At 33.6% G+C, this 56,648-nt stretch carries 60 protein-coding genes (2 of these 60 running past the window's edge); 32 read left to right on the plus strand and 28 right to left on the minus strand.

Going from position 1 to position 56,648, the window contains the following annotated elements:
* Window positions 1-764: the 3' portion of an MFS transporter gene (locus tag CAP47_RS03210; RefSeq protein WP_238140940.1), read on the plus strand. Its footprint begins 562 nt before the window's first position; 764 of the gene's 1,326 nt are visible here — the last part of the coding sequence; the start codon falls outside the window, past its left edge; its stop codon occupies window positions 762-764.
* Here the strand turns inward: CAP47_RS03210 and CAP47_RS03215 are convergent.
* From CAP47_RS03215 to CAP47_RS03230, 4 genes are read right to left on the minus strand one after another with little or no spacing between them, the layout of a single operon-like run.
* The gene (locus tag CAP47_RS03215) at window positions 748-972 is read right to left on the minus strand and encodes a DUF6095 family protein (protein WP_100775359.1); all 225 of its coding nucleotides are present in this window, start codon (window positions 970-972) and stop codon (window positions 748-750) included. The genes CAP47_RS03210 and CAP47_RS03215 overlap by 17 nt on opposite strands.
* Complete coding sequence (murQ, locus tag CAP47_RS03220; protein ID WP_100775360.1) at window positions 959-1,774, minus strand: N-acetylmuramic acid 6-phosphate etherase; 816 nt, start codon at window positions 1,772-1,774, stop codon at window positions 959-961. Before murQ ends, CAP47_RS03215 begins: the two co-directional genes overlap by 14 nt.
* Entirely contained in the window at window positions 1,771-2,595 is an 825-nt protein-coding gene (locus CAP47_RS03225; protein WP_100775361.1) for a DUF4249 domain-containing protein, read from the minus strand. Before CAP47_RS03225 ends, murQ begins: the two co-directional genes overlap by 4 nt.
* Before the next feature lies 1 nt (window position 2,596).
* Window positions 2,597-4,960, minus strand: a complete 2,364-nt coding sequence (locus tag CAP47_RS03230) for a TonB-dependent receptor (protein ID WP_100775362.1) — start codon at window positions 4,958-4,960, stop codon at window positions 2,597-2,599.
* Window positions 4,961-5,172: 212 nt separating this feature from the next.
* Between CAP47_RS03230 and CAP47_RS03235 the strand changes: the two genes are divergently transcribed.
* The 6 genes from CAP47_RS03235 to CAP47_RS03260 are packed head-to-tail and all read left to right on the plus strand — an operon-like array spanning window position 5,173 to window position 10,366.
* Window positions 5,173-5,931, plus strand: a complete 759-nt coding sequence (locus CAP47_RS03235; protein WP_100775363.1) for a ParA family protein — start codon at window positions 5,173-5,175, stop codon at window positions 5,929-5,931.
* Between the two features lie 18 nt (window positions 5,932-5,949).
* The gene (locus CAP47_RS03240; RefSeq protein WP_100775364.1) at window positions 5,950-6,849 is read left to right on the plus strand and encodes a ParB/RepB/Spo0J family partition protein; all 900 of its coding nucleotides are present in this window, start codon (window positions 5,950-5,952) and stop codon (window positions 6,847-6,849) included.
* Window positions 6,842-7,423, plus strand: coding sequence for a DUF5683 domain-containing protein (locus tag CAP47_RS03245; protein ID WP_100775365.1), 582 nt, complete (start codon window positions 6,842-6,844; stop codon window positions 7,421-7,423). The genes CAP47_RS03240 and CAP47_RS03245 overlap by 8 nt, the downstream gene beginning before the upstream one ends.
* Before the next feature lies 1 nt (window position 7,424).
* Complete coding sequence (dapB, locus tag CAP47_RS03250; protein WP_100775366.1) at window positions 7,425-8,138, plus strand: 4-hydroxy-tetrahydrodipicolinate reductase; 714 nt, start codon at window positions 7,425-7,427, stop codon at window positions 8,136-8,138.
* Between the two features lie 6 nt (window positions 8,139-8,144).
* Window positions 8,145-9,719, plus strand: a complete 1,575-nt coding sequence (gene lepB, locus CAP47_RS03255) for a signal peptidase I (protein ID WP_100775367.1) — start codon at window positions 8,145-8,147, stop codon at window positions 9,717-9,719.
* Between the two features lie 8 nt (window positions 9,720-9,727).
* Entirely contained in the window at window positions 9,728-10,366 is a 639-nt protein-coding gene (locus tag CAP47_RS03260; protein ID WP_317042677.1) for a WbqC family protein, read from the plus strand.
* A 5-nt stretch (window positions 10,367-10,371) separates the two neighbouring features.
* Here the strand turns inward: CAP47_RS03260 and CAP47_RS03265 are convergent, their stop codons facing one another.
* The 7 genes from CAP47_RS03265 to CAP47_RS03295 form a co-directional block, all read right to left on the minus strand.
* A complete protein-coding gene (locus tag CAP47_RS03265) occupies window positions 10,372-11,406 on the minus strand; it encodes an endonuclease/exonuclease/phosphatase family protein (RefSeq protein WP_100775369.1) in 1,035 nt (344 codons plus the stop codon).
* A gap of 3 nt (window positions 11,407-11,409) precedes the next feature.
* Window positions 11,410-12,336 (minus strand): rhomboid family intramembrane serine protease, encoded by a 927-nt coding sequence (locus tag CAP47_RS03270; RefSeq protein ID WP_238140941.1) that lies wholly within the window; start codon window positions 12,334-12,336, stop codon window positions 11,410-11,412.
* Window positions 12,308-13,066, minus strand: coding sequence for a rhomboid family intramembrane serine protease (locus CAP47_RS03275; RefSeq protein ID WP_093240709.1), 759 nt, complete (start codon window positions 13,064-13,066; stop codon window positions 12,308-12,310). Before CAP47_RS03275 ends, CAP47_RS03270 begins: the two co-directional genes overlap by 29 nt.
* Complete coding sequence (gene mutL / locus CAP47_RS03280) at window positions 13,067-14,899, minus strand: DNA mismatch repair endonuclease MutL (RefSeq protein ID WP_100775370.1); 1,833 nt, start codon at window positions 14,897-14,899, stop codon at window positions 13,067-13,069. It abuts the gene before it with no gap.
* 3 nt (window positions 14,900-14,902) lie between these two features.
* Window positions 14,903-15,193 (minus strand): hypothetical protein, encoded by a 291-nt coding sequence (locus CAP47_RS03285; RefSeq protein ID WP_093240702.1) that lies wholly within the window; start codon window positions 15,191-15,193, stop codon window positions 14,903-14,905.
* A gap of 92 nt (window positions 15,194-15,285) precedes the next feature.
* Complete coding sequence (gene ribH, locus CAP47_RS03290; RefSeq protein WP_100775371.1) at window positions 15,286-15,783, minus strand: 6,7-dimethyl-8-ribityllumazine synthase; 498 nt, start codon at window positions 15,781-15,783, stop codon at window positions 15,286-15,288.
* A 2-nt stretch (window positions 15,784-15,785) separates the two neighbouring features.
* Window positions 15,786-16,565 (minus strand): tetratricopeptide repeat protein, encoded by a 780-nt coding sequence (locus CAP47_RS03295; protein ID WP_093240698.1) that lies wholly within the window; start codon window positions 16,563-16,565, stop codon window positions 15,786-15,788.
* Window positions 16,566-16,689: 124 nt separating this feature from the next.
* Here CAP47_RS03295 and recF point away from each other — a divergent pair, with 124 nt between their 5' ends.
* Genes recF through CAP47_RS03310 form a run of 3 tightly spaced genes read left to right on the plus strand, consistent with a single transcriptional unit; the run spans window position 16,690 to window position 18,492 of the window.
* Window positions 16,690-17,778, plus strand: a complete 1,089-nt coding sequence (recF, locus tag CAP47_RS03300; protein ID WP_100775372.1) for a DNA replication/repair protein RecF — start codon at window positions 16,690-16,692, stop codon at window positions 17,776-17,778.
* Between the two features lie 5 nt (window positions 17,779-17,783).
* The gene (locus tag CAP47_RS03305; protein WP_100775373.1) at window positions 17,784-18,203 is read left to right on the plus strand and encodes a lipocalin family protein; all 420 of its coding nucleotides are present in this window, start codon (window positions 17,784-17,786) and stop codon (window positions 18,201-18,203) included.
* Window positions 18,193-18,492 carry a DUF721 domain-containing protein gene (locus CAP47_RS03310; protein ID WP_234953094.1) on the plus strand — a complete coding sequence of 100 codons (300 nt, stop codon included), beginning with the start codon at window positions 18,193-18,195 and terminating at the stop codon, window positions 18,490-18,492. The genes CAP47_RS03305 and CAP47_RS03310 overlap by 11 nt, the downstream gene beginning before the upstream one ends.
* Here CAP47_RS03310 and CAP47_RS03315 read toward each other — a convergent pair.
* Window positions 18,489-18,806: a YbaB/EbfC family nucleoid-associated protein gene (locus CAP47_RS03315; RefSeq protein ID WP_093240689.1), complete on the minus strand. Its 318-nt coding sequence runs from the start codon at window positions 18,804-18,806 to the stop codon at window positions 18,489-18,491. The genes CAP47_RS03310 and CAP47_RS03315 overlap by 4 nt on opposite strands.
* A gap of 109 nt (window positions 18,807-18,915) precedes the next feature.
* Here CAP47_RS03315 and CAP47_RS03320 point away from each other — a divergent pair, with 109 nt between their 5' ends.
* The 3 genes from CAP47_RS03320 to CAP47_RS03330 all read left to right on the plus strand — a co-directional run bounded on the left by CAP47_RS03320 (window position 18,916) and on the right by CAP47_RS03330 (window position 23,383).
* Window positions 18,916-20,964, plus strand: a complete 2,049-nt coding sequence (locus CAP47_RS03320) for a S9 family peptidase (RefSeq protein ID WP_100775374.1) — start codon at window positions 18,916-18,918, stop codon at window positions 20,962-20,964.
* 76 nt (window positions 20,965-21,040) lie between these two features.
* Complete coding sequence (locus tag CAP47_RS03325; RefSeq protein WP_100775512.1) at window positions 21,041-22,084, plus strand: PLP-dependent cysteine synthase family protein; 1,044 nt, start codon at window positions 21,041-21,043, stop codon at window positions 22,082-22,084.
* A gap of 36 nt (window positions 22,085-22,120) precedes the next feature.
* Window positions 22,121-23,383 carry an aminotransferase class I/II-fold pyridoxal phosphate-dependent enzyme gene (locus CAP47_RS03330; protein WP_100775375.1) on the plus strand — a complete coding sequence of 421 codons (1,263 nt, stop codon included), beginning with the start codon at window positions 22,121-22,123 and terminating at the stop codon, window positions 23,381-23,383.
* A gap of 357 nt (window positions 23,384-23,740) precedes the next feature.
* Here the strand turns inward: CAP47_RS03330 and rsmD are convergent, their stop codons facing one another.
* From rsmD to CAP47_RS03345, 3 genes are read right to left on the minus strand one after another with little or no spacing between them, the layout of a single operon-like run.
* Window positions 23,741-24,283: a 16S rRNA (guanine(966)-N(2))-methyltransferase RsmD gene (rsmD, locus tag CAP47_RS03335; RefSeq protein WP_100775376.1), complete on the minus strand. Its 543-nt coding sequence runs from the start codon at window positions 24,281-24,283 to the stop codon at window positions 23,741-23,743.
* Window positions 24,280-25,092: a DUF3822 family protein gene (locus tag CAP47_RS03340; protein ID WP_100775377.1), complete on the minus strand. Its 813-nt coding sequence runs from the start codon at window positions 25,090-25,092 to the stop codon at window positions 24,280-24,282. Before CAP47_RS03340 ends, rsmD begins: the two co-directional genes overlap by 4 nt.
* Window positions 25,076-25,723 carry a hypothetical protein gene (locus CAP47_RS03345; RefSeq protein ID WP_100775378.1) on the minus strand — a complete coding sequence of 216 codons (648 nt, stop codon included), beginning with the start codon at window positions 25,721-25,723 and terminating at the stop codon, window positions 25,076-25,078. The genes CAP47_RS03340 and CAP47_RS03345 overlap by 17 nt, the downstream gene beginning before the upstream one ends.
* 116 nt (window positions 25,724-25,839) lie before the next feature.
* Here CAP47_RS03345 and CAP47_RS03350 point away from each other — a divergent pair, with 116 nt between their 5' ends.
* Window positions 25,840-27,285 carry an ATP-dependent RecD-like DNA helicase gene (locus tag CAP47_RS03350; protein ID WP_100775513.1) on the plus strand — a complete coding sequence of 482 codons (1,446 nt, stop codon included), beginning with the start codon at window positions 25,840-25,842 and terminating at the stop codon, window positions 27,283-27,285.
* Entirely contained in the window at window positions 27,282-28,022 is a 741-nt protein-coding gene (kdsB, locus tag CAP47_RS03355) for a 3-deoxy-manno-octulosonate cytidylyltransferase (RefSeq protein WP_192869937.1), read from the plus strand. Before CAP47_RS03350 ends, kdsB begins: the two co-directional genes overlap by 4 nt.
* Here the strand turns inward: kdsB and CAP47_RS03360 are convergent, their stop codons facing one another.
* Genes CAP47_RS03360 through CAP47_RS03370 form a run of 3 tightly spaced genes read right to left on the minus strand, consistent with a single transcriptional unit; the run spans window position 28,023 to window position 30,513 of the window.
* Window positions 28,023-29,336 (minus strand): cryptochrome/photolyase family protein, encoded by a 1,314-nt coding sequence (locus CAP47_RS03360; RefSeq protein ID WP_100775379.1) that lies wholly within the window; start codon window positions 29,334-29,336, stop codon window positions 28,023-28,025. It abuts the gene before it with no gap.
* Between the two features lie 6 nt (window positions 29,337-29,342).
* A complete protein-coding gene (locus CAP47_RS03365) occupies window positions 29,343-30,041 on the minus strand; it encodes an SDR family NAD(P)-dependent oxidoreductase (protein WP_100775380.1) in 699 nt (232 codons plus the stop codon).
* A 10-nt stretch (window positions 30,042-30,051) separates the two neighbouring features.
* Window positions 30,052-30,513, minus strand: coding sequence for an SRPBCC family protein (locus CAP47_RS03370; protein ID WP_100775381.1), 462 nt, complete (start codon window positions 30,511-30,513; stop codon window positions 30,052-30,054).
* A 166-nt stretch (window positions 30,514-30,679) separates the two neighbouring features.
* On the opposite strand from CAP47_RS03370, the gene CAP47_RS03375 reads away from it, so the two are divergent.
* Window positions 30,680-31,087 (plus strand): hypothetical protein, encoded by a 408-nt coding sequence (locus CAP47_RS03375; RefSeq protein ID WP_143521327.1) that lies wholly within the window; start codon window positions 30,680-30,682, stop codon window positions 31,085-31,087.
* Here the strand turns inward: CAP47_RS03375 and CAP47_RS03380 are convergent.
* Window positions 31,084-31,644, minus strand: coding sequence for a hypothetical protein (locus CAP47_RS03380; RefSeq protein WP_153043482.1), 561 nt, complete (start codon window positions 31,642-31,644; stop codon window positions 31,084-31,086). The genes CAP47_RS03375 and CAP47_RS03380 overlap by 4 nt on opposite strands.
* Before the next feature lie 109 nt (window positions 31,645-31,753).
* On the opposite strand from CAP47_RS03380, the gene CAP47_RS03385 reads away from it, so the two are divergent.
* From CAP47_RS03385 to CAP47_RS03425, 9 genes are all read left to right on the plus strand, one after another.
* The gene (locus CAP47_RS03385) at window positions 31,754-34,147 is read left to right on the plus strand and encodes a heavy metal translocating P-type ATPase (protein ID WP_100775383.1); all 2,394 of its coding nucleotides are present in this window, start codon (window positions 31,754-31,756) and stop codon (window positions 34,145-34,147) included.
* Window positions 34,148-34,212: 65 nt separating this feature from the next.
* A complete protein-coding gene (gene ccoS, locus CAP47_RS03390) occupies window positions 34,213-34,437 on the plus strand; it encodes a cbb3-type cytochrome oxidase assembly protein CcoS (RefSeq protein WP_093240635.1) in 225 nt (74 codons plus the stop codon).
* 2 nt (window positions 34,438-34,439) lie between these two features.
* Complete coding sequence (gene ccoN, locus CAP47_RS03395; RefSeq protein WP_100775384.1) at window positions 34,440-36,635, plus strand: cytochrome-c oxidase, cbb3-type subunit I; 2,196 nt, start codon at window positions 34,440-34,442, stop codon at window positions 36,633-36,635.
* Window positions 36,636-36,646: 11 nt separating this feature from the next.
* On the plus strand, window positions 36,647-36,832 hold the full coding sequence (locus CAP47_RS03400) for a CcoQ/FixQ family Cbb3-type cytochrome c oxidase assembly chaperone (protein WP_093240628.1): 186 nt from the start codon (window positions 36,647-36,649) through the stop codon (window positions 36,830-36,832).
* Window positions 36,829-37,719, plus strand: a complete 891-nt coding sequence (locus CAP47_RS03405; protein WP_100775385.1) for a cbb3-type cytochrome c oxidase N-terminal domain-containing protein — start codon at window positions 36,829-36,831, stop codon at window positions 37,717-37,719. The genes CAP47_RS03400 and CAP47_RS03405 overlap by 4 nt, the downstream gene beginning before the upstream one ends.
* A gap of 11 nt (window positions 37,720-37,730) precedes the next feature.
* Entirely contained in the window at window positions 37,731-39,155 is a 1,425-nt protein-coding gene (gene ccoG, locus CAP47_RS03410) for a cytochrome c oxidase accessory protein CcoG (protein ID WP_100775386.1), read from the plus strand.
* Between the two features lie 177 nt (window positions 39,156-39,332).
* Window positions 39,333-39,779, plus strand: coding sequence for a FixH family protein (locus CAP47_RS03415; protein ID WP_093240620.1), 447 nt, complete (start codon window positions 39,333-39,335; stop codon window positions 39,777-39,779).
* Entirely contained in the window at window positions 39,779-40,480 is a 702-nt protein-coding gene (locus CAP47_RS03420) for a sulfite exporter TauE/SafE family protein (protein WP_093240616.1), read from the plus strand. Before CAP47_RS03415 ends, CAP47_RS03420 begins: the two co-directional genes overlap by 1 nt.
* Window positions 40,481-40,495: 15 nt before the next feature.
* Window positions 40,496-41,764 carry an acetyl-CoA hydrolase/transferase family protein gene (locus CAP47_RS03425; RefSeq protein ID WP_100775515.1) on the plus strand — a complete coding sequence of 423 codons (1,269 nt, stop codon included), beginning with the start codon at window positions 40,496-40,498 and terminating at the stop codon, window positions 41,762-41,764.
* An 18-nt stretch (window positions 41,765-41,782) separates the two neighbouring features.
* On the opposite strand, the gene CAP47_RS03430 is transcribed toward CAP47_RS03425, so the two are convergent.
* A complete protein-coding gene (locus CAP47_RS03430; protein ID WP_100775387.1) occupies window positions 41,783-42,676 on the minus strand; it encodes an IS1595 family transposase in 894 nt (297 codons plus the stop codon).
* Between the two features lie 89 nt (window positions 42,677-42,765).
* Between CAP47_RS03430 and trxA the strand changes: the two genes are divergently transcribed.
* Window positions 42,766-43,062 carry a thioredoxin gene (gene trxA / locus CAP47_RS03435; protein ID WP_100775388.1) on the plus strand — a complete coding sequence of 99 codons (297 nt, stop codon included), beginning with the start codon at window positions 42,766-42,768 and terminating at the stop codon, window positions 43,060-43,062.
* Between the two features lie 83 nt (window positions 43,063-43,145).
* On the opposite strand, the gene CAP47_RS03440 is transcribed toward trxA, so the two are convergent.
* On the minus strand, window positions 43,146-43,985 hold the full coding sequence (locus CAP47_RS03440) for a universal stress protein (RefSeq protein WP_100775389.1): 840 nt from the start codon (window positions 43,983-43,985) through the stop codon (window positions 43,146-43,148).
* 33 nt (window positions 43,986-44,018) lie between these two features.
* Complete coding sequence (hemN, locus tag CAP47_RS03445; protein WP_410523956.1) at window positions 44,019-45,365, minus strand: oxygen-independent coproporphyrinogen III oxidase; 1,347 nt, start codon at window positions 45,363-45,365, stop codon at window positions 44,019-44,021.
* 171 nt (window positions 45,366-45,536) lie between these two features.
* Between hemN and CAP47_RS03450 the strand changes: the two genes are divergently transcribed.
* The 4 genes from CAP47_RS03450 to CAP47_RS03465 all read left to right on the plus strand — a co-directional run bounded on the left by CAP47_RS03450 (window position 45,537) and on the right by CAP47_RS03465 (window position 49,995).
* Window positions 45,537-46,418 (plus strand): sterol desaturase family protein, encoded by an 882-nt coding sequence (locus CAP47_RS03450; protein ID WP_100775391.1) that lies wholly within the window; start codon window positions 45,537-45,539, stop codon window positions 46,416-46,418.
* An 81-nt stretch (window positions 46,419-46,499) separates the two neighbouring features.
* Window positions 46,500-46,982 (plus strand): acetyl-CoA carboxylase biotin carboxyl carrier protein subunit, encoded by a 483-nt coding sequence (locus CAP47_RS03455; protein ID WP_100775392.1) that lies wholly within the window; start codon window positions 46,500-46,502, stop codon window positions 46,980-46,982.
* A gap of 18 nt (window positions 46,983-47,000) precedes the next feature.
* The gene (gene accC, locus CAP47_RS03460) at window positions 47,001-48,452 is read left to right on the plus strand and encodes an acetyl-CoA carboxylase biotin carboxylase subunit (protein WP_100775393.1); all 1,452 of its coding nucleotides are present in this window, start codon (window positions 47,001-47,003) and stop codon (window positions 48,450-48,452) included.
* Window position 48,453: 1 nt separating this feature from the next.
* Complete coding sequence (locus CAP47_RS03465) at window positions 48,454-49,995, plus strand: acyl-CoA carboxylase subunit beta (RefSeq protein WP_100775394.1); 1,542 nt, start codon at window positions 48,454-48,456, stop codon at window positions 49,993-49,995.
* Window positions 49,996-50,040: 45 nt separating this feature from the next.
* Here CAP47_RS03465 and smpB read toward each other — a convergent pair whose 3' ends face one another.
* Window positions 50,041-50,499 carry an SsrA-binding protein SmpB gene (smpB, locus tag CAP47_RS03470; protein WP_100775395.1) on the minus strand — a complete coding sequence of 153 codons (459 nt, stop codon included), beginning with the start codon at window positions 50,497-50,499 and terminating at the stop codon, window positions 50,041-50,043.
* Between the two features lie 125 nt (window positions 50,500-50,624).
* Here smpB and CAP47_RS03475 point away from each other — a divergent pair, with 125 nt between their 5' ends.
* On the plus strand, window positions 50,625-51,398 hold the full coding sequence (locus tag CAP47_RS03475; RefSeq protein WP_153043483.1) for a DUF6503 family protein: 774 nt from the start codon (window positions 50,625-50,627) through the stop codon (window positions 51,396-51,398).
* Here the strand turns inward: CAP47_RS03475 and CAP47_RS03480 are convergent.
* The 5 genes from CAP47_RS03480 to CAP47_RS03500 are packed head-to-tail and all read right to left on the minus strand — an operon-like array spanning window position 51,379 to window position 55,742.
* Window positions 51,379-51,990, minus strand: a complete 612-nt coding sequence (locus CAP47_RS03480) for a SixA phosphatase family protein (protein WP_100775397.1) — start codon at window positions 51,988-51,990, stop codon at window positions 51,379-51,381. The two genes, CAP47_RS03475 and CAP47_RS03480, sit on opposite strands and share 20 nt — an antisense overlap.
* Window positions 51,987-53,087 carry an esterase-like activity of phytase family protein gene (locus tag CAP47_RS03485; protein WP_100775398.1) on the minus strand — a complete coding sequence of 367 codons (1,101 nt, stop codon included), beginning with the start codon at window positions 53,085-53,087 and terminating at the stop codon, window positions 51,987-51,989. Before CAP47_RS03485 ends, CAP47_RS03480 begins: the two co-directional genes overlap by 4 nt.
* A 55-nt stretch (window positions 53,088-53,142) precedes the next feature.
* Window positions 53,143-54,198: a peptidylprolyl isomerase gene (locus CAP47_RS03490; RefSeq protein WP_100775399.1), complete on the minus strand. Its 1,056-nt coding sequence runs from the start codon at window positions 54,196-54,198 to the stop codon at window positions 53,143-53,145.
* Window positions 54,185-54,745, minus strand: coding sequence for a gliding motility-associated peptidyl-prolyl isomerase GldI (gene gldI / locus CAP47_RS03495; protein ID WP_100775400.1), 561 nt, complete (start codon window positions 54,743-54,745; stop codon window positions 54,185-54,187). The genes CAP47_RS03490 and gldI overlap by 14 nt, the downstream gene beginning before the upstream one ends.
* The gene (locus CAP47_RS03500) at window positions 54,735-55,742 is read right to left on the minus strand and encodes a DHH family phosphoesterase (protein ID WP_100775401.1); all 1,008 of its coding nucleotides are present in this window, start codon (window positions 55,740-55,742) and stop codon (window positions 54,735-54,737) included. Before CAP47_RS03500 ends, gldI begins: the two co-directional genes overlap by 11 nt.
* A gap of 70 nt (window positions 55,743-55,812) precedes the next feature.
* On the opposite strand from CAP47_RS03500, the gene CAP47_RS03505 reads away from it, so the two are divergent.
* Window positions 55,813-56,648 carry the 5' portion of an alkaline phosphatase D family protein gene (locus CAP47_RS03505; RefSeq protein WP_100775402.1) on the plus strand. 187 nt of this gene lie beyond the right edge of the window, so only the first 836 of its 1,023 coding nucleotides appear in the window; its start codon is at window positions 55,813-55,815; the stop codon falls past the right edge of the window.

The raw sequence follows: 56,648 nt of genomic DNA on the forward strand, positions 1-56,648 counted from the left end.
GTTTTGAATCTGAAGATATGCCGACAAGATTGTCTTTTGTTTTAACAGGAGTTTGGTGGATAACCTTCAGTCAATATACATTCTATCATTTGCCAAAACCTGAAGCAAAAGGAAAAATGACTTCTCGTTTATTTTTTCACGGTTTTAAGGAGTTAAAATTAATTTTTAAAAAAGTAAGAGAATCCGTTGCTCTTGAGCGTTATTTGGTTGCTTATTTTGTTTACAGTATGGCTGTGCAAACAATCATGTTAATCGCAACATATTTTGGTGTTGAAGAAATTGATTGGGCTGAAGGAGAAGCGACGCAAGGTTTGATTGTGAGCATTTTATTGATTCAACTAGTGGCGATTTTAGGTGCATTTTTAGCTTCACGTTTAGCAGGAAAAATAGGAAATATTAAAGTTTTAATCGCTTTAAATATCATTTGGGTTGGGATTTGCATCTATGCCTTTTTTATGGAAACGCCAGTTGAGTTTTACGTCGCTGCGTTTTTTGTAGGTTTAGTAATGGGAGGAATTCAGTCTTTATCACGATCAACTTATTCCAAGTTTTTACCAGATAATGCAGTTGATACAACTTCTTATTTTAGTTTTTACGATGTTTCTGAAAAGGTCGGCATTGTGATCGGAATGATTTTTTATGGTGTTTCTGCGCAATTGACAAGCAGTTTAAGATATTCAATTATCTACTTAGCAATTTTCTTTATTGCAGGAATACTACTTCTTTTAAGGGTTCCTCGTCAGAAAATTAATCATCAAACATAGATGACATAATTGTTTTAATACCTCTAAACATCAAAAACATAGCGCCAGCACAAACAAGAAATGAAAAAATTAAGACAGGCCAATAAAGTGGTTTGTCTTGATTGCTAAAAGCACTGTACATAATTGTTGGGCCTAAAAAAAATAGGGGTAAAGCGCCTGCTAAAAATTTTATGCCTTTAAACAGTTTGTCTTTATTAGTGTGTTTCATTGTCAATTGCTTTTCGAACACTGCCGTGTTTTCTGAGTAATTCTTCTGATGTTGATAAGTTCAAATTTAAGGCTTCTGAAATCATTTTTGACCCGCGTTCAATCAATTTTTGGTTGGAAAGTTGCATATCAACCATTTTATTGTCTTTCACACGACCGAGTTTGATCATCACAGAAGTGCTGATCATATTTAAAACCATTTTCTGAGCTGTACCTGCTTTCATACGTGAACTTCCTGTAATAAATTCAGGTCCTACGATTACTTCAATAGGAAAATCTGAAAATTGACTTACCGGTGAATTTTTGTTACAAGTGATGCAAGCTGTTACAATTTCTTTATTTTGGCAATCTTCTAAACCGCCGATGACATAGGGCGTTGTGCCTGATGCAGCGATGCCGATGACAACATCGAGCTGATCAATTTTATAATCTTCAAGATCTTTAATGGCTTGTTTTTTATCATCTTCTGCATTTTCAACAGCTATACGGATTGCCTCATCACCACCAGCAATAAGTCCGATGACCATATTAGAATCAACACCAAAAGTTGGCGGACATTCACTGGCGTCTAAAATGCCTAATCTTCCGCTTGTGCCAGCGCCGATATAAAATAAACGACCACCTTTTGACAGTTTTTCACTAATCACATCAATAAATTTCGAAATCATTGGAATTTGCCTCTGAACGGCTAAAGCTACTTTTTGATCTTCATTATTAATGTTGGTTAACATCTCTGTTGTCGACATTTTTTCAATGTCATTGTAAAGGGAATCTTGCTCGGTAATTTTTATAAAATCGCTCATTTAATTTCGTAATCCAGATGATCGGTTTCTGAAAGGCTAAAATAGCCAAAAATATAGTCTTCAGGATTGTCTTGATCAACAATATTTCCTCTAACAGTTGCTGGCTGTGTTTGAAAAGGACCACCAGCAGCACCGGCTTGGTCAAGCAGAACTTCCAAATAGTTATAATATGTATCAGAAATTCCGTGAGCTCTTATTTTAAGTGTATCGCCAATCTCAAGATCTTCTTCTGTGTAATAAGCAAAAATTGTGTTTCCATCGTTAAACTCATCATCAAAAATAGAAAAAGTAGGATAAGCTAAATACTCAACATCAAAAGTGTACAAATAAAAATTTTCAATATTGGCAGGATCTTTATAATAAACTTTCACTTCAATATCTTCTCCAGTGAAACCACCATCATTAATTTGTCGGATGGAATCAATAGATGAAACTGACTTCAGTTTTTCTGTCGCTTTGAAGCTTCTGTTATCAACATTTACTGAAAGAGTATATTCATTTTCTAGTTGAGGTTGAAAATTATTTGTGATGTAAACACCATCAGCATTAGCGTCTATAAATGTAAAAACCTGGTTATTTTCATCGGTAATTTTAACCAATGCATCAGTAACAGGGGTTGGAGTGTTTTCGTAAAAACCTCGCGTTCTTGAAATTTTTATTTTTTGTTCACTTCCGCCAGTTCCTTTTTGCCATTTAATGGCAGCATCAATGACAAGGCGAGGTTTTGCAGTTGCAAGATCAACATCAACAGTATCAATACAGCTTGTAATAAATAAACTGATAAATATTAAACCGATATATTTAGAAATTGTATTTGTCATTTTAAAAATTGATTTGATAGCTCACAGACGGGACGATACCGAATATTGAAAACCTGTTGGCTTCATTTAAACCTGTGGTTTCGTTTTGTTCGAAATTTAAAGAAGCAGCATTTTTACGATTATATAAATTGTAAATACCAAAGGTCCATGAAGACGTCCAATTCTTTGAAAGATCTTTTTCAGGTGTTAATTTTGCAGAAATGTCTAAACGATGATAAGCAGGCAATCTGTTTAGATTTCGGCCTTCATAGACAGGAATATTTAAATCTTGATATTCAAATTGTCCAACAGGAAAGCTCACAGGGCGACCAGTTTGTAAATTAAAACTTGAGTTGAATGTCCATTTTTTGTTCAGTTCATAACTTGCAACTACAGAAATATCATGAGTTTTGTCGTAATTTGATAAATACCACTCACCATTATTAATACCACTTTCACCAGGATTTCTGCCTGGCGTTCTTTGCTCAGATTTTGAGAGTGTGTAAGAAATCCAACCTGTTAATTGCCCTTTGTTTTTTCTTAGAAGAAACTCCAAGCCATAAGCACGACTTTCGCCGTTTAAAATGACTTGCTCAATGGCATCATTGGCAATAAGGTTAGCACCATCAACATAATCAATTCTGTTCTTGACAGTTTTGAAGAAAACTTCAGATTCTAAACTATATTTTCTGTTTTCAAAATTTTTAAAATACCCAAAAGAATACTGATTCAGTTTTTGAGGTTTGACGTAAGTTCCACTTGGCGTCCAAACATCAAAAGGCGTTGGAGATGAGGTGTTTGAAAGTAAATGCAAGTTTTGCGTTAGACGATTAAAGCTTGCTTTTATTGAAGTATCATCGTTAAAGCTATAAGCTAAAGAGGCGCGAGGTTCTAAGTTGTAAAATTCTTTTTGAATGTGGTTTTTTGAGATGTCAACAACTTCAGAAGGTTTTGCTTTTTCATAAATGCCTTTTTCAGCATCATAAAGAATTGGGTTGTCGTTTGTGTAACGCTTAAATTCTTTTTCACCCATTCGCCAAAAAGCATTCAATCTTACGCCATATTCAGCTTTTAAATTTTCCAACAGTTGATGTTCAGCACTCAAAAAGACAGCGTGCTCGTAAGCATTTTTATCAGCAATTTTATTAGGGTTAATTCCTGAATCTGCTCTTGTTGGTTTAATTTCACCAGGATTAATGTTGTATTTGATTGAACTGACGCCATAATTCAGTTTAAAATCATTAGAGATTCGATGATTGAATTTTGCATTTAAGTTGAGATTACTGATATCATTTTTAAATTCAAACCCAACTAAATCTAAATCTAGTAAATATCCATAGAGAGAATATGAAAAATTAATATCTGCTGAGATGTCAGGGTTGAAACGATGGTTCCAATTCAAGTTAGCAAATGTGCTGCCGTAAGTGTTTGAGAAACTTTCATTAATTGTTACATAATCATTGCCATGATAAACAGAAAAATTCAGTTTGTTATTTGGGCTTAATTCAGTTGAATATTTACCGTTTAAGTCATAAAAATAAGCTGAGTTTTTATTGTCGGTTAGTTTTAAAAATAAATGTGCATAAGTTCCTCGACCTGCAAATAAGAATGAAGACTTGTCTTTTCTGATAGGGCCTTCAAGCAAAAGTTGACTTGAAATAACACCAATACTCGCTGAACCTTTAAAGTCTTTTTGAGAACCTTTTTTTTGTTTGATATCCAAAACTGATGATACGCGACCACCAAAGTTGGCAGGAATACCAGCTTTATATAATTTGAGATAATCAATTGAATTTGCATTAAAAACTGAGAAAAAACCAAAAAGGTGAGAGGCGTTAAAAAGAACAACATCATCAACCAGAATTAAATTTTGATCGTTGTTACCACCACGCACATTAAAGCCAGATGTGCCTTCGCCACCATTAGAAACGCCAGGTAATTGTAATAATGAACGAATGACATCAACTTCACCAAAAACAGCAGGTATTTTTTTGATACTTTCAGCTTTCAGAGTGTTAACACTCATCTGTGCAGTTTTTGTATTTAGCGCTTCAACATCTTGAGTGATGACAACTTCTTCCAAGACTTCTTCAGTTTCAGATAACTGAATTTTGAAATTTTTATTTTGATCAATCCTTATGTTTTGTGTATAAGTTTTAAAACCGAGAAAACTGACTTTTAAAATGTATTCACCTTCTGGAATTTTTATTTTAAAATGACCTTCAAAATCTGATGTGGTTCCTGTATCACCAATTGTGATATTCGCACCAGGGATTGCTTCGTTTTTGTCAGAAAATATTTGCCCTGAGATTTCAAACTTTTCTTGAGAATAAGCAATTTGAAAAATGCTAAATATTATAAAAAAGAAGGATAATTTAATGTTCAATTTAGTTTTTTAGCAAATATAGTTGCATTTCTATTTTAAAGGATGAAATTCTATTAATTTGGTAAATTTTTAATCTTGTTGAATGCATTCTGTTTTAAAGTTTAATATAAGTTTTAGAGACAATTTTCTTTTCAAAAAGCTGTTAATAACTTTGGTTTTTATATGCTTGAATTAATTGTATTTTTACAAACTTAAAATCGACAGTTACGTAGATGGGAAAAATAATTGCAATTGCAAATCAAAAAGGAGGTGTTGGCAAGACAACGACAGCTGTTAACTTAGCGGCTTCTTTGGGTGTACTCGAAAAGAAAGTTTTGTTAATTGATGCTGACCCGCAAGCGAATGCATCATCTGGCCTCGGAATCGATATCGAATCTGTTGAGATCGGTACCTATCAAATTCTTGAACATACTGAGAAATTAGAAAACGCCATTATTAAAACGGATTCACCTAATTTAGATATTGTACCAGCTCATATTGACTTGGTTGCGATTGAATTAGAGCTTGTTGATCAAGATAATCGTGAATTGATGTTGAAGCAAGCTATCGCTGGCGCTAAAGAAAATTACGATTATATTTTAATCGATTGTGCACCATCATTAGGTTTATTAACTTTAAATGCTTTAGCTGCTGCTGATAGCGTAATTATTCCGATTCAATGCGAGTATTTTGCTTTGGAAGGTTTGGGTAAACTTTTAAATACAATTAAAAGTGTACAGAAAGTTCACCATAAAGATTTATTGATTGAAGGTTTGCTCTTAACCATGTACGATTCACGTTTGCGCTTATCAAATCAAGTTGTTGAAGAAGTGAAAAAACACTTTAGCGATATGGTTTTCAAGACGATTATTCAGCGAAATGTGCGATTAAGTGAAGCGCCAAGTTATGGTGAAAGTATTATTAAATATGATGCAGCCAGTAAAGGTGCAAATAATTATTTAAGTTTAGCAGAAGAAATAATCAATGCTTAGAAGAAGAAAATAGTAATTATGGCTAAGACAAAGAAAAAAGCATTAGGACGCGGTCTCTCAGCATTATTGAATGATCCCGATAACGAAATAAATTCAGCTGAAGATAAAAATGCCGATAAAGTTGTTGGTAATATTGTTGAACTTGAGTTAAGCAGTATTGAAGTTAATCCTTTTCAGCCAAGAACAAGTTTTAACGAAAGCGCACTTGATGATTTAGCAACATCAATCAAAGAGCTTGGTGTTATACAACCGATTACGGTGCGTAAAGTAAACCGAAATCAATACCAGCTTGTTTCGGGTGAGCGTCGTTTTAGAGCTTCTAAGATAGTTGGTTTAGAAACAATTCCGGCTTACATCCGTATTGCAAATGATCAAGAGTCGTTAGAGATGGCTCTGGTCGAAAATATACAAAGACAAGATTTAGATCCGATTGAGATTGCTTTGTCGTACCAAAGATTAATTGACGAAATTGATTTAACGCAAGAGCAACTCAGTGAACGCATCGGTAAAAATAGATCGACAATCGCGAACTATTTACGACTTTTAAAATTAGATCCAATTGTTCAAACAGGCATGCGAGACGGTTTTCTGAGTATGGGACATGGTCGTGCATTAATTAATATTCAAGATGTTGAAAAACAGATTGACATTTATGAGCAAATATTAAAAAACAAACTTTCAGTTCGAGAAACAGAAAAGTTGGTTAAATCCTTAAATGAAGGACCAAAACAAAAAACACGTCAGCCTAAAATCGATGAGCAAAAGCAAAAAGTTGTCAAGTCAATATCTGAGCATTTTGGTGCTAAAGTAGAGGTGAAGTTGAGTAAAAAAGGAAACGGTAAAATTATCTTACCTTTTTCATCAGAAGAAGATTTTAATCGTATTTCAAAACTTTTACAAGATTCAAAAGATGCGTAGATTTTTATATCTCATTTTGCTTTTTGGCAGTCTTTCTTACGCTCAAGAGAAAGAAAGCGATTTAAAAATCAACAAAACTGAAGAAACATTAAAGGTTGAAGAAAAGTCTTTTCGTGCCGATCCTTTTGATGCACTAGCACCAGCAAAAGCAGCTTTCTATTCAGCAGTTATTCCTGGTTTAGGTCAAGTTTATAATGGAAGTTATTGGAAAGTTCCTATCGTTTACGGCGCAATTGGGACGAGCGCGTATTTCTACATTCATAATGATAAAGAATACAACAGATACCGAGATGCTTATAAAAGAAGGCTTGCTGGTTTTGAGGATGATGAGTTCAATGGTCTGTTAACCAAGCAAAACTTAATTGATGCTCAAAAACAATTCAGAAAAAACAGAGAATATTCACTTCTTTTTATCATAGGTTTTTATATTTTAAATATTGTTGATGCCAATGTTGATGCGCATCTCAATCAATTTAGTATCACACGGGATTTGAGTATTCAAACCAAGTTTGAACCAAACTATTTAAGCGGAAAACCTGATTATGGTTTAAGCTTGAACATAAAATTAGACTAAGATGAATATAGCAATTTTAGGCTACGGAAAAATGGGACAAAATATTGAGAAAATCGCTGAAAAACGCGGCCATTCAATAGTTTTGAAAACCAATATAAAACCTAATCAAGAAGAATTAAAGAAAGCTGATATTGCTATTGACTTTAGTGAACCCAGTGCTGCTTTTGAAAATATCAGTTTGGCTATTTCAGTACAAGTTCCTGTGATTTCAGGAACGACAGGTTGGCTTGATGACTATGATAAAGTCGTTGAACTCTGTAAAGAAAAATCAGGACATTTCCTGTATGCATCCAATTTTAGTGTTGGTGTTAACTTGTTTTTTAAGCTCAATGCATATTTTTCAAAGTTGATGAGTTCAGTTGAAAACTATCAGCCTGAACTTGAAGAAACGCATCATATTCATAAAAAAGATGCGCCAAGCGGAACTGCAATTAGTTTAGCAGAACAAGTTATCAAAGAAACATCTTATGAATCTTGGGCTTGTCCGCCAGATCATTCTCAAAATAATATACCGATTAAAGCTTACCGAGAAGGAGAAGTTTTTGGCGATCATTGTGTAACTTTTTCTTCAGAAATAGACCAATTGAGTATCAAGCATTCGGCAAAATCTCGCCAAGGTTTTGCACTTGGCGCTGTGATGGCTGCGGAATGGTTAAGCAAACAAAAACCAGGAGTTTATCAAATGGCTCAAGTTTTAGACGATTTAATAAAATAATTTATCATGACATTTACACAACTCCTTATATTTATTCTTGCTGTTCAAGTTATTCACTTTTTAGGAACATGGAAGCTTTATAAAAGAGCAGGTCGCCAAGCTTGGGAAGCTGCAATTCCGGTTTACAATGCCATCGTTTTGATGCGTATGATTAACCGACCTTGGTGGTGGGTTTTCTTGTTATTTATTCCTGTAATTAATTTGATTATGTTCCCAGTTATTTGGGTGGAAACAGCGAGGAGTTTTGGTAAAAACTCAACTGTTGATACAATTTTATCAATTGTGACTTTAGGTTTTTATAATTATTACATCAACTATTTAACCACTGATAAATTTATTGGAAACAGAAGCATCAAAGCAAAAACGAAGGCTGGAGAAACAGTTAGTGCTTTGCTTTTTGCGATTGTTGCTGCCACTTTAGTGCATACTTATGTGATGCAACCTTTTACGATACCGACTTCTTCATTAGAAAAAAGTTTACTAGTTGGCGATTTTCTTTTCGTTAGTAAATTCCATTATGGAGCGCGTGTGCCACAAACGCCAATTGCTTTGCCAATGGTGCATGATTCGATTCCGGGAACTGGCGTTAAATCATATTGGTCAGATCTCCAATTGCCAGAAATGAGAATGCCAGGTTTTCAAGATATTGAGCGTAATGATATTGTCGTTTTTAACTGGCCTGTTGATACAATCAGGATGTTTGGTGACAGATCAGGGAAGCATTATTATAAACCTATTGATAAAAAATCAAATTACGTTAAGCGTGCAGTTGGTGTTCCTGGAGATTCGCTTTCAATTGTTGATGCACAAGTCATGATTAACAGTCAGCCACTTGAATTTCCTGAAAGAGCTGAACCTCAGTTGTCTTATATCGTACAAGGTAAAGGTCAAGGATTCAACATGCGTAGCTTAATTGAAATCTACGGAATCACGGATGGTTTGGCTTGGTATGATAAAGAGAAGAGACAGTATATGATTCCTGCAATTACTGAAAAAAATCTCAAGAAATTAAAGAGCCATCCAAATGTAGAATGGACAAAACCTTACATAAAGCCTCAAGGTGAAAAATCTAATTCTATATTTCCTAACAACCAGAAAGTTGATTGGAATCGTGATAATTTTGGACCGATTTATATTCCTGAAAAAGGGAAAACAGTTGCTTTAAACAAAGAATCATTTTCACTTTACAGAAGAATTATCGAAGTTTATGAAGGTTCTGAGATGAATGTTCAGCAAAACTTAAGTCTTAATGATGACCAGGTTCTGATGAACGGTCGCCCAATTGATTCTTATACTTTTAAACAAGATTATTACTTTATGTTGGGTGATAATCGCCATCACAGTGAAGATAGCCGTTACTGGGGTTACGTACCGATGAATCACGTGGTAGGTAAACCAGTTTTTATTTGGATGAGTTTAGATAATCATTCAAGTGGTTTAATCGAACGTATTCGTTGGGAAAGACTTTTTACAACTGTTGCTGGTGAAGGAGAACGCGTTTCTTACTTTCAGTATTTCTTAATTGTACTAGTTCTCTGGTTTGGTTTCCGTTATTTTTCTAAACGTCGAAAATCTAAATAAGACTGATTATGACTCGTAAAATTTTTCATCCAAGTTATTTTGGACCAATTGATCAATATGTGTCTTTACATGAAGAAGACGAAATTATTTTAGAGAAACTGGATAATTATCAAAAGCAGACTTATAGAACACGTCAATACATTTATGGTGCAAATGGAAGCTTATTGCTTAATATTCCGATAAAGCATCGTAAAGGTGTGCATAAGCGTCAGCATTATAAAGATGTCAAAATTGAAAACGATTTTAAATGGCAGCAATTACACTGGCGATCAATAGAAACAGCTTATAGAACCTCGCCTTTTTTCGAATTTTATGAAGATGATTTTATAGGTTTATATGAAAAAACAGCAGATTATCTTTATGATTTTAATGTCCAATGTACAGAAACTGTTCTTGATGCTTTAGGTTTACCAATCGATTTTAAACTGACTGATGATTTTATGAAGTCTTATGACGATAATGATCAAATCATTGATGAGAGACGTTTTGCAGTTTCAAAAAGAGAGGCTTTTTATGAACTTAAAAAATACAATCAAGTCTTTCAGGATAAATACGGCTACATCGAAAACCTCACTATTTTAGATTTACTTTTTAATCTAGGACCTTCAGCCCAAAGCTATTTATCTGAAGTTGCAGCAGCACAATAAATATTTTAATCTTTCAATTTGATCTTTGATTGAATCGGGTAGTGGTCAGAATATTTGACATCGTAAGTGTGGAAGTCAATCACTTTAAATTGTAAATCGGAGAAAATAACATCGATACGAATCGGGATAAAATCAAAAACAAAAGTGCGTCCAAAGCCATTGCCAGCTTTACTAAAGTTATCCTGAAGCCTGTCGCTCATAATTGATTTTGACACATATGATACCGGCGAGTTGTTAAGATCTGCAGAAACAACAACAGGATGCGGAGAATTAGCAATTTCATTAGCTATTATTTCAGCTTGAGATTGCTGTTTAACAAATGATTTTCCAATTCTTGAAATCAATTTCTTTTGATTCTCACTTTGTAATTCGCGTACATCAGGATCAATTTTTAAAGATTCAAGATGAATCCCAAAAAGCCTGATAGTATCTTTGCCATGAAGAATATCAACATAAATGCCGTTATTACTTGTGTTTTCGAATCTTAGATTTTTCCGATTGATGATTTCTTTTTTACTAAAAATAGCAAGTCCATGTTTCCCTTTCTTCTTAGAAGGAACAATATAATTGTATTCGTAACCTTCTAATTTTGTCGTATCACTGATATAGTAATCTTGAAAAGTGACAATATCAGGATTTTTTAATTCAATAAATTTTTTAATTTTTGAAGTGATCTCCTTCTCACCCGTCCAGTTATATTTATCAAATAAGCGGACATTATAACTCATAATGTCTAAACTTCCTTCTTCATCCATTAAGGTGTTTGATCCAAATTTATAAATAGAATCGAAGTAAAGAAAGCCACAAAGAATAGCAATAATTGAAAGAATCATTTGCTTTTTCAGCTTAACGAGCCAAAAAATAATAAAGATTAAATTGATAATGATTAAGGGAGGAAGTCCTAAATTGAGAATAGAAAGTGTTGATGAAAATTTTGGTGGAATAAATGGTAAAACATAAACACATATGAGCAAAATTGCGAAGAGAATGTTGATGATGTAAATCAATCTTTCAAATATGCTTAACCCAGATTTTTTCATTTTTTATAAATCTTTTCCAGCTCTAAACAAAAAGTCTTTTTCTTCTTTAGTTAGGCTGCCATAACCACTACTACTGATTTTATCTAAAATTTTATCAATCTTTTCCTGATTGTTTTTATCCTTTTGGTTGGATTTTTTCTTCTCTGTTTTCTTTTGCTTGTTTTTATAAACAGTCTTCATTTTCGGATTAGATTTGGAAGAAAAGCTAAAATCAGAAATAACATTGATAGTACTTTCAATCCAAGAGCCGATGTCATTTCCTTTTTCAAGCTGTTTTGTATAAAGATAGCCAATGGCTGCGCCTCCTAAATGTGCAAGATGTCCGCCTGGATTTCCAAAAGGGATTTGAATAAAATCCAAAGCAACAAGACCAGCTGCAATCCACCACAATTTAAGATTTCCTAAAAACATCAAGCGAACCTGAAAATCAGGAATTTTTGTAGCGATACCAACCAAAATAGCCATGACAGAAGCTGATGCACCAATGAGATATGATTTTCCTGTGCCTTGAAAAGCTGGAAACAAATTATAGCTCAGGGCAAAAATAAGCGCTCCAAAAATAGCACCTAAAATGTAGAAATTCACAAATTTTTTACGGCTGTAAAAATTGAGAAAAATTTGGCCAGAAAAGTAAAGAACAATCATATTTGATAAAATATGAAATATGCCAGCATGTAAAAATGCATAGGTAAGAATGGACCATGGTTTGAACAATAAATCCGATAAATCTTTTGGAAAAACAAGCCATTCTATCAGGAAGTTATTTCCGCTAGATCCAAAAAGAAAACCAATTGTGTTAAAAGCAAAGGTGAGCACAAACATCACAATATTAATTGCAATGAATTTTTCTAAAATACTTGCAGTGTTGTATTTGTAACGTAAATTATCTTTCCAATTCATTTTAGTTCCACCTATTCGCGTTAAACTCATTTTTCTTCCAATACCACATCACAATAAAGCCGATAATTGCACCACCTATATGCGCCCAATAAGCTGTATTTGATGGCCCAAATAAAGACAAACCAGTTAAAGCTGAAAATACATTAATGGCAAAATAACCACCAATGAGGTATTTGGCTTTAATCGGAATTGGAACAAATATAATGTATAATGGCATATTTGGATACACAATTGCAAAGGCAGCCAAAATACCAAAAATAGCTCCTGAAGCGCCAACCATAGGAACGATATAAGTTCTTAATAAATCTGTTGTGACGTCTTGAGGGATTTTATCATAAACCTGATATTGGCCGGTTTCATAGACAGTTTGCAGCATATTTTGTATTTGATCAGGAGAAACACCAGCATTGACATAATATTCATAAGCTGAGTTAAAATTGAAATAGCTAAATAAAATTTGTAAACCTGCTGCACCAAGTCCTGCTGAAAAGTAGATAAACAAGAATTTTTGTTGTCCTAAATAGTTCTCCAAAGCACTCCCGAAAATGTAAAGTGCAAACATATTAAACAAAATATGTGAGATGCCTTCTTGCGCATGCATGAACATGTGTGTGACAACCTGCCAAATCTGAAAATTTGGATTCTCAGGAAACCATAAAGCAAAAAGCTTATAAGCAAAATCACCTATAAATTGAGAACCTATAAAAAAAAGGACATTCGCTATTAAAAGCGTTTTAACAGTGGTTGTTATTCTTCCCATTTAAGCAAATTTTTTATCGATATCATCGACGGATAAATTAATGAAAATCTGTTTATCATCAGGTGTTTGTAAATAATCTTTACAATAAAAAAGAGAGTTGATCAACTGCTGTTGTTCATCTTCTTTTAAAGAAATACCATTTTTGATCGCCATATTTTTTGCAAGAGATTTGGCGAGAATCGTATTGCTTTCAAAACCAGTTTCTGGAATCTCATTTTCAAATTCAGAAAATAATTCGTCTATGATTTGATCTACTTGACTCTCCTGAATCATATCAGGTATGCCATTAATCACAACGCTTTGATTTGTCATTTTAGTAAAAGAAAATCCTGTGTTTTCTAAAGATTCTTTTAATTCTTTAAAAATTTCAATTGAATGCACATTTAAACTCAACTCTAGCGGAAACAATAATTGCTGACTCGCAGCAGGTTGTTCAGTGATATTTTTGAGTAATTCTTCATACAAAATTCTGAAATGAGCACGATGTTGATTCATCATCAAAACGCCAGATTTAAACGGCGTGACAATATATTTGTTGTTGAGTTGAAAAGATTTTGAGGATTGTTCAACCTGTTTATCTTCAAATAAATTTGTTTGTTGCTGGTCATCTGCAATTGCTGACTCAACGTTATATAAATCTTCCCAATTGCTCGGAACTGCTTTTTTCTCATGCTGAAAAGAGCTTTGTTGAAATGAAGCTTGAGGTCTTGGGTTTTGCTTTTCTTCTTTAAAAGGATTAAAATCCCTGTCAACTTCTATTTCTGGAAGTTTTGCAGGATTTTTATGTTGACGATATGAGGTTTCAAAACTTGAATCTTTTTCAAAATCAAGACTTGGCGCAATATTGAATTGACCTAAACTGTGTTTGATAGCACTTTGCAAAATCGAATAAATCGCATGCTGGTCATCAAATTTTATTTCAGTTTTAGTTGGATGAATATTGATGTCAATACGTTCTGAATCAATTTCTAAATAGAGAAAATAGGAGGGATGTGTTTTGTCTTTCAACAAACCTTCATAAGCCATTGTAATAGCATGATTCAAATAATTATTTTTGATAAATCGATTGTTCACAAAGAAGAATTGTTCGCCGCGAGAGCGCTTTGCAAATTCAGGTTTACCAATAAAGCCTCTAATTTTTATGAGATCAGTATCTTCACTAACAGGAACAAGCTTTTCGTTGCTTTTGCTTCCCATAATTCCGACGATACGCTGTCTTAAATTTGATTGTGGCAAGTTGAAAAGTTCATTGCCGTTATGAATCATTTTAAAACTAATATCTGGATGCGCTAATGCAACTCTCTGAAATTCATCAATAATATGTTTGAGTTCAACACTATCAGATTTCAGGAAATTACGGCGAGCAGGAATATTAAAGAATAAATTTTTAACAGCAATTGAGGTTCCTGTTGGCGTCACCGTTGGAATTTGCTGACTTACTTCACTGCCTTCAACATTGATTTGAACACCGATGTCACTATCATCAGTTTTTGATTTCATCTCCAAATGCGCAATCGCTGCGATAGATGCAAGCGCTTCGCCACGGAAACCTTTGGTATGAATTTTAAATAAATCTTCGGCTTTTGAAATTTTTGAAGTCGCATGTCTTTCAAGTGATAGTCGGGCATCAGTATCTGTCATGCCATCGCCATCATCAATCACTTGCACAAGAGTTTTACCTGCATCTTTTACCAACAAATTGATGTGTTGTGCATTGGCATCAACAGCATTTTCTATGAGTTCCTTAACAACAGAAGCAGGACGCTGGACGACTTCACCAGCAGCGATTTGGTTCGCGACATGATCTGGCAGTAACTGAATTCTCCTTTTCATAAACTATTGACTGAATATTGACAAATCAAAATCAATGATCCATAAGAAAATAAAAACTAAAACAAGAGCGATAAGAATCACTCTTTTATTGATGGAACGATTACCTCTTGTTCTGCTATTTTTTCGTACATCAGACCAGTGAGAGCCAAAGTCGATTGAGTTGTGTGTTGATTTGAATTTGTTAAAAGTCGAATCAATTTCGTAAACGTTATCTACTTTTTTGCCATCATAATAGCGAGGCGTATAGTTGTATCGCGTATTTTTTCTTAATTTGAATGATTTTACTTTAAACATAGTTCAGTTTAGAAAAATCAAATTTAATGAAATATTAGCGATCTATATAAGCAAAGCCTATAATTTAAGAAAAGTAAAAGATTTGATTTTGATTAAAACTTAGCCTCTTTTCTTAATTGTGCCATTTTGATTGCTGCAATTGCAGCTTCAGCACCTTTATTACCATGTTTTCCTCCAGATCTATCGATAGATTGTTGTTTTGTGTTATCTGTTAAAACACAAAAAATGGTTGGAATATCACTTTTGACATTGAGGTCTGTGATGCCTTGCGTAACGCCATGACAAACAAAATCGAAGTGCTTTGTTTCTCCTTGAATCACGTTTCCAATAGCGATAACAGCGTCAAGCATGTCGTAACTTTCTTGTATTTTTTTGCAGCCGTAAATCAATTCAAAACTGCCAGGGACGTCCCATTTGACGATGTTTTCTTTGAGAACACCGCAATCTGTCAAGGCGTCAAATGCGCCTTGAAATAGATTGCCTGTAATGTCATTATTCCATTCTGAAACAACAATTCCTATTCTGAAATCCTTTGCTTCAGGTAATACTGATTTGTCGTAAAACGAAAGGTCTGTTCCTGCGGTTGCCATGATTACATTGCGTTAGCTTGTCCTATATAAACTTCTGCATCTTTAGCTTCTTGGCTATCTGCGTATTTTTCTTTTAGGTTGTTCAAATGCTTCACTGCAACATCTGCTTTCCCTAATTCAATAGCTGTAATGCCTGCTTTTAATAAATATTTAGGCGTTGTAAATGAATTTGATTTCATTTTTGCAGCTTTTTCATAATATGAAAGTGCTTTATCTGGCTGTCCAATTTGTTGGAATGCATCAGCAATTGTTCCTTGTGCAATAGGCATTAAAATTTGATCGTCTGCTTTGAAATTATCTAAATATTCAATCGCTTTTTTGTATTCAGCTAATTTGAAGTATGACATTCCTGCGTAGTAATTTGCAAGATTAGCAGATTTTGTTCCGCTGTATTGATCAGAAATATCTGCAAAACCAAATTTTCCATTTCCACCGTTGATCGCAAGCTTGTAAAGCGAGTCTTTCATTGGTTTATTTTGTGCTTCAATAGCGTCTTTGAAGTAAACTTGCGCTTGGTTGAGTTCGTTTGCAGCTTCATTTTCATTAGGCTCAACGATTAATTTTTGGTAGCCTAAGAAGCCGATAACACCAACGATAATGACGATAATGACACCGAAGATTTGCTTTTGGTATTGACTGACGAAACGCTCAGTTTTATTCGCTTTTTCATCTAAAGTTTCAAAAACTTCAGCTGTTGTTGAGTCGTGATCTTCAACTTGGTTTTGATCTTTGTCTGAAGCTTTCTTTGAAGATTTATATCCTCTTTTCTTGTATGATGCCATAATATCGTTATATCAGTTTATATAGACGCGCAAAAATATAATTTTTATCACGATATAAAAATACATTTTATTTGATATTTTCGCTTCTCTTAATAATATTTGATTTCCAGAGAATTTTTCACCTATGCAAATTAACAAATTATCCTTGCTAAACTATAAGAACTTCAGTCAGTTAGATCTTAATTTTAATGCGCATATTAATTGTTTGGTGGGTCAAAATGGAATAGGAAAAACAAATATTTTAGACGCAATTTATCATTTAGCTTTCGGTAAAAGTTACTATAATCCCATTAGTAGTCAAAATATTCATCACGGAGACGACTTTTTTGTTGTTGATGGTGCGTTAGAAATTTCTGATAAAAACGAGCGTATTGTTGTGAGTTTTAAAAAAGGACAGAAAAAAGTTCTGAAAAGAAACGCTAAAATTTATGACAAAATAAGTGATCATATCGGCTTGATTCCTCTTGTTATTATCACGCCAACAGACAGAGATTTGATTTTAGAAGGGAGTGAAACAAGAAGAAAATTTATGGATGGCGTTATTGCACAAGGAGATATACAATATCTTGAAACCATTCTGAAATATTCAAAGCTTTTATCACAACGCAATGCGCTTCTGAAGTATTTCGCTGTCAATCGGACATTTAACAGTGATTCTTTAGCGGTTTACAACGATCAAATGAATGACTTAGCTGAAGTGATTTATGAAAAAAGACAAGCTTTTGTCAAAATATTTGAACCTATTTTACAAAAGAGATACAAAGACATTAGTGGTGGTCGTGAGCAAATAAGTTTGCATTATAAAAGCCAACTGAACGATTCTGAAAATCTCAATGCTTTATTTGTCGAGGCGCAACAAAAAGACTTGCAAAGACAATATTCAACAGTTGGAACGCATAAAGATGATTTAAAATTTAAGATTAATGGTCATTCGGTAAAGAAGTTTGGCTCACAAGGTCAACAGAAATCATATTTGATTGCTTTAAAATTTGCACAATATGATTTTTTAAAAAACATTAAAGGCTTTAAACCCATTGTGCTTCTTGATGATATTTTCGATAAGTTAGATGAAAATCGCGTGGCGCAAATTATTCAAATGGTGACACATGAAGATATGGGACAACTTTTTATCAGTGACACACACGCAGAACGTACTGAAGATGTTGTGAAATCGAGTACGGAAAATTATAAAATGATTAATTTAAGCAATTAAGAATAATGAAGAATATATTTTACCTTTTATCAATCGCAGTTTTATTGACAGCTTGCGAAAAATCACCTAAAGATTTTGATTTGAAAAATCTTGAAGGTTATTGGGAAATCGATAAAGCAGAAACACCTTTTGGTGATAAACAATATAAAGTTAGCACAACTGTGGATTATTTTTACGTAGAAGATTCCTCTGGCTTTCGTAAAAAAGTTCAGCCGCAACTCATCGGTAAAGACAAAGCTAGTAAAGATCAAGAGGAATTTAGCTTAAAATATGAAAATGACAGTTTGAGAATTATTTATGATAATCAATTTGATCAATGGCGAGAGACTATTATTGAGTTGACTGAAGAGAAGCTCGTTGTTAAAAACGATTCATCTTTTTATTACATTTATAAACGTTTTAAACCTATTGAAATTGAAGAATAAAAGGAATAGAGAAGAATTGAGTATGAAAGATGCTCTTGATCTATTTAAAGATAAAATGCATCTGAATAAAGGTCTTGACAAAGTTGAAATTGAAGAACTTTGGTACAGTGAACTCGGCAATGGAATTAAAAATTATACCGAAAAAGTTGATTTCAATAATGGGACTTTAAGAGTCAGCCTAAAATCTTCTGCTTTGCGAGAAGAGTTAAGCTATGGAAAGGAAAAAATAATTGCCCGGCTTAACGAGCAATTACCAAATCCTTTAATTACGAAATTAGTTTTAAACTAGCTTGTTAAGCCAGGAATATCTGGCATGCCATCTTTGGCAACAGCCGAAATTTCAGCTTCATTCACTTCTGTTGCTTTCTGAATCGCTTTGTTAAGTGTCAAGATCAAGTAATCTTCGAGTTGTTCCTTATCTTCAAACAATTCATCATCAATATCTAAAGACTTTATCTCGCGATTTGCCGTGATTGTCACTTTTAAAAGACCATCATTGCTTTGCTCTGAAAGTGTGACAGTGTCTAATCTTTTCTTAGTTTCTTCAACCTTTTGTTGGGCTTCTTTGAGTTTACTCATCATCCCCATCATATCTCCAAACATAATTTTTTTCTACAAATTTATAAAAATGAATTAAAGAGAATTGATTTTAAAGTTTTTTAAAATGAGTGAGGTATTACAAAAAGTTATCTTTGCAAAAAAATAAATAACTATGAGTATTCCAAAAGCTAAGCAGGAATCTAAAATTTTAGAAGCACATGGTGATCAACGTCATGATGAATTTTATTGGTTAAATCAGCGTGAGAATCCAGAAGTTCGCAAATATTTAGAAGAAGAGAATGCTTACTATAAAAAGGAAACACAACACTTAGAAGATTTCACTCAAGATTTATTTCAGGAAATGAAATCTCGAATTAAAGAAGATGATTCTTCAGTTCCATATTTCTTAGATGGCTATTGGTATCAAGCTAAATTTGAGAAAGGAAAAGATTACCCGATTTATACAAGACGAAAAGATCACATTGATGCGGAGGAGAAGATCTTATTTGATGTCAACCAAATGGCAGAAGGTTTCGATTATTATAAGTTATCAGGTATTTCAATTAGTCCAGATAATAAATTAGCAGCTTTTGGAGTGGACAATGTCAGCCGCCGTGAATATACAATTCATATCAAAGACATTGAAACAGGTGAGATTTTAGATCAAAAAATTGAAAAAACAACTGGAAGTTCATGTTGGGCAAGTGATAATAAAACGCTTTTTTATACTAGAAAAGATCCACAAACTCTAAGATCTCATCAAATTTACAAGCATCACCTTGATCAAAACAATACCGAAGATGAACTTGTTTATCAAGAAGATGATGCTACATTTAATACTTATGTTTTTAAGTCAAAATCGCGTGATTTTATCATCATAGGTTCGTCTAGTACTTTACAAGATGAATATAGATTCATTTCAGCAAATAAGCCAAATGCTGATTTTAAAATCATTCAGAAAAGAACTCCAAACTTAGAGTACAGCGTTGCACATTATGAGGATTACTTTTATATTTTGACAAATAAAGGTGGAGCATCTAACTTCAGACTCATGCGTACACCAATCGACAAAACTGAAGTTGAGCATTGGGAAGATGTGATTTCGCATCGTGATGATGTTCTACTTGAAGACGCTGATATTTTTAAAAATTATCTTGTTTTGACAGAGCGTTTTAATGGTTTGACACGACTAAGAGTTTTGTCATGGGATTTGTCAGAAGACTATTTTGTGCCGATTTCAAGTGAAACATACACATTAGGGACGTCTTCAAATCCTGATTTCGAAACTGATACATTGCGTTATGTTTATAGTTCATTAACTACACCAACATCTGTCATTGATTTTAATATGAAAGATCAGACGGAAGTCGTGATGAAGCAATCAGAAGTTTTGGATCCAAATTTTAAAGCTTCAAATTATATTGCAGAGCGCGCATGGGCAACATCTGCTGATGGTGTAAAAATACCAATGTCTATTGTTTATAAAAAAGGCATTCAACGTGATGGTAAAAATCCCTTGTTGCAGTATGGTTACGGAAGTTACGGACACACAGTTGATCCGCACTTTTCATCAACACGATTGTCGCTTTTAGATCGCGGTTTTGTTTTTGTTATCGCTCATATTCGAGGAAGTGAGTATTTAGGGCGACAATGGTATGAAGATGGAAAATTATTAAAAAAGAAAAATACTTTTTCAGATTTTATCGCTGTTTCAGAATATTTGATTGAGCATTTATATACAAGTCCTGAGCATTTATACGCAATGGGTGGCTCAGCAGGAGGCTTGCTTGTTGGCGCAGTTATGAATATGCGACCAGATTTATACCATGGCATGATTGCGGCAGTTCCTTTTGTTGATGTTGTCACGACGATGCTAGATGATAGCATTCCATTAACGACTGGTGAATATGATGAATGGGGAAATCCTAATGATGCCCAATATTATCATTACATTAAATCTTACTCGCCTTACGATAATATTAAAGATTGTCAATATCCACATTTACTTGTCACAACTGGGTTTTATGATTCCCAAGTTCAATATTGGGAGCCTGCGAAATGGGTGGCGCGCTTAAGGTTACAAAAAAACAATACGAATAAAGTTTATTTAGAGACCAACATGAAGACTGGTCATGGTGGTGCATCTGGAAGATTTGAGGCACTGAAAGAATTAGCAAAAGAGTATGCTTTTATCTTTGAATTAGCTGGAATCTTAAAATAATTAAAAAAAAAGTGTAATTTTGCGGACTGTAATAAAACCTGTGAACGAATATATGCGTGGTAAAGAAAAGTGTTTTATGCATGGTGACTTGAGTGTTCATGATAATGTATTAGAAATGATAGGTTGTACGCCTCTTGTACGCCTTAATAACATTACAAAAAATCTTAAAGGCGATTTTTTCGTTAAGTACGAAGCTCACAATCCAGGCCATTCTGCTAAGGATAGAATAGCTCTATACATCATTGATAAAGCTGAAAAAGAAGGAAAGATTAAACCTGGAGATACAATAATTGAAACCACTTCAGGAAATACAGGTTTCAGCATTGCTATGGCAAGTGCTGTTAAAGGTTACAAATGCATCTTGGCAGTGAGTGATAAATCTTCTGAAGATAAAATTTCATTACTAAAAACAATGGGAGCTGAAGTTCATGTTTGTCCTGCAAATGTGCCTGCTGATGATCCGCGTTCTTATTATGAAGTTGCAAAGAGAATTCATGAGGAAACACCAGGATCAATTTATGTGAATCAGTATTTTAATGAATTAAATATCGATGCACATTATTTGACAACAGGTCCAGAAATCTGGGAACAAACCAAAGGTGAAATCACACACTTAGTTGCTTGTAGTGGAACTGGCGGAACTATTTCGGGAACAGCAAGATTCTTGAAAGAGAAAAATCCTGAAGTTAAAGTTTTAGGAATTGATGCTTTTGGCTCAATTCTAAAGAAATATCATGAAACTGGTGAAGTTGATAAGGATGAGATTTATCCTTACAAAATAGAAGGTTTAGGTAAAAATCTTGTTCCAGGAGCGACAGATTTCTCAATTATTGATAAATTTACAAAAGTAGCTGATGCAGAAAGTGCATTTATGGCTAGAGATATTGCAAAAACTGAAGGTCTTTTCGTAGGCTACACAAGTGGTGCGGCTCTTCAAGGTGTTATGCAATTAGCAGAACAAGGCGAGTTTAATGAAAACAGTCATGTTGTTATTATTTTCCCTGATCATGGCTCGCGTTATATGAGCAAAATCTACAGCGACGCTTGGATGAAAGAGCAAGGTTTTACGAGACCTGAAACTAAGAAAAATCAAAAAGAAGATGTTAGCACAACGCGCTAATATCATTTGTCAAAAAATTTGAATCAAAATTAAATTATGAAAGATCTATTTTCAAAAATTTATAGAGATAAAGGACCTCTTGGTAAATGGGCGGATCAAGCTGAAGGCTATTTCGTTTTTCCTAAACTTGAAGGTCAAATTAGTAATCGAATGAAGTTTCAAGGACGCGATGTCATTACTTGGAGTATCAATGATTATCTTGGACTTGCAAATCATCCTGAAGTTAGAAAAGTGGATGCAGAAGCAGCTGAGAAATATGGTAGTGCATACCCAATGGGCGCTCGTATGATGAGTGGTCACACAGATTTGCACGAAAGATTACAAAATGAACTTGCTGATTTTGTTCAAAAGGAATCAGCCTATGTTCTAAACTTTGGTTACCAAGGAATCCTTTCAACAATAGACGCTTTAGTAGGCAAAGATGATGTTATCGTTTATGATGTTGATGCGCATGCATGTATCATTGATGGTGTCAGATTACATTTAGGAAAGCGTTTTACTTATAAACACAACGACATGGACAGCATCGAGTTAAACTTAGCTCGTGCTGAAAAAATTGCTGAACAAACAGGAGGCGGTGTTCTCTTGATTTCTGAAGGTGTCTTCGGAATGCGTGGTGAGCAAGGTAAGCTTAAAGAAATTGTAGAACTTAAGAAGAAATACAACTTCAGATTATTAGTTGATGATGCTCATGGCTTTGGAACGCTAGGTAAAACTGGTGCTGGAGCAGGAGAGGAGCAAGGTGTGCAAAACGATATTGATGTTTACTTTGCAACTTTTGCAAAATCAATGGCGAGTACTGGCGCATTTATCGCTGGTGATCAAGAAGTTATTGACTATTTAAAATATAACCTCAGATCTCAAATGTTTGCTAAATCATTGCAAATGACACTTGTTGAAGGTGCTTTAAAACGTCTTGAGATGTTAAAAACGATGCCTGAGCTTAAGAACAAACTTTGGGAAAACGTTCGTGCTTTACAAGGTGGCTTAAAAGAAAGAGGTTTCGATATTGGAACAACAACAAGTTGTGTTACGCCGGTTTATTTAAAAGGAAGTATTCCTGAAGCGATGGCTCTTGTTAAAGATTTACGTGAAAATCATGGTATTTTCTGTTCAATTGTTGTTTATCCTGTTATTCCTAAAGGTTTAATTCTGTTGAGAATGATTCCTACTGCAACACATACAATGCAAGATATTGAAGATACTTTAGTCGCTTTCTCAGCTATCAGAGAACGTTTAGAAAACGGAACTTATAAAAAGTTATCAGCTGCAATTGCTAAACAACAAGAGCAGTCTTAATAAACTCTTTCATTAGGTTTGATGCAAAACAAAAGCCGTCTCATTTTGAGATGGCTTTTGTTATAATTAAAGTTTGTAAATAATAGAGATGAAACCTAACTAAAGTTCTTCATTTGCTTCTAAAAATTGATTAATCATTTTTTTATTGAGCTGAGAAGGTGTTCCGTACCAAATAATTTCATTCTTTTTATTGATTAAAACAGTTCTTGGCAAAATCATGATGCCATTATGTTCAATCTTTAGACCCTTATGAATTTTTTTGTTTTGATCTGATACGACACTTGTTTCAAATTTGATTTTGTTTAAAGTTGTCTTTATTTCCTCAGGATTTTCATGTGTTATTGAAAATGATTCAACTTAAATTTTCTCAAAAAACGAGAAGTTAGACAAACCATAACGTCTTGATTGTATAAATTGAGGATGATCTTCAAGGCTTAGAAACTTACTATGCTCAATGATAATTTGTGAATCTTCATCTTTAAGCATTTCGTTTTGATTGATAATTTCTATCAAATCATTGAGCTTTTCTTTCTCTATTTCATAAGGCGGATCAGCAAAAATGACATCGTAACTTTTTTTGTTTTGTTCTATGTATAGAAAAACATCACGTTTATCAATACTAACATTTAAGTTTAAATCTTCAAAGGTTTTGTTGAGGTGCTTAATGCAATTTGAATTTTTCTCAACCAAATCGATATCTCTGACACCTCGCGAACCGAACTCAAGAGAAATAGAGCCAATGCCTGAAAATAAATCTAAAACACTGATTTCAGAAAAACTGTATTGATTTTCAAGAATATTGAATAAAGCTTCTTTTGCTCTGTCGGTTGTTGGTCGAGTTGGAAGATTTTTAGGCGCTTGAATGCGTCTGCCTTTATGTATGCCAGAAATAATTCTCATAAACTGTTGAGGAATAAATGATTGTGAAGATGCGGATTGTTTGTGTGATCAACATATTTAGAGGTGATCATGTTTTTAAACTCGAATGTTTTGATGTAATGCTTAAAATAATTTGCAAAATCTTTTTCAGGATATGAAATTTCAAAATTGATCAACTTCAAAATAATTTCAGATCTATCAAACGCGTTCACTTCTAGACAATAGAGAATCGCATACACTACATCTTCAATATTTTCAGCAGTAAATGTATTGAAAAGCTCTAATTTTTTTGTTGAAAGGATGGCAATGTCAACTTGATCATGATTGATAAAACAATAACAATGTGGCTGATCATAATCTGAGGTTCCTAGAATTTTGAGATATCGAGAAGTTTGATGCTCATGTTTGAATTCTCCAAAAGCTTCGACTAACTGATTATTAACATTCGCATACGGGATAAATAAAGTCGAAATATTATTAAAACCTGTTTGATCCTTGCTGTAATTGTCTCCCTCATAGAGTTGCACATTATATTTAATGTAATCACTCATGTTGTGATTTTCAATTAAGTTCCAAGGTGCTAATGTATAATCTATATTTTGATAGATGAGGTTGATCTCAAAATCGAAATTCTCAAGCTTTTTAAATTCTTCATCAATTAATTTTTCAGCTTCTATAGGTGAAGAATCTTCTGTTCTGTAGCTTTCATAAACTTCATTGACCAAGTCGTTATCTACGTCTAAGTACAAAAAAGAAAGTCCATCCTGAGATAACAGAATGGACAGTTTCTTAAAGTTTTTCGAACTATATATGTTACTCGTTATCGCCATAGTTTTTAGGCCAGTTACCACTTGTATTAACTTCTGACATTGAGCCTACTTTAATGTATTCTCCATTAACACCATCAACGGCAATCGTTTGTTTTTCTTGAACAACTAAATCTTGATCTAAATCACTTAAGATGTCAGATTTATTAACTTTAGCTTCAAAAACAGCAATTTTGTTGTTGTCTTTTTGCAAGTAGCCAGCTTTCAATTCAAATTTCTTGTTATCGGTATAAGGGACATTCATCATGTCTTTATAACGATTAGTTTTCTTGAATAAAGAATCTTTAACAGAGGTATATCCCAATGTGTCAATAACAACGTCTTCAACGTATTTATCAACGCCGTAAGTCTTTTTGTATTCTTCATCTAGGAAAGTTGTATCTCTTCTTTGTGTGACAACATATTGTGCTGTATCAAGAAACTTAACTAGGCTATCAAAAGATCCTGTAAATGTACCATTGATTTCTTTGTGAGCCATTTCAGCATCACGAATATCTTTAAGTTTTAAAATAACTTTTTGGTAACGCTTTTCTTTAACTTTGTTAAACTCTACAGGCCCGTAAACAGATTTGTAAGTATAATATCCTAAAACCCCTATAACGACAGTGAGTACGATTTGAATTACAATTTTCATGCTTGAGTTTGTTATTTATTGCTTAAGCACAAATCTACAATTTTTTTTTTATCAGAAAAGTTTTGCATCTAAAAAAGCTTGTTATATTTGATATCTTGATGAAATCGATCGTATTCATGGACAAGTCTAAGTTTTATAAACATTTAGTCAGCGAGTTTGGACACCAGCCGACAATTAAACAAAATCTGGCACTCAATTTATTAGCTGATTTTATTATTGACTCTTCCAAGGAAAGTATTTTTGTTTTAAAAGGTTACGCAGGAACTGGTAAAACAACAATTATCAGTACGCTAGTTAAGAATATTTCAAAATCTCGTCAACGCATTGCATTATGCGCACCAACAGGTCGTGCAGCAAAAGTGATTTCGAGTTACAGTAAACGCACCGCACATACCGTCCACAGAAAAATTTATTTCCCTAAGAAAAAATCTGGAGGTGGAATCGAATTTGTTCCTCAGGAGAATAAACACAAAAACACTATTTTCATTGTTGATGAGGCTTCCATGATTCCTGATTTTCCTCAAGGAGCCGACTTGCTAAATAGTAGTTCTGTGTTAGATGATTTAATTGAATATGTTTATTCTGGTGAAAATTGTAAACTCATTTTCATAGGAGATACAGCACAGTTGCCTCCTGTTAATGCGGAATTGAGTCCGGCATTGTCTGAGCACACTTTGTCATCACATTTTCAGATGGATGTCAAATCTATTGAGCTTGATGAAGTTTTACGTCAACAGCAAGAAAGTGAAATTTTATATAATGCGACCTATATTCGACAGCTATTAAGCGATGGTGAGTATGATCATTTTAAATTAAAAATCACTAATAAAGATGATGTGGTTCGTTTAGTTGATGGTTATGATATAATGAACGCGATCAATGATTCATTTGATAATCTAGGTCATGAAGAAACGGCAATCATTGTCAGGTCAAATAAACGTGCCAATATTTATAATCAACAAATACGATCTCGAATTCTTTTTAGAGAAGACGAAATTGCAGCTGGTGATTATTTGATGGTGGTTAAAAACAATTATTTTTGGCTAAAGTCTTCATCAGAAGCGAGTTTTATTGCCAATGGAGATATTATTGAAATCCTTGAAATATATGCAATCAAAGAACTTTACGGATTTAGATTTGCAGAAGTTCGCGTTCAAATGGTTGATTATCCTGACATGAATCCTTTTGAAACTGTCATTGTTTTAGACACTTTAGATACAAATGGTCCTGCTTTGAGTTATGAGCAGTCTAACGCTTTATATGAAGCTGTTTTAGAAGATTATGCTGATGAGAAATCAAAATATAAAAAGTATTTAAAACTTAAGAAGAATAAATATTTTAATGCACTTCAAGTCAAGTTTAGTTACGCCATGACCTGTCACAAATCCCAAGGTGGGCAGTGGCATACTGTTTTTGTAGAGCAACCTTATTTAAAGGAAGGCGTGAATGAAGATTACTTGCGTTGGCTTTATACTGCTTTTACCAGAGCTAAAGAACGCTTATATTTGATTGGTTTTAAAGATGAGTTTTTTGATGAAAATATTGATAATATTATAGAATGAAAACAAATTTGAAAGTTGTTGCAATGATTCCGGCACGTTTTGAAGCGAGTCGTTTCCCAGGTAAATTAATGCAAGATTTAGCTGGTAAAACTGTTATATTAAGAACTTATGAAGCTGCTTTAAATTCTCAACTTTTTGACGCTGTTTATGTAGTGACGGATAGTCAGCAAATTTTTGATGAAATCAAAGATAATGGAGGTCAAGTCATCATGAGTGAAAAGGAGCACGAATGTGGAAGTGATAGAATCGCTGAAGCTGCTGAACAAATTAAGGCTGATATTATTCTTAATGTTCAAGGTGATGAGCCTTTTATCAATGAAAAGGCTTTGTCAAAACTTTTGAAAGTTTTTGAAACTGATACTGAGCATAAGATTGATTTAGCTTCTCTGAAAACTAAATTAGTTGAATATGAAGCGATTGAAAATCCGAATAACGTTAAAGTGATTACTAACCTTGAAGGTTTGGCATTATATTTTTCACGCTCACCGATTCCTTTTCATAGAGATAAAGAGGTGAAAGTGGCTTATTATAAACATGTTGGTATTTATGCTTTTAGAAAACAAGCCTTACTCGATTTTTACAAAATGCCGATGAGTCCTCTTGAAGCTGCTGAAAAAATAGAATGTTTGCGCCACCTTGAAAACGGTAAAACAATTAAGATGATTGAAACAGACGAAATTAGCATTGGTATTGATACGCCTGAAGATTTGATTCAAGCAAGGCGACATTTCCAATAATTAGCTAGCTTTCACAGCCGATTTATAGGTTTCTAAACATCGCTCACGCGCTTCTTTGTGGTTAACAATAGGTTCTACATATTTATTTGTGTCAAATTCTAGTACCCATTTTTTGATGTATTTTTTGTCTTTATCGAACTTACTAGTTTGCGATTCAGGATTAAAAATTCTGAAGTAAGGCGCTGCATCAACACCGCAGCCGGCAACCCATTGCCAACCGCCCAAGTTGGATGACATTTCGTAATCCAAAAGTTTTTCTGCAAAATAAGCCTCGCCCCAACGCCAATCAATTAAAAGATGTTTACATAAAAAACTTCCCACAATCATTCTCACACGGTTATGCATCCAACCCGTTTCATTAAGTTGTCGCATGCCGGCATCAACAATTGGATAACCAGTTTCACCTTTTTTCCATTTTTCAAATTCTGATTTATCGTTGCGCCATTTGATGCCATCGTATTTAGGTTTAAAAGCGCGAGTTTCAGTTTCAGGGAAATGATGTAAAATGGCTTTATAAAATTCACGCCAAATCAATTCATTTAGAAAAGTTTCTTCAGAAGATTCTAAGGCTTTCTTTATAATATTTCTGCAGCCAACAGTGCCAAATCTGAGATGCGGACTCAAGCGAGACGTTCCTTCAATGGCGGGAAGATCTCTGGTGTCGTTGTAATTTTTAATAAAATCTTGATCAAGTTGATAGTCTTTAACTTCAATTGTTGATTTCTCAAAGTTAATATCCGATAAACTTAAATTTGGGAGGCGTTGATTTTTGTAGCAATTATCAAGATAGTTTTCTGAGTTATAATCTTGAATGGAATAATCTTCAAAAACTTTTTTCCATTTTTTCATGTAAGGTGTAAATACCAAATACATGCTATCGTCATTTTTGACGACATCATCTTTTTCGAAAATCACTTGATCTTTAAAGTCATGAAATTCGATGCCTAAATTAGCTAAATTGGCTTTTATTTTGGCATCTCTTTTTAATGCATAGCTTTCATAATCACGATTTGTAAAAACTTTTTTGATGTTATATTGACCACATAATTCATCAAAAACCTTTTCAGGTGTTCCGTGAAACATCGCTAAAGAGGAGTCGTGTTTTTCTTGAAGTTGACTTCTTAATTTTTGAGCTGTCTCATGAATAAAAGTAACGCGAGCATCATCTTTTGGTAATTCATCAAGAATATTTTTATCAAAAATAAAAATGGGTAATACAGGATATTCATCATTAAGTGCGTGATACAATCCTACATTATCTTGAAAACGCAAATCGCGTCTAAACCAAAAAATCGAAAGCTCTTTTTTACTCATGTTATTTTAATTAATTTTTAAACTCGACATTCCGCCATCAACACCAATCACTTGTCCTGTCATCCAAGATGATTTTTCTTCAAGAAGAAAGCTCGCCATTTGAGCAATATCTTCAGGTTCACCAACACGTTGTAATGGATGACGCTGATCCATCTTTTCTTTTTGCTTTTCACGAGACAATAATTTATCTGCTAAATCAGTATTGACCAATGATGGCGCAATCACATTGACACGAACAGTTGGCGCATATTCAGCAGCTAATGAACGCGCAAAACCTTCAATGGCGCCTTTTGCAGCAGCGACACTTGTGTGAAATGGCATCCCTGTTTGGACAGCAACTGTGCTAAAATAAACAATACTTCCGTGATTTGATTTTTTTATTTTAGGTAAAAGCGCTTGGGTTGTTTTGACCAAGCCCATAAAGTTAATCTGAAAATCTTCTTCAAAGATTTCATTTTTCATCATCTTGAAGGGTTTTAAATTGATTGAGCCTGGTAGATAAACCAATCCATCAATTGTGTCTGGTAAATCTAAATCATCAATATCATTCTCCATGACATCGAATTCTTGATAATTGACTTTTTCAGTGTCAAGTTCTCCTTTTGATCGTGCAGCGACATAAACGTCGTGATCACTTTGTAGAAGTTTTGTAATTTTGAGGCCAATACCTTTTGAGCCTCCGATCAATAATATTGTCTTTTTCATTTTTTTTATTTTAAGAGATCGTTCCAAATAGTTCGATCATTTTTTTTCTACGTGTTTCAAAAATTTCATCAATTCTCGGTTTTACTAAAAATGAATGTGCCATTCTACCCAAGAAACCTAGTGGTAATTTATAATGTACCAAATCTTCCATCATCACACCACCTTCAATTTCATGAATAAAATGCTCATGATGCCATAATTTATAAGGACCGAAAAGTTGAGAATCTATAAAAAAATTAAGATGATCAACTTGTTTGATTTCAGTCACCCAATTGGTTGTAAACCCTGGAAATGGATTCACTTTGTATTGAATGATTTGTCCTGGATACATGGCTTTATCTCCGCCTGATGTAATTTTAAAACCCATATCTTTGGGTGTGATTCTTTCTAAATTTCGAGGATCAGAAAGAAAATCCCAAGCCTCTTGGCGGCTGATAGGGAGTGCTTGTTTGGTGTGTACTTTATATAACATATTTCAAAAATAGATTTTATTTTGTTCAATTAAAATGTTTAAAAGTTAAACAAAACTTATATTTTAAAATTCTTGTACCTTCGCCATCAAAATAAAGAAAATGCGAATTTTATATCTATTGTTTGCTTTGGTGTTGATAAGCTGTCAAAGCACAAAAAATAAGCCGATGACAGAAACGATCTGTCAAGAAAAATTTCATTGTGAGGCAGAATTTGAAAAAGGGAAAAATTTAATCGAAGTTCAGGATGGCATCGGTGCGATGTATTTAAAGACAAGAGTTGATGAAAATTATGACATTATGTATATGAGTGTCAATTCTAACGATCCGAATTTAGCTTATGCAGCGGATTTAAAATCTTATAAAATCAGTTTTTCTTATCCAGCTCAATCTGAATTAACAAGAGATAAAATGTCTATTTACGTGCAAACCTTTTGTAAATGTGACGAAGCAGGCGTCAGGAAAATAGACAGTTTTGAAGTTTCTAGAAAAAAAATTAATTCTTCTGAAGTCACTTATATCAAATCTGAAGCTTTTTCGTTTTTAAAAGATCAAACTCTTGTTCTTAAGAATTAGTTGTCATTAACGTCACCTTTAAAAGTTGGTGTTGAAAGAAACATATTTTCTTTCTTTTTTGAAGTATCAGACTCGTTTTCTATTTTGTAAAGGTTGTAAGGGAAATATTTTTTTATGATTTTCTCTCTCTTCTTACAATTTAAATTTGGCCATTGTTTGTCATATTCTTGAACGGCTTTTTGATTCCAAAGATAGAGGTAAACTTCACGAACATAATTCTCAATCATCTGCATATTGTTTTTTTCACCAAAAGAAGAAATAGCGATGATTGCTGACTTAGGTGATTCAGCAGATGTTTTCTTGTTTTCAGGATTTGTGATAAAGTCTAAAATATATTCCTTAAACTTCACTTCAGACATCTGAGGGTAAGGTTTATCATTGAGGATCAAAGTGTTTTCTTGATCAATTATAATAGTCAAAATATTTCTGACATTCTCTTTTTTATAAGTTTTAAGATCAATTTTGGTTTCGATATCACATTGATCATCATACCATTCTTGCGCTTGATAAGTTTGATAGAAAAATGCAAATAGGAGGAGGATTACTGTTTTTTTCATGATTATGGTTTTGACAAATATAGGATTATTAAAAAAGATAGAATCATAGCTGATGATTATCATTTTATGTATCTTGTAAAACTTTTAATTTTGCTGCAAATTTTATTTAATGTCTAAAGTAGAATCTTGTTACCATTGTGGAGATGCTTGTTCACAATTCGATATTTTACACGATGAAAAACATTTCTGTTGTCAAGGTTGTAAAACAGTTTATGAGATTTTTTCAGAAAACGATCTCGATTGTTATTATGATTTAGCTTCTTCTCCAGGTGCAACACCAGAAGATATAAAAGGTAAATTTGATTTTATAGATCAAGAAGAAATTAAGGCTAAATTACTTGATTTTTCTGATGGCTCAACAGAGGTTATCAGTTTATACATTCCACATATTCATTGTAGTTCATGTATTTGGATTCTTGAAAATCTAAATAAATTGAATCCACATATTCGTCAATCTCAGGTCAACTTCCCTAAAAAGACGATTAATATTACTTACAAAAATGATGGCACAAGTCTAAAGGAAGTTGTTGAACTTTTGACTTCAATAGGTTACGAGCCCTATATTAGCTTAGATAATATCGATAAAAAAGAAACGGCAACTGATAATTCTTTAATCTATAAAATTGCCGTTGCAGGTTTTGCTTTTGGAAACGTGATGTTTCTTTCATTTCCTGAGTATTTTGAAGTCTCAGAATATTGGTTAGATCAATATAAATTTCTTTTTCGCTGGTTGATGTTCGCTTTTAGTTTGCCTGTTGTTTTTTATGCAGGACGCGATTATTACATTTCGGCTTATAAAGGATTGCGTTCCAAAATGCTGAATATCGACGTGCCAATTGCACTCGGAATCACAGTGCTTTTTTTAAGGAGTTTTGTAGACGTTGCTTTTAATTTTGGTTCTGGTTTTTTCGATAGCTTAACAGGTTTGGTTTTTTTCTTGTTATTAGGAAAATTTGTTCAGCAGAAAACATACAATTATTTGTCATTTGAACGCGACTATAAATCTTATTTCCCAATAGCAATTACAAAAATCAACACAGATAAAACTGAAGAGAATATTGAAGTTTATAAAATAAAAGAAGGCGATCGTTTATTGATTAGAAACGAAGAGCTAATCCCAGTTGATTCTATTTTGATGACAGAAACCTGTGAAGTCGATTATAGTTTTGTGACAGGTGAAGCTGATCCAATTGAAAAAAAATCTGGTGATAAATTATTTGCAGGCGGAAAACTTAAAGGACAAGCTATAGAGATTGTTGCAGAGAAATCAGTGGAACAAAGTTATTTGACTCAACTTTGGAGTAATGATGTTTTTCAAAAAGATTACAATCCGCGTTTTCAAACCTTAATCGATAAAATTAGTAAAAGGTTTACTATTACCGTCTTGAGTATCGCAACAACAGCTTTGATTTTTTGGTTGTTTTATCAGCCTAACATGGCGCTTAATGTATTTACAGCTGTCTTAATTATCGCTTGTCCTTGTGCGATTGCATTGGCGACTCCATTTACTTTAGGGAATTTACTGCGAATTTTTGGGCAGCATGGTTTTTATATGAAAAACATTATCAGTTTAGAGCAATTTGCTGCGATTGATACTTTTGTTTTTGATAAAACGGGAACGATCAGTTCGAGCCAAAAAAGTCATATTACTTATGAAGGCGAAGCTTTAACAGAAAAAGATTTAGGTGTTTTGAAGGATTCTTTTAGAAACTCAAATCATCCGTTGAGCCGTCAATTGTATTCATTTTTAAATTCTACACCCACTGAAGAAATCGATAATTTTGATGAACATTTAGGACAGGGTATTACCTCAAAATCACAGTCAAATGCATATAAATTAGGATCAGCAAGTTTTGTTGAAGCTGAAAAAGAAACCATTAATCCGACAGAAACTTCTGTTTTTGTTCAAAAGAATAATAAAGTTTTAGGAAAATTTATTTTTGATACCGTTTATAGAGAAGGTTTGGTAGAGTTGTTTGAAACCTTAGATCAAGAACACAAACTTGTGATTTTGTCAGGAGATAATTCTGGCGAAAAACAATACTTGTCAAAGTTGTTACCTAAAACGATACAGATGAAATTTAATCAAAAACCAGATTCAAAAATGCGTTTTGTTGAAAAGTTGCAAGATGAAGGAAAGCAGGTTTGTATGTTAGGAGACGGATTAAATGATGCTGGTGCTTTAAAGCAAGCAGATGTTGGAATTGCAATTTCCGAAAATGTAAATGTTTTTTCACCCGCTTGTGATGCGATTATGAGTGCGGATCAATTTAAGAATTTTAATAATTTTCTTAAAGTTTCCAAAAAAGGTATCTTTATCATCAAATTAAGTTTTGTGTTTTCATTTTTTTATAACGCAATTGGGATTTATTTTGCTGTTTCAGGATTATTGAGACCCGTCATCGCAGCAATTTTAATGCCTTTAAGTTCGATTAGTATCGTTGCTTTTACGACATTTGCAACTTCTTATGTGAGTCGCAAAACATTAAAATCTAAAGATTAAAAAATATGATGAAAATCATTTTATCATGTTTTTTATCATATTATTTTTGAAAAAATTATTTAAAAATGAGTGCCATTTACGGACTTCTTGCTATCAGTATCACTATCGCAATCGTATTTTTTGTGATTTTCGTGTTATCTGTAAAAAAAGGTCAATATGATGATGCTTACACGCCTTCAGTAAGAATGCTTTTTGACGACGAGCTCGTTGACGAGGAAAAGAAATCTGAAGAAAAAGTTGAAAAAAAACAAAAATCAAGTCAATCAAATCATAAACACAAACAAGTATAACTATGGAATTAGAACAGTTTCATTACGATAATAAAATCGTAAAAAATTTCCTTTATGCTACAATATTTTGGGGTGTTGTAGGTATGGCAGTCGGCTTATTATTAGCTCTCCTGTTTTTATTCCCAAACTTAACTGATGGTATTTCATGGTTGAGTTTTGGTCGTTTAAGACCGCTTCATACAAATGCAGTTATTTTTGCATTTGTAGGGAACGCAATTTTTGCAGGAGTTTATTACTCAACTCAACGTCTTCTTAAAGCTAGAATGTATAGTGATGCTTTGAGTAAGCTTAACTTCTGGGGGTGGCAGCTAATTATTGTTGCAGCGGCGATTACGCTTCCCATGGGTTTTACTTCAACAAAAGAATACGCTGAACTAGAATGGCCTATTGATATTGCAATTACTATTGTATGGGTTGCTTTTGGTTGGAACTTAATCGGTACAATGATTAAGCGTCGCCAAAGACACTTTTACGTTGCAATTTGGTTCTATTTAGCAACTTTTGTTACTGTTGCAGTCCTCCATATTTTTAATAATTTAGAGTTGCCTGTTAGCTTGTTTAAAAGTTACTCAATTTATGCTGGTGTTCAGGATGCTTTAGTGCAATGGTGGTACGGACATAACGCTGTGGCGTTCTTCTTAACAACACCGTTTTTAGGTTTAATGTATTACTTCGTTCCTAAAGCAGCGAATAGACCTGTTTATTCTTACAAACTATCGATTATTCACTTCTGGTCATTGATATTTATTTATATCTGGGCTGGACCTCACCACTTATTGTATTCCGCTTTACCGGATTGGGCTCAGAGTTTAGGAACAACATTCTCTATTATGCTTTTAATGCCATCTTGGGGAGGTATGATTAACGGTCTTTTGACTTTACGTGGTGCTTGGGATAAAGTACGAACTGATCCTGTTTTGAAATTTATGGTTGTTGCTATTACAGGTTATGGAATGGCAACTTTTGAAGGGCCGATGTTATCTCTGAAAAACGTTAATGCGATTGCACACTTTACAGACTGGATTATTGCTCACGTTCACGTTGGTGCGCTTGCTTGGAATGGTTTCTTAGCATTTGGTATGATTTACTGGTTAGCGCCAAGGTTATTTAAAACAAAATTACACTCTACAGGATTAGCAAATGCACACTTCTGGGTAGGGACTTTAGGTATTGTTCTTTATGCATTACCGCTTTATGTTGCTGGATTTGTACAAGCTTCAATGTGGAAGCAATTTAATCCTGATGGAACCTTGGTTTACGGCAACTTCTTAGAAACTGTGACAGAGATTATGCCAATGTATGCGATGAGAGCTATTGGTGGTTCGCTTTATATCATTGGTGTTTTCATTATGATTTATAATATTTATAGAACTGCTAAAGCTGGATCTAAAGTTGAAGATGAACTAGCTGAAGCTCCAGCATTAAAGAAAATTTCTAAAGGTCGTTTAGCAGGAGAAGGTTTCCATACTTGGTTAGAAAGAAAACCAATTCAATTAGCAATCTTAGCAACTATCGCTATTTTGATTGGTGGTATTGTACAAATTGTACCAACCTTAATGATTGACTCGAACGTCCCTACAATTACCAGTGTCAAACCATATTCTCCACTGGAACTAGAAGGACGAGATCTCTACATCCGTGAAGGATGTGTGAGCTGTCACTCTCAACAGGTCAGACCTTTTAGGTCAGAGGTTGAACGCTATGGAGAATATTCAAAAGGTGGTGAATATGTTTACGATCACCCGTTCTTGTGGGGAAGTAAGCGTACAGGACCAGATTTGCATCGTATTGGTGGGAAGTACTCTGATACGTGGCACTTCAACCACATGTATAATCCTCAAAGTACCTCATCAGGTTCAATAATGCCAAGTTATCAATGGATTATTGAAAGTGAACTTGATAAATCATTGACGGAGAAAAAAATGCGTGCGATGGTACAATTAGGTGTGCCATATTCACTAGAAGAAGTTGAAAATGCACAGCAACATATGACAGAGCAAGGAACTGAAATTGTTGAAAATCTTTACACAGATCCTGACTTTGTAAAAAATTATGAGGCAAGTAAAGAAAGAGCTGCTGCTAACGGAGAAGAATTTGTAGAAATGAAAGATCGTGAAATTGTTGCATTAATTGCTTATTTGCAACGATTAGGAACAGATATCAAAGTTGATGATTCAGAAGAAACAGCTTCTAACTAAATATCATAGCTATGTTGAAATTTATTAAAGAAAATCTAGAAACAATAAATGGGATAGAACTCTATCCCATCATTGCTCTGCTCATCTTTTTTACATTCTTTGTAGGATTATTTTGGTGGGTAATGACTTATAACAAGAAAAACATAAAGGCGCTAAGTGAGTTGCCATTAGACCTTAAAAACGAAGACGAATCATGAGAAACACAGCATCTATTTTAAGAATTATCGTTTTGGTAGGAATTGCCTTTCTAGGTGTTGAATTCTTACTAGAAACAGATCCCGGGCATTGGGCTGTTGTTGAATATCCGAAAACTTGGCTATTCTTGGGTATTGTTTTACTTTTTGCAGTTGCTATTGAAGCCTCTGTGGCAGCACTTCACTCAACTTTATACAAATCTTTGTCTGAAGAAAAGAAAGCGCGCTACCACGAATTAGAAGCACACAAAAGCACCAAATTTGAACAAAAGATTCAGTCTATTTTAAGTAAAATGACGAGATCTAAATCTATTGAGCAAGAAGGTGAAATTGAGCTAGATCACGTGTATGATGGAATTACAGAGCTTGATAATAAGTTGCCGCCATGGTGGTTGTATAGCTTCTACGCAAGTATTGTTTTTGCAGCAATTTATATGATCAGATTTCATATTTATAATGATTACACACAAGAAGAAGAATATTTAATGGAGGTTGCTGAAGCTGAAGCCGCAATTGAAGAATATAAACGAACAGCTAAAGATTTAATTAATTTCGAAACAGTGACTCTTCTAACGGATGCGAGTGATTTAAACGAAGGGAAAACTATATACAACACGAACTGTGTTGCTTGTCATAAAGCTGATGGTGGTGGAGGTATTGGTCCAAATCTAACTGATGATCACTGGATTTTAGGTGGAGGCATTCAAAATGTATATAAAACAATTAGTGAAGGTGGGCGATCAGGAAAAGGAATGGTTGCATGGAAAAATGATTTATCTCCATCTGAAATGCAAAAAACTGCTAGTTATGTAATTAGCCTTAATGGCACATCTCCTACCGATCCAAAAGAGGCAGAAGGAGATATCATTTGGACTCCAGATGATAATTAAAATACAAAATAATGAGTACCGACAATAATGAAGAATTTAGAGATAGTATAGGCACCTTAACCGAAGATGGAAAAAGAGAATGGGTTTATCCCAAAAAACCATCGGGTGCCTTGTACGATTATAGAAAATGGGTAAGCTACTTTTTGCTTACCTTTTTGTTTATATCTCCATTTATTAAAATTAATGGAAACCAATTTTTACTATTTAATATTTTAGAAAGAAAGTTCAATATTTTTGGATTTCCTTTTTGGCCTCAAGATTTTTATCTTTTTGTAATTTCTATGATTATAGGCATTATTTTTATTGCCTTCTTCACAGTTGCTTTTGGTCGTGTTTTTTGTGGTTGGATATGTCCACAAACCATTTTTATGGAAATGGTTTTTAGACGTATCGAATATGCAATTGAAGGCGATAGAGGAAAGCAAATGCGACTTAGCAGAATGCCATGGAAGAAAGAAAAGATTATCAAAAAAGGGACAAAATGGACAATCTTCGCTTTCATTTCTTTTTTAATCGCTAATGTATTTTTAGCTTATTTAATTTCAAGTGATGAGTTATTTAAATACGTTCAAGAAGGACCTTTAGAAAATCTAGGAACATTTATTCCTTTACTTATTTTTACGGCAGTTTTTTATTTTGTGTTTGCATGGTTCAGAGAGCAAGTCTGTATTATTGCTTGTCCATATGGACGTTTGCAAGGTGTATTGCTTGACAAGAAAACAATTGTTGTTGCTTATGACCACAAGCGCGGAGAAGCTGAAAATGGTCGTAAAAAGTTTAGAAAAAACGAAGATCGTGAAGCTTTAGGCCACGGCGATTGTATTGATTGTAATCAATGTGTTCACGTTTGTCCAACAGGCATTGATATCCGAAATGGAACACAACTCGAGTGCGTCAATTGTACTGCTTGTATAGATGCTTGTGATGAAATTATGGACAGAGTTGACTACCCAAGAGGATTAATTCGTTTTGCAAGTGAAGAGAATATCGAAGAGAAAAAGCCTTTTGTTTTCAATACAAGAATGAAAGCTTATTCAGTTGTTTTAACTGTGTTAGTTGGTATTCTTATCGGGATGCTATTTATTAGAACAAGTGTTGAAGCGAAGCTTTTACGCTTACCTGGACAGACTTATGAAACGCAGAAAAACGGAAATATTAGTAATGTTTACACGTATAAACTGATTAACAAAACAACTCATGATATTGATAAAGTTGAGTTTAAGTTGTTATCACATGAAGATGGACAGTTAAAACTTGTAAAAGGAGCAAACTTCTCCGTACCTAAACAAGGCTTATCTGAAGGAACGCTTTTTATTGAAATTCCTTCTAATTTAATAGACAGCGAACTCAATGATGTTGAAATCGGTGTTTACAGCGACGGCGAACTTATTGATAAAGCGAAAGCCAATTTTATGGGACCTCGTTTATTTAAATAATATTCAATTACTTCAAAATTCAGAGACAGCCTCAAAACTATCAAAGCTATTTTATTGTTTACTAATAAGCTTTAGTTTTGAGGCTGTTTCTTTTAGAATATCTGTCAACTACATGACAACTATCATAGAAAAAAAGACTATTTTACTAGAAATTTGTAACACTTCAAATGTATAATTATGAAATTAAATTGGGGTCAATCCATCGTTATTGCTTTTGTACTTTTTATCAGCTTTATTATGTATTTCGTTATCACGATGATGACAGATGATAAGTATAATAATGACCTTGTTGTCGAATCTTATTATGAAAAAGATTTGACGCTTCAGAATGATATTGACCAAAAGAAAAATGCACTCGCTCTTGATGAACGCGTGACAATTGAAAAAACAAATCTGGGACTCAAAGTAACTTTTCCAGATAATTTTGATCATAAAAAAATATCTGGCGAATTATTTATGTATCGCCCAATTGATAAAGAGCAAGATTTTACGATTGACTTAGATCTCTCAAGCTTACAATTTACATTACCAAATGATCTTTTAGAAGAAGGAAGATGGGATGCTACTTTGAAGTTTCAATACGAAGGTCAAGATTATATGGTTGCTGAAAAATTCTTGTTTTAATGCTTTGGTCCGCTTTCATACTAGGGTTTTTAGGAAGTTTACATTGTGTTGGTATGTGCGGGCCAATCGCATTAATGCTGCCTGTTAGCAGAACCAATCAAAGCCTAAAATTCCTACAAATATTACTTTATAATAGTGGTCGTATTTTAACGTATATGATTATTGGCTTACTTTTCGGCCTGTTAGGAGAAAGTATAGCAAGCTTCGGTTTTCAACAACATTTATCGATTGCCATTGGGGCAATCATGCTTTTATCTGTGTTGATTCCTCAAAAATTTTTAAGCAGATTTAAAGTATCACAACCTTTTTATCGTGCGATTACCAAAATTAAAGCACAACTTGGCGCTAGCTTTAAAAAGAAAAGTTTAGATACCTTTTTCTCAATCGGTTTTCTCAATGGGTTTTTACCATGCGGGCTAGTTTATATGGCAGTTTTTGGCTCAGTGGCAACCGGTGATATTGTCAATGGTGCTTTATATATGGCATTATTTGGTTTAGGAACTTTACCGATGATGACTTTTGTGATTTATTTGAAATCTTTTACACAGAATGTACTCAAGTTGAATTTAAAAAAAGTAATTCCTTATGCTGTCGGTCTAATTGGAATTCTTTTTATTTTAAGAGGAATGGGACTAGGAATTCCTTATGTTTCGCCAAAACCTGTTGAGCAAAAGGTTGAATCTAATATGGAATGTTATTAAAAAAAATAAAATATGATGAAATATATAAGTAAAGAAAAGGCTGTCTCGATTGTCAATAGTGGTGATCGCGTATTCTTCCAGGGTGCAGCAATGACGCCTTTGATGTTGATCGATGCCTTATCAGAAAGATACCAAGAACTCAATAATGTCGAAATTGTGCAGATGCATACCGACGGAAATGCGAAATATACTCAAGAGCCTTACTCGAGTGCTTTTAACCTCAATAGTTTTTTTGTAGGAGGAAACGTTAGACATGCAGTCAACTCTCCACATGGTGATTATATCCCGATTTTTTTGAGTGAAATCAGTTTACTTTTTAAACGTGATATTTTACCACTTGATGTTGCTTTTATTCAAGTTTCACCTCCTGATAAACATGGATATTGTTCATTAGGAACTTCTGTTGACATTACACTTTCAGCTATTGAAAAAGCAAAAAAAGTTGTCGCTCAAGTGAATCCAAATGTTCCGAGATCACACGGTGACGGAATTATTCATGTCAGCAAAATAACTGCTGCAGTTGAGGTTGATACATCTTTATTTGTCCACGATTTAGCAGCACCAAGCGAAATCGAAGCTAAAATTGGGGCACATGTTGCAGAACTCGTTGAAGATGGCGCTACACTTCAAATGGGTATTGGCGCTATCCCAAATGCTGTTTTGGCAAATTTAAATAACCATAAAGCCCTAGGAATTCACACAGAAATGTTTTCTGATGGAATTTTACCTTTAGTTGAAAAAGGAATAATCACAGGAGAACATAAACGCGTGAAACCAGGAAGAATTGTAACCTGTTTTGCAATGGGATCTCAGAAACTTTACGATTATGTAGATGAGAATCCTTACGTTCATTTTAAGGAAGCTTCTTATACAAATGACACAGCTTTAATTAGAAAAAACCCTAAAGTAACAGCGATTAATTCTGCTATTGAAATTGATCTAACGGGGCAGATATGTGCTGATACTATTGGCACACGTCAGTTTTCTGGTGTTGGCGGTCAAATGGATTTCATTCGTGGGGCATCACTTTCAGAAGGTGGTAAGCCGATTATAGCTATGCCAGCCGCAACAACAAAAGGCCTTACGAAGATTGTACCTCACTTGCATCAAGGTGCTGGTGTGACAACAACGAGAGCTCACGTGCATTATGTCGCGACAGAATATGGTGTTGTTAACTTATATGGTAAAAGTTTAAAACAACGTGCAAAAGCTATGATTTCGATTGCCCATCCAGATCATCAAGAAGATTTAAACAAAGCGATGTTTGAGAGATTTGGAAATTAATTTTATAGAGGTAAGTAGTTAATTACTTATTAATTTTGATTGATAAATAATTTCTCCCTTCACCATTTTCGTTATTAGATTATTGAATATTGTAGCTTTACTTTGAGATCTGTTAATCCTGAAGCAGAACTCATTGAAATACCTGTTTAGATTTTTATCGCTTACCCAAGAATAAGTAGTTCTTATCCAAGACTTTATCTGGTGTATCATTGTATGGATTGCTTTAAAGTTCATGCCCTTGTTGCTCTCAATTTGTGTAATGTTATATGCCTTTGATATTGGTCTGTAACCTCGCCATTTGTCAGTTGTAACCTTAGCTTCACGGCTTATGTGGTTTACAAAAATATATTGCAGTGAATGTGCGGAAAAATCATCAATTTTCATGGCGTACATCCGTCTTACTTTTCCCTCTTCGGTCAGTTGAACAGCTGTGATTGCCTTCTTTTTCTTGCCATCATAACTCCTCCCTGTTTTTCCCTCGTCTCTTCCTCCCAAAACGAATTCATCAACGTGAACATCGCCGTCCATCGGGTTGTTCCCACTTGAAGCCATAGCTTCCCTTACTTTTAGCATAAACAGCCTTGCTGTTTTTTCGGTTATTCCATATCGTACAGCCATATAACTGGCAGATAAACTCTTTGTAGTGGTAGCCATTTCAAAACAGATAAAAAACGCTTTTCGTACTCCAAATTTTACCTTATGAAAAAGGGTCTCGGCTGTAGCAGATTCGATGTGGCGACAAATATTGCATTGTATAGCAAAATCTTTACGCAATTGACAGGCATTATGGTTGCATCGAGTACATTTAAAGCCACTTTTGGACTTAATCGAAGCAAGATATTGTTTACAATCTCGATCGGTTTTGAATCGATCAGCGAACTCTAGAAGATTTTGTCCTTTAAAAATGTCCATATTTTCTTATATTTACTGCAAGTAAAGATACGTATTTATATACTGACCTCTATAATTTTAATTAAAATTCACTTTAATAGATCAATAATATGAGTCAGAAATTTAATGCTATAGTACAGAGTGAAGTTCCTGTTCTTGTCGATTTCTATGCTGATTGGTGTGGACCTTGTAAAGCTTTATCACCAATTCTGAAAGAAGTGAAAGAGCAGCTAGGAGATAATGTCAAGATCATTAAAGTAGATGTTGATAAAAATCAAAGTTTAGCTCAAAAGTTTCAAGTAAAAGGTGTTCCGACCTTAATCATTTATAAAAGAGGAGAACAGAAGTGGCGTCAAAGTGGCGTTTCTCAAAAAGACGATCTGATTAAGATTATCCAATCGTTTTAGTTTATATATTTTTAGATTGACACAAAAAAAGGTCTCATTTTAATAAATGAGACCTTTTTTAATATTATTAAAATCTTATAGATTTAATTTCCAATTTTGAATGTCATCACTGGTAAATCAGAGTGGTTAACGACATCTTCACCGATACTTCCGTTGAAGAAGTGAGCTAAACCTTTACGACCATGCGTTGGCATCGCAATCAAATCGAATTTTTCATAGCGAGAAGCGTTTAAAACACCTTCTTGAATTGAATAATCATTATAGATTTTTACGTTTTCATTATTTAAAGGAATTTCAACTTCATTTAAAAATTTACGCATGTGATCTCTGATTTCATCTGAGCTGTAAAACTGGTTTCCAGGCATATTGATGTAAACAAGTTTCATCTGAGCATCAAAGCTATCTGCAAATTCTTTTGCTTTGTTGTAAGCTTTAACATTCTTAAGATCAAAATTAGTTGCAAATAAAACTTTTTTAAAGTCAAAATCTTTGATATCATTTTTTACAACTAGAACAGGAACTTCAGAGTGTCTTACAACTTTTTCAGTGTTTGAACCTATCATAACTTCTTCTAAGCCGCTAACACCTTGAGAACCCATCACAATAAGATCAATATTTTGTTTTTCAACAATATCATTTATGGCAAATGTCGTTGAACCAACTTCAATGTCGTGAGCGATGTCAACACCTTTTAAAAAGTCTTTGTCTAAAAATTCTTCAAATTTTTTCTTTGCTAATTTCATGAAGAAAACGATTTCTTCGTTATCCACGTTAAACTGTCCACTACCAAAAAGAGATTCAGCAAGTTCAACAACGTGAAGAGATAGAATCTTAGCATTATTTTTCTTTGCTAATTTTGCAGCAACTCTAAGAGCATTTTCTGAGGGTTGAGAAAAATCGACTGGTACGAGTATATTTTTCATTTTCTTTGGGTTTTTTAGTTTATATTAATTGTTTTAGATTGTCATTGAGAAAAGTTTGGTTTGCGGCTTTGCACGTTTTAACCTGAGGTCAAAAGCCATGCAAATATTACGGATAAAAACGCGACCTTTATCGTGAACTTTCACAGAGTGATCAGTATATTCTAACAAACCATCATTCTTAAATTCTTTTAATCCTTCTATAATTTGATCAAAATTAATCATTTCTTCTTCATTTTTTGACCAAGATGTTTCAAAGTTACACATTAAATTAAGAACTTGTTGACGAATAATTAAGTCTTCTTCATTTAATAAATGTCCTTTAGCCACAGGTAGCACATTTTCTTCTAATCTAGCATAATAATCTTCGAGTTTTTTCTCATTTTGAGCAAAAGCTGTCCAGCTGTCACTTATTGCCGAAACACCAAGTCCAATCATTGTTTTTGTATTAGTAATGGTGTAACCCATAAAGTTTCTGTGCAAATAACCTTCTTTATAAGCAATACTCAAATCATCATCAGGCAATGCAAAGTGATCCATACCAATTTCCATATATCCGATTTCTTCGAGCATTTTTTTACCAGTTTCGTATTGTTTTCTTTTTTCTTCTGGCGTAGGTAAATCGTCTTCGCTAAATCCGCGTTGTCCATTTCCTTTCGTCCATGGCACGTGAGCGTAACTATAGAAAGCGATACGATCTGGCATCAACTCTTTAGTGTAATTGATGGTGTTAATCACATCATCAAGTGTTTGCAGAGGTAAACCAAAAATGATATCATGTCCAACTGACTTGTAACCTAGTTTTCTAGCATTTTCGGTTGCCTTTTTGACATTTTCAAAACTTTGAATTCTGTGAATGGCAATTTGAACTTTTGGGTTGTAATCCTGAATACCATAACTCACTCTTGTAAAACCAAGGTTATTTAAAGTTGCTAAATGATCTTCCGTTGTGTTGTTCGGGTGACCTTCAAAGCTAAACTCAATATCATCAGTGACAATTGCGGTGTCAAGGATAGATTTTAAAAGATATTCTAAGTTTTCAGGTGAGAAAAATGTTGGTGTTCCTCCACCTAAATGAATTTCTTTAATCTGTGGCTTTTCATTAAGAACTTCCAAATACATTTTCCATTCTTTCAAAACAGATTTTAAATAAGGATCTTCAACCTCATGTCGTTTTGTAATACGTTTATTACAAGCGCAAAATGTGCATAAGCTTTCACAAAAAGGAAGGTGAATGTATAAACTTAAGGCGTTGCTGTCTTGTTTTTTTAAACTTTCAATCCAAGCTTGTGTTGTAAACGATTCGTTTTCCCAGTAAGGAACCGTTGGATAACTTGTATATCTTGGGCCTGGGACATTATATTTAGAAATTAGACTTTCCATAATTTAGTATTTATTTCAAAAATATTTAGAATTTATTACTAAAGCAATGATAATTGTCAAAGATCAATTGATTATTTGGTTTGGTGAAGCTTGCTAAACCTTATAAAATTTTAAAACTATTTTTAGTTTTATGTACGCTTTAATTTTTATTCAAAATCGTATTTTTGCAATATGTTTGAGCGTTACTTCAAAATTATTTTAGATTCATTTTCAGGATATTACCATTATTTAGTTTCTGAAATTTCTAACCCAAGCTGGGGTAATTATTTCTATTGGCTTTTAGCATTATCGTTTTTAGTATTAGCACTTGAAATTATTTTGCCTTGTCGTCGCGGACAGAAAATTTTTAGAAAAGGATTTTGGTTAGATGCTTTTTATGTGTTTTTCAATTTCTTTTTATTTTCATTGATTGGTTATAATGCAATTTCAAATGTTGGCGTCGAATTGTTTAATGATTTTTTGGGATTATTTGGCATCGAAAATATCATTGCATTTGAAGTTCAGTCGTTTCCCGCTTGGTTGCAATTGCTTATCATGTTTGTGATTTCCGATTTTATTCAGTGGAATGTGCATATTCAATTACATAAACAACCTTGGCTGTGGAAATTTCATAAAGTGCATCACAGCGTTCAAGAAATGGGTTTTGCTGCACAGTTTCGCTTTCATTTCATGGAAACAATTTTTTATAAAAGCGCCCAGTATATTCCTTTAGCGATGATTGGTTTCGGGATTGAACAATTTATTGTTGTTCATATGTTTGCTTTATTTGTAGGTCATCTTAACCACGCAAATTTATCTTGGGATTATGGGTTTTTAGGTTACATTTTTAATAATCCTAAAATGCATATTTGGCATCATGCTAAAGCGCTTCCTGAAAAACATCCATACGGAATGAACTTCGGCTTGACACTTAGTTTATGGGATTATTTATTTAAAACAGCCTATATTCCTAAAGAAGGTAAAGACATAGAACTTGGGTTTGATGGTGTCGAAAATTATCCTCAAGATTTTTTGGCTCAAACTAAAGCACCATTTAAAAGGGGAAAAATCTAAGTTTCAAATGACAGAGTCATCGATTTAGACCTGAATTATTCATATATTCTTATATTTACGACAAATTAATATGACATATTTATGGGACAAAATCTGAGAGCTAAAGTAAACGATGCTCATGATTTTGAATTTTCTGAAGCTGAAATTCAATCTCTTGACGTCCAAGAATCAAAAAACAAACTACATATTTTACAAAATAACGAATCAGTTCAATCCGAAATTCTTAAATCTGATTTTTTAAACAAAAAATACAATATTAAAATCAACGCTAACACTTACGTGGTCAGTATTAAAAATGATCTTGATTTGTTGATTAAAGAAATGGGCTTGTCACTTGCAGCTTCACAAGTTGTTAATGACATCAAAGCACCAATGCCAGGATTGATTTTAGATATTAATGTCTCTGAGGGTGATGAAGTTTCTGAGGGCGATCAGCTTTTAGTTTTAGAAGCCATGAAAATGGAAAATGCGATTACTGCTCCTCGTAATGCAGTAATTAAGTCAATCAGTGTTAACAAATCAGAGACAGTGACAAAAAACCAACTCTTAATTGAGATGGAATAACCCAAAAGAAGACACAAAATGAAAAAAATATTAGTTGCAAATCGAGGTGAAATTGCATTGAGAATCATGAAATCAATCAGAAAAATGGGCATCAAAAGTGTTGCTGTTTACTCTGAAGTTGACAGAAGTTCACCTCATGTTAAATACGCTGATGAAGCAATTTGTTTAGGTAAAGCTGCTTCAAATGAATCATATTTATTAGGTGATAAAATTATTGATGAAGCAAAAAAACTAAATGTTGATGCCATTCATCCTGGTTATGGTTTTTTAAGTGAAAATGCTGATTTTGCTGAAAAAGTAGAAAATAGTGGTTTGATTTTTATCGGACCAAAATCTCATGCTATCAAAGTTATGGGAGATAAACTTTCTGCAAAAGAAACTGTAAAATCCTATGGCATACCAATGGTGCCAGGTATTGATGAAGCTATTACCGATGTTGATAAAGCAAAAGAAATTGCTGATAATATTGGTTATCCTATTTTAATTAAAGCTTCTGCAGGTGGTGGCGGTAAAGGAATGCGAGTTGTTGAGTCTGAAAAAGATCTCGAAAACCAAATGAAACGTGCCATCAGTGAAGCTGAATCTGCATTTGGTAATGGTGCCGTTTTTATAGAAAAATATGTTGGTTCTCCGCGACACATCGAAATTCAAGTTTTGGCAGATACTCATGGACATGTCATTCATCTTTTTGAAAGAGAATGCTCTGTACAGCGTCGTCATCAGAAGGTTGTAGAGGAAGCACCTTCGGCTATTTTAACGTCAGAGCTGAGAGAGAAAATGGGAAAAGCTGCAGTTGATGTCGCTAAATCTTGTGATTATGTTGGTGCCGGAACTGTTGAGTTTTTGATGGACGAGCAAATGAATTTTTATTTTTTAGAAATGAATACGCGTTTGCAAGTTGAGCATCCAGTCACTGAATTAATAACAGGTGTTGATTTAGTTGAACAACAAATAAAAGTTGCACGTGGTGAAAAGTTAAATATCAAACAAGAGGATTTGAAAATCAAAGGACATGCAATAGAATTACGTGTTTATGCTGAAGATCCAACTGATGATTTTATGCCAAGTGTTGGTTTATTAGAAAAATATAAAGCCCCAAAAGGTGAAGGTATTCGTGTTGATGATGGATTTGAAGAAGGCATGGAAGTCCCGATTTATTATGATCCAATGATTTCAAAATTAGTCACTTATGATGATAATCGTGAGGCTGCAATCCAGAAAATGATTTCAGCTATCGACGCTTACGAAGTTGAAGGTGTTGCGACAACATTACCATTTGGTAAATTCGTGTGTCAGCATGAAGCCTTTAGATCTGGTCATTTTGATACACATTTTGTTAAACATCATTACACGCCAGAAATTCTTGAAGAAGAACAAAAGGATGAAGCGAAATTAGCAGCAATGATTGCGTTAAGAGCTTATCTGAAAGATCAAAATCAATTACGAATTCCTGAAACTAAAGCAGAATAACATGAGTCAGAAAATAGATGAATTAAATCATAAAATAGAACAAGCTAAACTCGGTGGTGGTCAAAAAAGAATTGACAAGCAGCACGAGAAGAAAAAATTGACAGCGCGAGAACGTGTTGAATATTTCTTAGATGAAGGTTCTTTTGAAGAAATCGGCATGTTTGTGACACACCGAACGACCGATTTTAATATGCAGGATCAAGTGTATTATGGAGATGGTGTTGTCACTGGTTTTGGAACTGTTGATGGGCGTTTAGTTTATGTTTACGCGCAAGATTTCACAGTTTTTGGTGGCGCTTTGTCTGAAACTCATGCTGAGAAAATCTGTAAAGTCATGGATCACGCTGTTAAAGTTGGTGCTCCAATTATCGGTTTAAACGATTCTGGTGGTGCACGTATCCAGGAAGGCGTTAGGTCACTTGGGGGATATGCTGATATATTTTACAGAAATGTACAAGCTTCAGGTGTTGTGCCTCAAATTTCAGCAATTATGGGGCCTTGTGCTGGTGGAGCTGTTTATTCTCCAGCCATGACAGACTTTACAATTATGGTCGAGAACACAAGTTATATGTTTGTGACTGGACCAAATGTCGTTAAAACAGTAACGAATGAAGAAGTAACAGCCGAAGAATTAGGTGGTGCAAGTGCGCATTCAACCAAATCTGGTGTGACACATTTAACTGCGCTTAATGATGTTGAATGTTTAGAAAACATCAAGACTTTATTGAGTTATATGCCTCAAAACAACCAGGAAAAACCTGAAAAATTAGAGTATCATATTCAAGATGAAGTCAGAGAAGCTTTAGAGGATATCGTTCCTGAAAATGCGAATAAACCTTATGATATGCATGAGGTGATCAATGGAATTATCGATGAAGATTCTTTCTTTGAAATTCATAAAGATTATGCTGACAATATCATTGTTGGTTTTTCAAGAATAGGAGGTCGTTCAGTTGGTATTGTTGCGAATCAACCGATGAGTTTGGCTGGTGTACTTGATGTTGATGCTTCTAAAAAAGCAGCACGTTTTGTCAGATTTTGCGATGCTTTTAATATTCCTTTACTCGTTTTAGTTGATGTCCCTGGATTTTTGCCAGGAACAGATCAAGAATGGAATGGTATTATTTTAAACGGTGCGAAGTTACTTTACGCTTTAAGTGAAGCAACTGTGCCGCGTATTTCTGTAATTACGCGTAAAGCTTACGGTGGCGCTTATGATGTGATGAACTCAAAACATATTGGTGCAGATTTAAACTATGCTTGGCCAACTTCTGAAATTGCTGTAATGGGTGCAAAAGGTGCGAGTGAGATTATCTTTAGAAAAGAAATACAAGCGGCGAAAGATCCCGAAATCAAACTTTCTGAAAAAGAAAAAGAATATGCTGATGCTTTTGCCAATCCTTACAAAGCTGCTCAACGTGGTTTTGTTGATGAAGTGATTATGCCAAAAACAACACGCCGTAAATTAATTAAGGCTTTTGCGATGTTAGAAAATAAGGAAGTGCTGAGGCCAAACCGCAAGCATGGGAATATTCCGCTATAAATTCTAAGACTAAATAACTAAAAAGCCCTTTTTCAAGGGCTTTTTTTAATATGCTTTTTTGATGCGATCCAGTCTTCGTTTAGTGTCACGTTCTTTAATCGATTCTCTTTTATCGTAAAGCTTTTTACCTTTACAAAGTGCGATTTGTAACTTTGCAAACCCTCTATCGTTGATAAAAAGTCTTAGAGGCACTATTGTCAATCCTGTATTTGTCACTTGTTTATAAAGCTTCTTAAGCTCACGTTTATTTAATAATAATTTTCTTGAGCTTTTAGGTTGATGGTTAAAATGTGAAGCATGCGAATATTGTTGAATATCCATATTGATAATGAAAAGCTCTCCTTTATTATTAAACTCACAAAAGCTTTCAGCAATTGTCGCTTTTCCTTCTCTAATCGATTTTATTTCAGTTCCTGCAAGAACAATTCCTGACGTGAATTTGTCTAAAATCTCGTAATTAAATCTTGCTTTTTTATTCTGTATATTAATTTTATTTTTTGCCATATCTCTTTTTAACCGATCTCAAAAATAGGATTATATCTTGGAATATTTCTTAAATTTTTACTTAAACCCTTTGACTTTGTTTAAATATGATTTTATTTGAGTTAATCTCTAAACATTAAATGATTATGAAAAAGTTTTCCATAGCTTCAGTTTTTTTAATTTTTGTATTAGCATCATGTCAATCTGAAAAAAAAGAAGATAAGTCTTCCAAACCTAAAGAATTAACAGCGCAAACTATCGTCGATAAAGCGATTGAATTTAACGGTACTGATGCTTATAAGAATTCAAAAATAATTTTTGATTTTAGAGATTTCCATCTTGAAAGTGAAGCAACTTGTAATGGTTTTAAATTTTCTAGAGAAAAAAATGACACCTTAGATGTTCTTCATAATTCTGATTTTAAACGGTCAGTATCTGGTAATGATATTAAAGTTGCAGACTCAACTGCTTTTAAATTATCGGAATCGATTAACTCTGTTTTTTATTTTATGCAATTACCAATGCGTTTAAATGATGGCGCGGTGATGAAAGAATTAAAAGAATCACAAACATTTAGAGATCAATCTTATCATGTTGTTGAGGTGAAATTTAAGAAAGAAGGTGGAGGTGTTGACCACGAAGATGTTTATATGTACTGGTTTAACAAAGATGATTTCGCAATGGATTATTTTGCATATTCATTTAAAATGAATAATGGAGGTGTTCGTTTTAGAGCCGCTAAAAACCCACAGAAAATAGACGGTGTTCGTTTTGTTGATTATGATAATTATAGACCTGAATCTATTGATGTTGATTTAGAGACATTATTAAAGGATTATCATAATGATAAGCTGATCAAGTTATCTGAAATTATTAATAAAAATATGTCAGTTGAGAAGCTTAATCTTGATTGTCAGTAGATGTCGAAATTGAGTGACTTTTGATTTGATCTTGAATTTTAAGATCTTTAGTAATCACAACTTTAAAAACTTTATCGTGTACACTTTCATCGATATCATCATATTTTGAATATCCGAGAATCTCGTTGACAATTCTCGGGTTTGTGTTTGAATGACCAACAATTAAATTGACTTTCCCATAAGTTTGTAGCCAAAAAGATTTTGAATAAATACGCTCAGCATTTGAGTCGTAATCTTTGATATTCAATTGTTTAAGCGAAGCAGTCGGGATTGCAGTTTGCGTGGTGCGCTTATATTGACTACTGAAAATTTGTTCTATATTCTTATCCTTAAAGTAATCAGCCCAATCATTAGCCCTAGTTATGCCTTGCTCTGTTAGAAATGGATCTTTCTCATTTTTGTTCTCAGTATTTTTTTCGGCATGCCTGATGATGTAATAAATTGTTTCTTGTTTAGTTCTGTTTTTTGGAACTTCAAAAGGAAATTTGGAAATTTCTTTTTTAGTTACTTTTTCATCAGTGCTTTTTTTCTTGTCTTTTTTACATGAAAAGCTGATAAACGTGAGCAAGCAGAGGAGTAGTATTTTTCTCATAAGTTAAGTTTTAACAGAATAACCTGATTAATTTGATCAGAAAAACTACTAAAATTATCGTCCGACATTAAGAGCAAACTTTGTTGACCATTTGGTAATTTTGGACCAAATGTGATACCTTCAATGTTATCGATAATCTTATCAGTCAATTTATTTTTCACTGATTTAAAATCAAATATAAGTTTTTTATCAACCAGTTGAATTTCTTTTTTATGTGTTTTTAAACTTTCAATGTCAAGAACATCAGTTGCTTGGGAAATATCAATCATGAAAATTCTGACGTTGTTTCCTTTATTCGCATGGCCAGCAGAATAAGCGCGTTCTAGAAATAAAAACTGATTTTCGTTAAGTTGAAGGATATCTGTAACGCCATTTACTTTAAATGGTAGAAAAGGGATTTTCGAAATCCGACCAAGATCAACAGCAAATTGTTGAGATATTTTTTCTTTTTTCAAATCAAAATAACTCATTCTGATAGGCGAGTAGCTGTTAAATAAACCTGGTTCGCGGCCATCATTTTTTAGAGGTAATTCATTAACAAACCAAAATCCTTCATGATTTAAATCTGTGCTAAGACCTTCTAAAAGCCCATTGTTTCTTGAGTTTTCAATTGTGAAGTGTTTCAGAGAATTATAGATATTTTTAATTTCAAAATCAGCATCTAAAACCATGATAAAACCTTCTTTATTAGCTAAAATTCTTCCTTCACTTCCTATGTAGTAAACATTATTTGCTTGGTCATATCTCATGCTTTCCAAGTCAAAAGCTTTGTTTTGATGCTCTTTTGGAATATCAATTTTAATTTCTTCTAAAATTTTAAATGAAGAAATTTGATCTTGATTTATCTTTATTTCAGCTTTATAAATACGCGGATCAGACGGTGCATCACATACCATAATGTAAGTGTCGTCTCCTAAATAATCAATACTGGAGATTCCACCGAAATCAGGAAATTTTTCAATTTCTGATTCACTAACAGTTGTTTCATCAATAAAACTGATGATGTCGTTGTTTTGTTCTTTAACGCGGTATGATTGACACCCGACAAGGCTTATAAAGAAAAGTAATAATAGTGCTTTTGAGTAAAAATGAGTCATAAAAAAAAGCTGCAATAATTTGCAGCCAATTTAAGATATTCTGTCAGAATACAATTTAATTATCAAGAACTTCTACCAATTTAACTTTAAAGTAAAGTGTAGCATCTGCAGGAATCGGACCGCGTTGTCTGCTACCGTAAGCTAAGTCAGAAGGAATTAATAAATGTGCTGTTTCTCCTTCCTTAAGAAGTTCAACGCCTTCATCCCAACCTTTGATCACTTGACCTGTTCCTAAACGGAAAGAAATTGGTTGACCACGATCAAATGAAGAGTCAAATTTAGTTCCATTAGTTAAATAACCGGCGTAGTGAACTCTCACTGTTTTGCTCGCTTCAGCTTGTTTGCCTTCTGGATTTTTTTCTTCGATGTAGTACATCAATCCACTTTCAGAAGTTTCCATTTTAGCTTTCATTTCTTCAATTGTTTTCACAACTTCTGCTTTTTCAGCTTCTTTTTCTTTTTTAATAGCTTCAAGTCCACCTTTGTAAGCTTGCGGCGCATCAAAGTTTTTAGCCTCTTTTCCAACACGGATAATTTCAACTTTCTCCATCACCACTTCATTCACTGGTTTGTCACCAGGTTTTGTTGTCTCAACTTTTCCAATTGAATCAACAACTTTTTCTCCTTGAGCAATTTCTCCAAATATGGAGTGTCTTCCATCAAGATGCTTAGTTGGGGCAACTGTTATAAAAAACTGACTTCCATTTGTATTTGGTCCAGAATTGGCCATCGAAATCACGCCTTTATCATGCGTTAAACTCGAGTCAAACTCATCGTTAAATTTGTAGCCAGCGCTTCCTTGTCCAGTTCCTTGTGGATCACCTCCTTGGATCATAAATCCGTCGATAATTCTATGGAACTTCAAACCATCATAAAAAGGTTTTCCTTTAAATTCATCATCAGCATCTGGATGATTCCCTTCTGCTAAAGCGACAAAGTTACCTACTGTAATAGGTTTTTTGTCATGGTATAATTTTAATAAGAATTCACCATGATTTGTGTTGAATTTCGCATATAATCCGTCTTCTAAATCAGGATATTCATTGCATGATGTGAAGGCAAAAACCAACATCAATAATGGAAGTAATTTCATTTTTTTAAGGTGTGTCATCTTTTGTGATTTTATTTAGTGTTACAATTGATTTTATAGGAACGTTTCTTCCGATTTTTTGCTTATCGCCGTAGTAACCATAGACTTTGTGTGATGGGAAATAAAAGGTTACAGTTTCATTTATTTTCATTAATTTAAGACCTTGTCGCAAACCAGAAAAAATATTTTCTTTATCGATAATTAAGGCGCGCTCGCCTAACTCGGCACGGCTGTAAATTGTGTCATTTTTTAAACTTAAAATGCTGTAGTTAAACTCAACTTCATCACCGATGTCTGGCGTGATACTGTCTTTTGAATTGGAAACATTATAAGCGTACCAAAAACCATTTTTTGATGAAAAATATTGTTTTGTCGTATCAGCATCAATTATTTTCTTGATTAATTCTTCTTCTTTTTTAACAATGGCTTTGTTGCGTTTTATCGATTGTTGAATAAAAGAATCAGATTTGGTTGTTACAGGTTTACGAGGCTCTGGCGATGTTTTGCAAGAACTAAACATAAGACCTACAAAAACTAAACTCAAAATTGTTTTAGTTTTAAAATTCATCAGTTAAGATTTTTTCAAATTTAGTGATTGTTTCTGACATGGAAAGTTCGCTTCTTCCTCCCGCTGCATTTTGGTGACCACCACCGTTAAAATACTTTCTAGCAAGTGTATTTACATCAATATCACCAATAGATCTCAGAGAAATTTTGATAATTCCTTCAGATTTATTTTCAATAAAAATGACTGCCAAATTAATTCCTTTTAGAGAAAGCGCATAATTGACAAAACCTTCAGTATCACCTTTTTTAAAATCATTTAAGTCTAATTCCTCTTGAGATAAAGTAATATAGGCTGCATGTTTTTCAGCGATAATTTTTAAGTTGCTCATGGCAATTCCCATGAGTTGCAAACGACTTAAACTGTTATTATCAAAAGTGTTTTGATGGATTTTAGAATTTTCGACACCAAGATCAATTAAATCTGCGATAATGCGATGCGTTTGACTACTTGTGCTCGAGAACTTAAAAGAACCAGTATCTGTCATGATACCAGTATAGATGCATTCCCCGATTTCTTTAGTGAGAAATTTTTCATAACCTAAATGCTGAATCGTTAAATAAATCATTTCGCAAGTTGAACCTATCGAGGTGTCACTGAAAGTGAATTTTGCATAATCATCTGGTTGTTGGTGATGATCAATCATCACGAAATCAGCTTTTGATTGCTCTAATTCTTCAGCCATTTCTCCAGTTCTTCCAAAACTGTTGAAGTCTAAAGTGAAAATGAGATCAGCATTATTAATTGATTTTTTTGCTTCACTATTGTTTTGATCAAAAAATAGAATTTGTTCTTGTTTTGGTAACCACTCCAAAAATTCAGGAAATTTATTCGGTAAAACAACCTGAATGTTTTTATCAGTAAAGGCTTCTTTTAAAAGTAAGCTGAGTCCCAAAGATGAGCCAACGGCATCACCATCAGGATTTTTATGAGCAACAATAATGATGTTTTTACTCTTTTCAAGAATAGATTTTAGGCCGTTTAGTTCAAAAATTTTCATAGTTTCAAATGTAATAAAAACATCACATAGCTTTATGATATTATTGTATTTTTACTAAAAATTATCGATCATGAAAAAATTTATATTTTTAAGTCTTTCACTCATATTTCTTTCTTGTAAAACCACACAAAAACCAAGTGAAGATGATTTATTTAAAATTGCTTTTGGGAGTTGTAATTTACAAGACAAAGATCAAAGTTATTGGGAGTTGATAGGTTCTGAAAATCCTGATGCTTTTATCTGGGGAGGTGATAATATCTATGCTGACACAGAGGATATGGATGAGATGGAGCGTATGTACGCACAGCAGAAAACGAATGCTTATTATCAGAAATTTATTTATCAACTTGATAATAAAGTTTACGGAACTTGGGATGATCATGATTACGGTTTGAATGACGGTGGAGTCAATTGGGAATATAAAGATCAGAGTCAACAATTGCTTCTCGATTTTTTAGATGTTGAAGATTCAGAAAGAAGAAATCGAAAAGGCATTTACAGCAGTGAAATTATTAAAGTTAAAGGTCATGAGATTAAAGTGATTATTTTAGATACGCGTTATTTCAGATCAGATTTACAAAAATCTTCAAATCAATCCAAACGTTATAAAGCTTCTCAAGATGCTGAACTGACTTTATTAGGAGAAAAACAATGGAAATGGTTGGATGAAGAGTTGAAGGAAAGCAATGCAGATTATCATTTAATTGTTTCGAGTATTCAAGTCCTTTCTCATCAACATGGTTTTGAAACTTGGGGTAACTTTCCTTCTGAAGTTGAAAAATTAGAAAATTTATTAGTAAAACGTCAAGTGAAAAATCCTTTAATTTTAAGTGGAGACAGACATATTTCGGAATTTTCTCAAAAAGAAATTGAAGGTTTAGATGTGCCTTTAACCGATTTTACGTC

It is taken from the genome of Psychroflexus sp. S27, from assembly GCF_002810405.1.
GTDB lineage: Bacteria > Bacteroidota > Bacteroidia > Flavobacteriales > Flavobacteriaceae > Psychroflexus > Psychroflexus halocasei_A.

What these genes read in the sequence shown, in the direction of transcription:
- CAP47_RS03215 (WP_100775359.1), bottom strand. Translation starts at nt 972, where the DNA reads ATGAAACACACTAATAAAGACAAACTGTTTAAAGGCATAAAATTTTTA.
- murQ (WP_100775360.1), bottom strand. Translation starts at nt 1,774, where the DNA reads ATGAGCGATTTTATAAAAATTACCGAGCAAGATTCCCTTTACAATGAC.
- CAP47_RS03225 (WP_100775361.1), bottom strand. Translation starts at nt 2,595, where the DNA reads ATGACAAATACAATTTCTAAATATATCGGTTTAATATTTATCAGTTTA.
- CAP47_RS03235 (WP_100775363.1), top strand. Translation starts at nt 5,173, where the DNA reads ATGGGAAAAATAATTGCAATTGCAAATCAAAAAGGAGGTGTTGGCAAG.
- CAP47_RS03240 (WP_100775364.1), top strand. Translation starts at nt 5,950, where the DNA reads ATGGCTAAGACAAAGAAAAAAGCATTAGGACGCGGTCTCTCAGCATTA.
- CAP47_RS03245 (WP_100775365.1), top strand. Translation starts at nt 6,842, where the DNA reads ATGCGTAGATTTTTATATCTCATTTTGCTTTTTGGCAGTCTTTCTTAC.
- dapB (WP_100775366.1), top strand. Translation starts at nt 7,425, where the DNA reads ATGAATATAGCAATTTTAGGCTACGGAAAAATGGGACAAAATATTGAG.
- lepB (WP_100775367.1), top strand. Translation starts at nt 8,145, where the DNA reads ATGACATTTACACAACTCCTTATATTTATTCTTGCTGTTCAAGTTATT.
- CAP47_RS03260 (WP_317042677.1), top strand. Translation starts at nt 9,728, where the DNA reads ATGACTCGTAAAATTTTTCATCCAAGTTATTTTGGACCAATTGATCAA.
- CAP47_RS03265 (WP_100775369.1), bottom strand. Translation starts at nt 11,406, where the DNA reads ATGAAAAAATCTGGGTTAAGCATATTTGAAAGATTGATTTACATCATC.
- CAP47_RS03270 (WP_238140941.1), bottom strand. Translation starts at nt 12,336, where the DNA reads ATGAGTTTAACGCGAATAGGTGGAACTAAAATGAATTGGAAAGATAAT.
- CAP47_RS03275 (WP_093240709.1), bottom strand. Translation starts at nt 13,066, where the DNA reads ATGGGAAGAATAACAACCACTGTTAAAACGCTTTTAATAGCGAATGTC.
- mutL (WP_100775370.1), bottom strand. Translation starts at nt 14,899, where the DNA reads ATGAAAAGGAGAATTCAGTTACTGCCAGATCATGTCGCGAACCAAATC.
- CAP47_RS03285 (WP_093240702.1), bottom strand. Translation starts at nt 15,193, where the DNA reads ATGTTTAAAGTAAAATCATTCAAATTAAGAAAAAATACGCGATACAAC.
- ribH (WP_100775371.1), bottom strand. Translation starts at nt 15,783, where the DNA reads ATGGCAACCGCAGGAACAGACCTTTCGTTTTACGACAAATCAGTATTA.
- CAP47_RS03295 (WP_093240698.1), bottom strand. Translation starts at nt 16,565, where the DNA reads ATGGCATCATACAAGAAAAGAGGATATAAATCTTCAAAGAAAGCTTCA.
- recF (WP_100775372.1), top strand. Translation starts at nt 16,690, where the DNA reads ATGCAAATTAACAAATTATCCTTGCTAAACTATAAGAACTTCAGTCAG.
- CAP47_RS03305 (WP_100775373.1), top strand. Translation starts at nt 17,784, where the DNA reads ATGAAGAATATATTTTACCTTTTATCAATCGCAGTTTTATTGACAGCT.
- CAP47_RS03315 (WP_093240689.1), bottom strand. Translation starts at nt 18,806, where the DNA reads ATGTTTGGAGATATGATGGGGATGATGAGTAAACTCAAAGAAGCCCAA.
- CAP47_RS03320 (WP_100775374.1), top strand. Translation starts at nt 18,916, where the DNA reads ATGAGTATTCCAAAAGCTAAGCAGGAATCTAAAATTTTAGAAGCACAT.
- CAP47_RS03325 (WP_100775512.1), top strand. Translation starts at nt 21,041, where the DNA reads ATGCATGGTGACTTGAGTGTTCATGATAATGTATTAGAAATGATAGGT.
- CAP47_RS03330 (WP_100775375.1), top strand. Translation starts at nt 22,121, where the DNA reads ATGAAAGATCTATTTTCAAAAATTTATAGAGATAAAGGACCTCTTGGT.
- rsmD (WP_100775376.1), bottom strand. Translation starts at nt 24,283, where the DNA reads ATGAGAATTATTTCTGGCATACATAAAGGCAGACGCATTCAAGCGCCT.
- CAP47_RS03340 (WP_100775377.1), bottom strand. Translation starts at nt 25,092, where the DNA reads ATGGCGATAACGAGTAACATATATAGTTCGAAAAACTTTAAGAAACTG.
- CAP47_RS03345 (WP_100775378.1), bottom strand. Translation starts at nt 25,723, where the DNA reads ATGAAAATTGTAATTCAAATCGTACTCACTGTCGTTATAGGGGTTTTA.
- CAP47_RS03350 (WP_100775513.1), top strand. Translation starts at nt 25,840, where the DNA reads ATGGACAAGTCTAAGTTTTATAAACATTTAGTCAGCGAGTTTGGACAC.
- kdsB (WP_192869937.1), top strand. Translation starts at nt 27,282, where the DNA reads ATGAAAACAAATTTGAAAGTTGTTGCAATGATTCCGGCACGTTTTGAA.
- CAP47_RS03360 (WP_100775379.1), bottom strand. Translation starts at nt 29,336, where the DNA reads ATGAGTAAAAAAGAGCTTTCGATTTTTTGGTTTAGACGCGATTTGCGT.
- CAP47_RS03365 (WP_100775380.1), bottom strand. Translation starts at nt 30,041, where the DNA reads ATGAAAAAGACAATATTATTGATCGGAGGCTCAAAAGGTATTGGCCTC.
- CAP47_RS03370 (WP_100775381.1), bottom strand. Translation starts at nt 30,513, where the DNA reads ATGTTATATAAAGTACACACCAAACAAGCACTCCCTATCAGCCGCCAA.
- CAP47_RS03375 (WP_143521327.1), top strand. Translation starts at nt 30,680, where the DNA reads ATGACAGAAACGATCTGTCAAGAAAAATTTCATTGTGAGGCAGAATTT.
- CAP47_RS03380 (WP_153043482.1), bottom strand. Translation starts at nt 31,644, where the DNA reads ATGAAAAAAACAGTAATCCTCCTCCTATTTGCATTTTTCTATCAAACT.
- CAP47_RS03385 (WP_100775383.1), top strand. Translation starts at nt 31,754, where the DNA reads ATGTCTAAAGTAGAATCTTGTTACCATTGTGGAGATGCTTGTTCACAA.
- ccoS (WP_093240635.1), top strand. Translation starts at nt 34,213, where the DNA reads ATGAGTGCCATTTACGGACTTCTTGCTATCAGTATCACTATCGCAATC.
- ccoN (WP_100775384.1), top strand. Translation starts at nt 34,440, where the DNA reads ATGGAATTAGAACAGTTTCATTACGATAATAAAATCGTAAAAAATTTC.
- CAP47_RS03400 (WP_093240628.1), top strand. Translation starts at nt 36,647, where the DNA reads ATGTTGAAATTTATTAAAGAAAATCTAGAAACAATAAATGGGATAGAA.
- CAP47_RS03405 (WP_100775385.1), top strand. Translation starts at nt 36,829, where the DNA reads ATGAGAAACACAGCATCTATTTTAAGAATTATCGTTTTGGTAGGAATT.
- ccoG (WP_100775386.1), top strand. Translation starts at nt 37,731, where the DNA reads ATGAGTACCGACAATAATGAAGAATTTAGAGATAGTATAGGCACCTTA.
- CAP47_RS03415 (WP_093240620.1), top strand. Translation starts at nt 39,333, where the DNA reads ATGAAATTAAATTGGGGTCAATCCATCGTTATTGCTTTTGTACTTTTT.
- CAP47_RS03420 (WP_093240616.1), top strand. Translation starts at nt 39,779, where the DNA reads ATGCTTTGGTCCGCTTTCATACTAGGGTTTTTAGGAAGTTTACATTGT.
- CAP47_RS03425 (WP_100775515.1), top strand. Translation starts at nt 40,496, where the DNA reads ATGAAATATATAAGTAAAGAAAAGGCTGTCTCGATTGTCAATAGTGGT.
- CAP47_RS03430 (WP_100775387.1), bottom strand. Translation starts at nt 42,676, where the DNA reads ATGGACATTTTTAAAGGACAAAATCTTCTAGAGTTCGCTGATCGATTC.
- trxA (WP_100775388.1), top strand. Translation starts at nt 42,766, where the DNA reads ATGAGTCAGAAATTTAATGCTATAGTACAGAGTGAAGTTCCTGTTCTT.
- CAP47_RS03440 (WP_100775389.1), bottom strand. Translation starts at nt 43,985, where the DNA reads ATGAAAAATATACTCGTACCAGTCGATTTTTCTCAACCCTCAGAAAAT.
- hemN (WP_410523956.1), bottom strand. Translation starts at nt 45,365, where the DNA reads ATGGAAAGTCTAATTTCTAAATATAATGTCCCAGGCCCAAGATATACA.
- CAP47_RS03450 (WP_100775391.1), top strand. Translation starts at nt 45,537, where the DNA reads ATGTTTGAGCGTTACTTCAAAATTATTTTAGATTCATTTTCAGGATAT.
- CAP47_RS03455 (WP_100775392.1), top strand. Translation starts at nt 46,500, where the DNA reads ATGGGACAAAATCTGAGAGCTAAAGTAAACGATGCTCATGATTTTGAA.
- accC (WP_100775393.1), top strand. Translation starts at nt 47,001, where the DNA reads ATGAAAAAAATATTAGTTGCAAATCGAGGTGAAATTGCATTGAGAATC.
- CAP47_RS03465 (WP_100775394.1), top strand. Translation starts at nt 48,454, where the DNA reads ATGAGTCAGAAAATAGATGAATTAAATCATAAAATAGAACAAGCTAAA.
- smpB (WP_100775395.1), bottom strand. Translation starts at nt 50,499, where the DNA reads ATGGCAAAAAATAAAATTAATATACAGAATAAAAAAGCAAGATTTAAT.
- CAP47_RS03475 (WP_153043483.1), top strand. Translation starts at nt 50,625, where the DNA reads ATGAAAAAGTTTTCCATAGCTTCAGTTTTTTTAATTTTTGTATTAGCA.
- CAP47_RS03480 (WP_100775397.1), bottom strand. Translation starts at nt 51,990, where the DNA reads ATGAGAAAAATACTACTCCTCTGCTTGCTCACGTTTATCAGCTTTTCA.
- CAP47_RS03485 (WP_100775398.1), bottom strand. Translation starts at nt 53,087, where the DNA reads ATGACTCATTTTTACTCAAAAGCACTATTATTACTTTTCTTTATAAGC.
- CAP47_RS03490 (WP_100775399.1), bottom strand. Translation starts at nt 54,198, where the DNA reads ATGACACACCTTAAAAAAATGAAATTACTTCCATTATTGATGTTGGTT.
- gldI (WP_100775400.1), bottom strand. Translation starts at nt 54,745, where the DNA reads ATGAATTTTAAAACTAAAACAATTTTGAGTTTAGTTTTTGTAGGTCTT.
- CAP47_RS03500 (WP_100775401.1), bottom strand. Translation starts at nt 55,742, where the DNA reads ATGAAAATTTTTGAACTAAACGGCCTAAAATCTATTCTTGAAAAGAGT.